General features: G+C 51.9%; 43 protein-coding genes, 2 tRNA genes, 3 rRNA genes and 1 pseudogene (2 of these 49 cut by a window edge). 36 read left to right on the forward strand and 13 right to left on the reverse strand.

Going from position 1 to position 57,671, the window contains the following annotated elements:
• From ptsG to HQ393_RS13775, 13 genes are all read left to right on the forward strand, one after another.
• Positions 1-811 carry the end of a PTS glucose transporter subunit IIBC gene (gene ptsG / locus HQ393_RS13715; RefSeq protein ID WP_179355712.1) on the forward strand. 926 nt of this gene lie to the left of the window's left edge, so only the last 811 of its 1,737 coding nucleotides appear in the window; the start codon falls outside the window, past its left edge; the stop codon is at positions 809-811.
• Positions 812-928: 117 nt separating this feature from the next.
• Complete coding sequence (locus tag HQ393_RS13720) at positions 929-1,927, forward strand: YheT family hydrolase (RefSeq protein WP_179355713.1); 999 nt, start codon at positions 929-931, stop codon at positions 1,925-1,927.
• Positions 1,928-3,295 (forward strand): phosphomannomutase/phosphoglucomutase, encoded by a 1,368-nt coding sequence (locus tag HQ393_RS13725; RefSeq protein ID WP_179355714.1) that lies wholly within the window; start codon positions 1,928-1,930, stop codon positions 3,293-3,295.
• Positions 3,292-4,131, forward strand: coding sequence for a carboxylating nicotinate-nucleotide diphosphorylase (gene nadC / locus HQ393_RS13730; RefSeq protein WP_179355715.1), 840 nt, complete (start codon positions 3,292-3,294; stop codon positions 4,129-4,131). Before HQ393_RS13725 ends, nadC begins: the two co-directional genes overlap by 4 nt.
• A gap of 509 nt (positions 4,132-4,640) precedes the next feature.
• A 16S ribosomal RNA gene (locus HQ393_RS13735) occupies positions 4,641-6,174 on the forward strand.
• Between the two features lie 194 nt (positions 6,175-6,368).
• A tRNA-Ile gene (locus HQ393_RS13740) sits at positions 6,369-6,445 on the forward strand.
• A gap of 39 nt (positions 6,446-6,484) precedes the next feature.
• A tRNA-Ala gene (locus tag HQ393_RS13745) sits at positions 6,485-6,560 on the forward strand.
• 353 nt (positions 6,561-6,913) lie between these two features.
• A 23S ribosomal RNA gene (locus HQ393_RS13750) occupies positions 6,914-9,800 on the forward strand.
• A 155-nt stretch (positions 9,801-9,955) separates the two neighbouring features.
• A 5S ribosomal RNA gene (gene rrf / locus HQ393_RS13755) occupies positions 9,956-10,069 on the forward strand.
• Together the 16S, 23S and 5S rRNA genes with 2 tRNA genes alongside form the textbook arrangement of a ribosomal RNA operon.
• 268 nt (positions 10,070-10,337) lie before the next feature.
• The gene (gene glmU, locus HQ393_RS13760; protein ID WP_179355716.1) at positions 10,338-11,702 is read left to right on the forward strand and encodes a bifunctional UDP-N-acetylglucosamine diphosphorylase/glucosamine-1-phosphate N-acetyltransferase GlmU; all 1,365 of its coding nucleotides are present in this window, start codon (positions 10,338-10,340) and stop codon (positions 11,700-11,702) included.
• A 183-nt stretch (positions 11,703-11,885) separates the two neighbouring features.
• Positions 11,886-13,712, forward strand: a complete 1,827-nt coding sequence (locus HQ393_RS13765) for a zinc-dependent metalloprotease family protein (protein ID WP_179355717.1) — start codon at positions 11,886-11,888, stop codon at positions 13,710-13,712.
• Positions 13,709-14,248, forward strand: coding sequence for a hypothetical protein (locus HQ393_RS13770; RefSeq protein WP_179355718.1), 540 nt, complete (start codon positions 13,709-13,711; stop codon positions 14,246-14,248). Before HQ393_RS13765 ends, HQ393_RS13770 begins: the two co-directional genes overlap by 4 nt.
• A gap of 206 nt (positions 14,249-14,454) precedes the next feature.
• Complete coding sequence (locus HQ393_RS13775; protein ID WP_179355719.1) at positions 14,455-15,789, forward strand: DUF4397 domain-containing protein; 1,335 nt, start codon at positions 14,455-14,457, stop codon at positions 15,787-15,789.
• Between the two features lie 73 nt (positions 15,790-15,862).
• Here HQ393_RS13775 and aas read toward each other — a convergent pair whose 3' ends face one another.
• Complete coding sequence (gene aas, locus HQ393_RS13780) at positions 15,863-18,007, reverse strand: bifunctional acyl-ACP--phospholipid O-acyltransferase/long-chain-fatty-acid--ACP ligase (RefSeq protein WP_218871183.1); 2,145 nt, start codon at positions 18,005-18,007, stop codon at positions 15,863-15,865.
• Between the two features lie 212 nt (positions 18,008-18,219).
• Here aas and HQ393_RS13785 point away from each other — a divergent pair, with 212 nt between their 5' ends.
• The 6 genes and pseudogenes from HQ393_RS13785 (at position 18,220) to HQ393_RS13810 (ending at position 23,867) form a co-directional block, all read left to right on the forward strand.
• On the forward strand, positions 18,220-18,831 hold the full coding sequence (locus tag HQ393_RS13785) for a YecA/YgfB family protein (protein ID WP_179355720.1): 612 nt from the start codon (positions 18,220-18,222) through the stop codon (positions 18,829-18,831).
• A gap of 212 nt (positions 18,832-19,043) precedes the next feature.
• Positions 19,044-19,616 (forward strand): Lcl C-terminal domain-containing protein, encoded by a 573-nt coding sequence (locus HQ393_RS13790; protein WP_179355721.1) that lies wholly within the window; start codon positions 19,044-19,046, stop codon positions 19,614-19,616.
• Positions 19,617-19,704: 88 nt separating this feature from the next.
• Positions 19,705-20,796: a redox-regulated ATPase YchF gene (gene ychF / locus HQ393_RS13795; protein WP_179355722.1), complete on the forward strand. Its 1,092-nt coding sequence runs from the start codon at positions 19,705-19,707 to the stop codon at positions 20,794-20,796.
• Positions 20,797-20,849: 53 nt separating this feature from the next.
• Positions 20,850-21,116 (forward strand): oxidative damage protection protein, encoded by a 267-nt coding sequence (locus HQ393_RS13800; protein WP_179355723.1) that lies wholly within the window; start codon positions 20,850-20,852, stop codon positions 21,114-21,116.
• A 220-nt stretch (positions 21,117-21,336) separates the two neighbouring features.
• Positions 21,337-23,418 (forward strand): annotated as a pseudogene (gene ppk1, locus HQ393_RS13805) (polyphosphate kinase 1); the annotation flags it as partial.
• Positions 23,419-23,723: 305 nt separating this feature from the next.
• Entirely contained in the window at positions 23,724-23,867 is a 144-nt protein-coding gene (locus tag HQ393_RS13810; RefSeq protein ID WP_179355725.1) for a hypothetical protein, read from the forward strand.
• 40 nt (positions 23,868-23,907) lie between these two features.
• Here the strand turns inward: HQ393_RS13810 and HQ393_RS13815 are convergent, their stop codons facing one another.
• The 8 genes from HQ393_RS13815 to HQ393_RS13850 all read right to left on the reverse strand — a co-directional run bounded on the left by HQ393_RS13815 (position 23,908) and on the right by HQ393_RS13850 (position 32,772).
• Complete coding sequence (locus tag HQ393_RS13815) at positions 23,908-25,098, reverse strand: heme biosynthesis HemY N-terminal domain-containing protein (protein WP_179355726.1); 1,191 nt, start codon at positions 25,096-25,098, stop codon at positions 23,908-23,910.
• A complete protein-coding gene (locus tag HQ393_RS13820; RefSeq protein WP_179355727.1) occupies positions 25,095-26,138 on the reverse strand; it encodes a uroporphyrinogen-III C-methyltransferase in 1,044 nt (347 codons plus the stop codon). Before HQ393_RS13820 ends, HQ393_RS13815 begins: the two co-directional genes overlap by 4 nt.
• 13 nt (positions 26,139-26,151) lie before the next feature.
• Positions 26,152-26,931 carry a uroporphyrinogen-III synthase gene (locus HQ393_RS13825; RefSeq protein WP_179355728.1) on the reverse strand — a complete coding sequence of 260 codons (780 nt, stop codon included), beginning with the start codon at positions 26,929-26,931 and terminating at the stop codon, positions 26,152-26,154.
• Complete coding sequence (gene hemC / locus HQ393_RS13830; protein WP_179355729.1) at positions 26,924-27,856, reverse strand: hydroxymethylbilane synthase; 933 nt, start codon at positions 27,854-27,856, stop codon at positions 26,924-26,926. The genes HQ393_RS13825 and hemC overlap by 8 nt, the downstream gene beginning before the upstream one ends.
• 173 nt (positions 27,857-28,029) lie before the next feature.
• Complete coding sequence (locus HQ393_RS13835) at positions 28,030-29,952, reverse strand: type IV pilus assembly protein FimV (RefSeq protein WP_179355730.1); 1,923 nt, start codon at positions 29,950-29,952, stop codon at positions 28,030-28,032.
• A 235-nt stretch (positions 29,953-30,187) separates the two neighbouring features.
• Positions 30,188-30,499, reverse strand: a complete 312-nt coding sequence (locus HQ393_RS13840) for a hypothetical protein (protein WP_179355731.1) — start codon at positions 30,497-30,499, stop codon at positions 30,188-30,190.
• 57 nt (positions 30,500-30,556) lie between these two features.
• Positions 30,557-31,705 carry an acyltransferase family protein gene (locus HQ393_RS13845; protein ID WP_179355732.1) on the reverse strand — a complete coding sequence of 383 codons (1,149 nt, stop codon included), beginning with the start codon at positions 31,703-31,705 and terminating at the stop codon, positions 30,557-30,559.
• A gap of 332 nt (positions 31,706-32,037) precedes the next feature.
• A complete protein-coding gene (locus HQ393_RS13850) occupies positions 32,038-32,772 on the reverse strand; it encodes a glutathione S-transferase family protein (RefSeq protein ID WP_246307896.1) in 735 nt (244 codons plus the stop codon).
• 161 nt (positions 32,773-32,933) lie between these two features.
• Between HQ393_RS13850 and HQ393_RS13855 the strand changes: the two genes are divergently transcribed.
• Positions 32,934-33,548, forward strand: coding sequence for a CC0125/CC1285 family lipoprotein (locus tag HQ393_RS13855; RefSeq protein WP_179355733.1), 615 nt, complete (start codon positions 32,934-32,936; stop codon positions 33,546-33,548).
• On the opposite strand, the gene HQ393_RS17950 is transcribed toward HQ393_RS13855, so the two are convergent.
• Complete coding sequence (locus HQ393_RS17950) at positions 33,545-33,673, reverse strand: hypothetical protein (RefSeq protein WP_281361466.1); 129 nt, start codon at positions 33,671-33,673, stop codon at positions 33,545-33,547. The genes HQ393_RS13855 and HQ393_RS17950 overlap by 4 nt on opposite strands.
• A 105-nt stretch (positions 33,674-33,778) precedes the next feature.
• Here HQ393_RS17950 and HQ393_RS13860 point away from each other — a divergent pair, with 105 nt between their 5' ends.
• From HQ393_RS13860 to HQ393_RS13870, 3 genes are all read left to right on the forward strand, one after another.
• Positions 33,779-34,546: a substrate-binding periplasmic protein gene (locus HQ393_RS13860; protein WP_179355734.1), complete on the forward strand. Its 768-nt coding sequence runs from the start codon at positions 33,779-33,781 to the stop codon at positions 34,544-34,546.
• Positions 34,547-34,812: 266 nt separating this feature from the next.
• Positions 34,813-36,021: a Dol-P-Glc:Glc(2)Man(9)GlcNAc(2)-PP-Dol alpha-1,2-glucosyltransferase gene (locus HQ393_RS13865; RefSeq protein WP_179355735.1), complete on the forward strand. Its 1,209-nt coding sequence runs from the start codon at positions 34,813-34,815 to the stop codon at positions 36,019-36,021.
• 246 nt (positions 36,022-36,267) lie between these two features.
• Positions 36,268-36,549 carry a hypothetical protein gene (locus HQ393_RS13870; RefSeq protein ID WP_179355736.1) on the forward strand — a complete coding sequence of 94 codons (282 nt, stop codon included), beginning with the start codon at positions 36,268-36,270 and terminating at the stop codon, positions 36,547-36,549.
• Between the two features lie 86 nt (positions 36,550-36,635).
• Here the strand turns inward: HQ393_RS13870 and HQ393_RS13875 are convergent, their stop codons facing one another.
• Complete coding sequence (locus HQ393_RS13875) at positions 36,636-37,316, reverse strand: DUF3313 domain-containing protein (protein WP_179355737.1); 681 nt, start codon at positions 37,314-37,316, stop codon at positions 36,636-36,638.
• A gap of 351 nt (positions 37,317-37,667) precedes the next feature.
• On the opposite strand from HQ393_RS13875, the gene HQ393_RS13880 reads away from it, so the two are divergent.
• The 4 genes from HQ393_RS13880 to HQ393_RS13895 all read left to right on the forward strand — a co-directional run bounded on the left by HQ393_RS13880 (position 37,668) and on the right by HQ393_RS13895 (position 39,503).
• On the forward strand, positions 37,668-38,078 hold the full coding sequence (locus HQ393_RS13880; protein ID WP_179355738.1) for a hypothetical protein: 411 nt from the start codon (positions 37,668-37,670) through the stop codon (positions 38,076-38,078).
• Positions 38,075-38,461 carry a hypothetical protein gene (locus HQ393_RS13885; RefSeq protein ID WP_179355739.1) on the forward strand — a complete coding sequence of 129 codons (387 nt, stop codon included), beginning with the start codon at positions 38,075-38,077 and terminating at the stop codon, positions 38,459-38,461. Before HQ393_RS13880 ends, HQ393_RS13885 begins: the two co-directional genes overlap by 4 nt.
• A gap of 280 nt (positions 38,462-38,741) precedes the next feature.
• Positions 38,742-38,930, forward strand: coding sequence for a hypothetical protein (locus HQ393_RS13890; protein ID WP_179355740.1), 189 nt, complete (start codon positions 38,742-38,744; stop codon positions 38,928-38,930).
• Positions 38,931-39,146: 216 nt separating this feature from the next.
• The gene (locus tag HQ393_RS13895; protein ID WP_179355741.1) at positions 39,147-39,503 is read left to right on the forward strand and encodes a hypothetical protein; all 357 of its coding nucleotides are present in this window, start codon (positions 39,147-39,149) and stop codon (positions 39,501-39,503) included.
• A gap of 643 nt (positions 39,504-40,146) precedes the next feature.
• Here HQ393_RS13895 and HQ393_RS13900 read toward each other — a convergent pair.
• Both HQ393_RS13900 and polA read right to left on the reverse strand, forming a co-directional pair.
• Positions 40,147-40,920 (reverse strand): hypothetical protein, encoded by a 774-nt coding sequence (locus HQ393_RS13900; protein ID WP_179355742.1) that lies wholly within the window; start codon positions 40,918-40,920, stop codon positions 40,147-40,149.
• 118 nt (positions 40,921-41,038) lie between these two features.
• Positions 41,039-43,822, reverse strand: a complete 2,784-nt coding sequence (gene polA / locus HQ393_RS13905) for a DNA polymerase I (RefSeq protein ID WP_179355743.1) — start codon at positions 43,820-43,822, stop codon at positions 41,039-41,041.
• 94 nt (positions 43,823-43,916) lie between these two features.
• Between polA and HQ393_RS13910 the strand changes: the two genes are divergently transcribed.
• From HQ393_RS13910 to HQ393_RS13950, 9 genes are all read left to right on the forward strand, one after another.
• Positions 43,917-44,237, forward strand: a complete 321-nt coding sequence (locus tag HQ393_RS13910) for a DUF2782 domain-containing protein (RefSeq protein ID WP_179355744.1) — start codon at positions 43,917-43,919, stop codon at positions 44,235-44,237.
• A gap of 8 nt (positions 44,238-44,245) precedes the next feature.
• Positions 44,246-45,196 carry a homoserine kinase gene (locus HQ393_RS13915; protein WP_179355745.1) on the forward strand — a complete coding sequence of 317 codons (951 nt, stop codon included), beginning with the start codon at positions 44,246-44,248 and terminating at the stop codon, positions 45,194-45,196.
• A 13-nt stretch (positions 45,197-45,209) separates the two neighbouring features.
• Positions 45,210-45,773, forward strand: coding sequence for a sigma-70 family RNA polymerase sigma factor (locus tag HQ393_RS13920; protein ID WP_179355746.1), 564 nt, complete (start codon positions 45,210-45,212; stop codon positions 45,771-45,773).
• A 2-nt stretch (positions 45,774-45,775) separates the two neighbouring features.
• Positions 45,776-45,985, forward strand: coding sequence for a zf-HC2 domain-containing protein (locus HQ393_RS13925; RefSeq protein WP_179355747.1), 210 nt, complete (start codon positions 45,776-45,778; stop codon positions 45,983-45,985).
• Complete coding sequence (locus HQ393_RS13930; protein ID WP_179355748.1) at positions 45,982-47,364, forward strand: FAD-binding oxidoreductase; 1,383 nt, start codon at positions 45,982-45,984, stop codon at positions 47,362-47,364. Before HQ393_RS13925 ends, HQ393_RS13930 begins: the two co-directional genes overlap by 4 nt.
• Positions 47,365-47,419: 55 nt before the next feature.
• Entirely contained in the window at positions 47,420-49,606 is a 2,187-nt protein-coding gene (locus HQ393_RS13935) for a type I secretion system permease/ATPase (protein ID WP_179355749.1), read from the forward strand.
• Positions 49,606-51,042: an HlyD family type I secretion periplasmic adaptor subunit gene (locus tag HQ393_RS13940; RefSeq protein WP_179355750.1), complete on the forward strand. Its 1,437-nt coding sequence runs from the start codon at positions 49,606-49,608 to the stop codon at positions 51,040-51,042. The genes HQ393_RS13935 and HQ393_RS13940 overlap by 1 nt, the downstream gene beginning before the upstream one ends.
• Positions 51,039-51,635 (forward strand): helix-turn-helix transcriptional regulator, encoded by a 597-nt coding sequence (locus HQ393_RS13945; RefSeq protein ID WP_179355751.1) that lies wholly within the window; start codon positions 51,039-51,041, stop codon positions 51,633-51,635. The genes HQ393_RS13940 and HQ393_RS13945 overlap by 4 nt, the downstream gene beginning before the upstream one ends.
• A 121-nt stretch (positions 51,636-51,756) precedes the next feature.
• Positions 51,757-57,671: the 5' portion of a retention module-containing protein gene (locus HQ393_RS13950; protein WP_179355752.1), read on the forward strand. Its footprint extends 3,871 nt past the window's final position; only the first 5,915 of its 9,786 coding nucleotides appear in the window; the start codon lies at positions 51,757-51,759; its stop codon lies off the right edge, out of view.

The following is a 57,671-nucleotide window of genomic DNA, read 5'->3' on the forward strand; positions in this document are numbered from 1 at the left end:
GTTATACGTTATCCATGCATTCTTGGCTGCGTCTGGGCAATTTATCGCCAATACGCTGGATATGCACATGGGCTTTACCTTCTCGCAAGGTGGGATCGACTTCCTGATCTTTAATGCCTTTGGTGTGTACGCTAAAAACTGGTGGTATGTACTGATCATTGGCCCAATCTATGCCGCGATTTACTACAGCGTATTCCGTTTTGTAATTACCAAATGGAATCTGAAAACCCCTGGTCGCGAAGATGAAAGCGCTGAAGATGCTATTGCTGGTGTGAGTGGCTCAGGCATGGCGCATGATTTAGTCTTGGCATTTGGTGGCGCTGGCAATATCAAATCACTGGATGCATGTATCACTCGTCTGCGCATTTCGGTTGAAGATGTTGCGAAAGTCGACCAAGCCAAACTGAAAGCCTTGGGTGCAGCTGGTGTGATGCAAGTGGGTAACAATATGCAGGCAATTTTTGGTACTCGCTCAGAAAATCTGAAAACGGATATGTCTGAATACATCAAAGCTGGCGGCGGCCATACCGCGGTTGCGGCAGCAACTTCACCAGCAAGCAAACCTGCTGCAGTGGCCAAACAGGCGAGCAACCCCGCTTTATTGGCAGCTCTCGGCGGTAAAGCCAATATTCGCAATGTGTCGCCACTGGCGGTAACTCGGGTGCGCGTTGAATTAGTTGATTCGAAATTGCTCAATGTCGATGCTTTAAAAGCACAAGGCGTAGAAGGTGTTGCACCTTTGGCCGATGGCGTGGTGCATTTGATTGTGGGGGCGGATCAGGCTGAACAAGTGGCGGGTTCCTTGCTCTGAGTCGTATTCGCGAGATAAAACGAAGCCCATTGCTTTGCAATGGGCTTTTTTACGCGCGTATCGAATGAACTGACAATTTTGCTGGATAGTCGATCCGGTTTCAGCCACACTTTCATCATGGCACGCGAAAAACATTTAGATCTTCCATCCTATATCGCCCCAGCTTGGCTGCCGGGTGGGCATGCGCAAACGATTTATCCCGCATTGCTGCTGTGGCAGCGGCAAATTAAATACAAGCGCGAGCACTGGATTACGCCGGATATGGATTCGATCGGACTCGATTGGACGCAAGGTCGTGCCGGTACACCATTGATCGTGTTATTTCATGGTCTAGAAGGCAGCTCACGCAGTCATTACGCCATCTCACTATTTCATCAAGCGTATCGACAAGGCTGGCGTGGGGTTGTGCCGCATTTTCGTACTTGTGGCAATGTTCCTAATCGCTTGCCACGCAGCTATCACGCTGGAGATTCGGCGGAAATTGACTGGATTTTACGTAGGCTCAAAAAACATCTACCCGATACACCGATGTTTGCGGTGGGTTATTCACTGGGTGGAAATGCTTTGCTGAAATGGCTGGGTGAACAGGGGGATGCAGCGCAGGAGCTGATTCATGCCGCAGCGGCGATTTCTGCGCCGATGGATTTAGCCGCGTGTGGCAACGTGTTGGATTCGGGAATTAATCGCCATCTGTATACACGCGAGTTTCTTGGCACAATGCGCAAGAAAGCACAGTTCAAATTAAAACTGAGCGAAAATCCGTTTATTGATTGGGAGCAGGTCAAAAAAGTGCGGACTTTGCGCGAATTTGATGATCTGGTGACGGCCCCACTACATGGTTTTTTTGGGGTGGAAGATTATTGGACTCGTGCCAGTAGTAAAGCGGTGCTGAAGCAGATTAGCCTACCTACGCTGATCATCAATGCCTTGAATGATCCCTTTATGCCCGCTCATAGTCTGCCGACGGTTCATGATGTCTCAGCGCAAATTCGCTTGATTCAGCCGCGCGAAGGCGGGCATGTTGGCTTTGTGTCTGGTGCGCCACCGGGTCGCTTCGCTTGGTTGCCCGACACCCTGTTAAAATTCTTCCAATACCATCTGCCCTTGGTGAAATAGATGAGCCGCGTTCCTGCTGCAATTTTCAAAGCCTACGATATTCGCGGCCCTGTTTCTTTATTGACGAGCGATGTCGCCTATTGGGTGGGTCGTGCAATTGGCGCCCAAGCCAAATCGCGTCATATTCAATCGATTGCCTTGGCGGGGGATGGCCGGCTTTCGACCCCTGATTTGTTGCAGGCTACTGAGCGAGGCTTGATCGAGGCCGGTATTCAAGTGCAAAACCTTGGCATGGCTTGTACGCCTTTGCTGTACTTTGCGGCTAAATATCATGCCGATGCTTCGGGCGTGATGATTACTGGCAGCCATAATCCGCCCGAATACAATGGCATTAAAATCGTTTTGGGCGGGGAAACGATCGATGGCGCTGCATTGCAGGCTTTGCGTGAGCAAATTGAAGCCGAGCAATTGCCTGTCGCGCAGGGGGCTGAGGTAAATCATCACGATGTCTATGCTGATTATCTTGCTCACATGCAGCAAACGATAGCGCTCAAGAAAAAACTAAACATTGTGATCGATTGCGGCAATGGCGCGCCTGGTGCGGTTGCTCCGAGCTTATTTCGAGATTTAGGCTGCAATGTAACCGAGCTGTATTGTGAAGTGGATGGCCACTTCCCGAATCATCATCCAGATCCTCAGGTGGTTGAAAATCTGCGCGAGTTACGCGCGAAAGTCCTCGAAATAAAGGCCGATGTCGGCATTGCTTTTGATGGCGATGGCGATCGGCTGGGTGTGGTGACCGCGCAAGGGCAGATTATTCCTGGCGATCGCTTATTAATGATTTTTGCCAGTATCATTTTGCAGCAGCAAACTGGCCATGTTTTATATGATGTGAAATCTAGCCGCGCGGTAGCGCAGTGGGTCAAACAATTGGGCGGCACCTCAGAAGCGATTCCAACGGGGCATTCGCATATGAAGCGCAAACTCAAACAAAGCAAAGCACTCCTCGCGGGGGAGCTATCTGGGCATTTTGCCTTTGCTGGCTGGGATGTCGATGACGCTTTATTTGCAGCTGCCAAATTATTACAGGCCATTGCCGACGGTCTAGATTTAGATAGCGAATTAGCCCGCTTACCGCAGTGCTTGGCTACGCATGAATTGCAAATACCGCTTTCAGGGGCGGGTCATTTACTAGTGAAAGACATTGCCGCTAAAGCCCAATTTCCAACCGCAAGTAGCATTAGCTTTGTCGATGGCCTCCGTATCGAATACGCAGATGGTTTTGGCCTGATTCGTGCATCCAACACGACCCCCGTACTGACATTGCGCATCGAGGCGGATGAGGCCCAAGCACTTCATCGCATCGAACAAGAACTGGCGGCTGCGATCGCTCCGCTTCCTTTTCCTCAATACAGTTTAAGCAAATGATCAATTTACCCCCTCAATATATTATTGCTGCCAATGTAGCAGCCGCTTTGGCCGAAGACATTAGCGAGCGTGATTGGACGGCGCAACTCATTCCTGCAGAGCAAACTGCCACCGCTCACATCATCGTGCGCCAAGCCGCCGTCATTTGTGGTTTACCGTGGGCCAATGAGGTCATTCGGCAAGTCGATGAAACCATTCAAATCGATTGGAAAATTACGGAGGGGGAGTATGTCGCTGAAGATCAGTTACTTTGTATTCTTCAGGGCAATGCCCGCTCTTTGCTCACTGCAGAACGCAGTATTCTCAATTTCATCCAGACCTTATCAGCGGTAGCGACCGAAACCCATCGCTACGCAGCAGTGATTAAAGGCACCAATGCCGTTGTCCATGACACGCGTAAAACCATTCCTGGTCTACGTCGCGCGCAAAAATATGCGGTCACGGTCGGTGGTGGAGCTAATCAACGCATCGCTTTGTATGACGGCATTTTGATCAAAGAAAATCACATCGTTGCTGCAGGTAGTATTTCAAATGCACTGGCAGCCGCTCAGTCGATTGCGCCTAAACACGTCACAATCCAGATCGAAGTAGAAAACCTCGACGAACTTGCCCAAGCTTTAGCCGCAGGCGCGGAATCAGTCTTGCTCGACAATATGAGCTTGGATGAAATGCGTACCGCCGTTGAGATGTCAAAAGGCAAAGCCATCTTGGAAGCATCTGGTGGCGTTGACCTCACCACCATCAGAGCGATTGCCGAAACGGGTGTTGACCGAATTTCAGTGGGTAAGCTCACTAAGGATATTCAAGCCGTCGATCTATCAATGCGGTTTAGCTAACGCAATAAAGTGAGCATGTTGCCTTTAACACAGCCCGCGCCAGCGGGCTGTGTGCTTTTCGGGGTGTTGATTTCGCTGTTTTCATGCCTTTCGTGCTTTTTCTACCGCGCCGTTGATTCTTTTTCACTCTTTTCGCCTGAATTCGCTGGTGCTGCGAACGTGCTTTTTGCGTTTGCTGCAAAAATGTCTCAAATCTCGTTCCTATTCAGATCAACCACTTAGCGCCTTTCTTTGCTTTTCTTTACCGATAGGTGTTGACGGGCTTCGAGGCGGTGGGTATAGTTCGGCCTCTCTGCTGATGACGCAGCGAAACGAAGTGATGTTTCTGCAGTCTCAGATCGATCTTTAACAATATACAGCCGATGAGTGTGAGTGCTTGATTCGTAAGTCGAAACAAGTGCTTGCACTCAATTGAAAAAGTAATATTTGTAGTCTGAACTTCGGTTCAAACTCGGATGTTCTTTTGAGTATTGAAGTACAAGCCAAGTAGTAAAAATAGCATAGCGATTAAACGAAAGAGTTTGATCCTGGCTCAGATTGAACGCTGGCGGCATGCTTTACACATGCAAGTCGAACGGCAGCACGGACTTCGGTCTGGTGGCGAGTGGCGAACGGGTGAGTAATACATCGGAACGTACCCAGTAATGGGGGATAACTATCCGAAAGGATAGCTAATACCGCATACGCCCTACGGGGGAAAGAGGGGGATCGCAAGACCTCTTGTTATTGGAGCGGCCGATGGCTGATTAGCTAGTTGGTGAGGTAAAGGCTCACCAAGGCGACGATCAGTAGCGGGTCTTAGAGGACGATCCGCCACACTGGAACTGAGACACGGTCCAGACTCCTACGGGAGGCAGCAGTGGGGAATCTTGGACAATGGGCGCAAGCCTGATCCAGCAATGCCGCGTGCGTGAAGAAGGCCTTCGGGTTGTAAAGCGCTTTTGTCTGGGAGCAAATCCTTGTGGCTAATACCCACCGGGGATGAGAGTACCAGAAGAATAAGGACCGGCTAACTACGTGCCAGCAGCCGCGGTAATACGTAGGGTCCAAGCGTTAATCGGAATTACTGGGCGTAAAGCGTGCGCAGGTGGTTTGTTAAGCACGATGTGAAATCCCCGAGCTCAACTTGGGAATTGCATTGTGAACTGGCTAACTAGAGTACGGCAGAGGGGGGTGGAATTCCACGTGTAGCAGTGAAATGCGTAGAGATGTGGAGGAACACCGATGGCGAAGGCAACCCCCTGGGCTGATACTGACACTCATGCACGAAAGCGTGGGGAGCAAACAGGATTAGATACCCTGGTAGTCCACGCCCTAAACGATGTCAACTAGTTGTTGGGCTTTTCGGAGCTTAGTAACGCAGCTAACGCGTGAAGTTGACCGCCTGGGGAGTACGGTCGCAAGACTAAAACTCAAAGGAATTGACGGGGGCCCGCACAAGCGGTGGATGATGTGGATTAATTCGATGCAACGCGAAAAACCTTACCTGGTCTTGACATGTACGGAATCCTTGAGAGATCGAGGAGTGCCTTCGGGAGCCGTAACACAGGTGCTGCATGGCTGTCGTCAGCTCGTGTCGTGAGATGTTGGGTTAAGTCCCGCAACGAGCGCAACCCTTGCCATTAGTTGCTACCATTTAGTTGAGCACTTTAATGGGACTGCCGGTGACAAACCGGAGGAAGGTGGGGATGACGTCAAGTCCTCATGGCCCTTATGACCAGGGCTTCACACGTCATACAATGGTCGGTACAGAGGGTCGCTAACCCGCGAGGGGGTGCCAATCTCACAAAACCGATCGTAGTCCGGATTGCACTCTGCAACTCGAGTGCATGAAGTCGGAATCGCTAGTAATCGCGGATCAGCATGTCGCGGTGAATACGTTCCCGGGCCTTGTACACACCGCCCGTCACACCATGGGAGTGGGTTTCACCAGAAGTAGGTAGGCTAACCTTAGGGGGGCCGCTTACCACGGTGGGATTCATGACTGGGGTGAAGTCGTAACAAGGTAGCCGTAGGGGAACCTGCGGCTGGATCACCTCCTTTCAAGAGAAAGACCTGCGGGTCAAGTACTCACACTCATCGGCTGTAGAATTTGAAGATACAGAGAAAGTAACTGCGAGATGAAGCAATTGATCTCAGGGTTACGGACTTGGTTGGAAGCTGGGTCAGTCGCTCTGGCGGCGTAGATTATCTAAGGTAATCTCGAAGTTAGGGTTGATCTAGTGAAGACAAAAGCTGGGTCAGTAGCTCAGTCGGTTAGAGCACCGTCTTGATAAGGCGGGGGTCGCTGGTTCGATTCCAGCTTGACCCACCACTTACCTAGTAAGTGGAAACAGCTTAGTAATGCCAGATTGGGGGATTAGCTCAGTTGGGAGAGCACCTGCTTTGCAAGCAGGGGGTCGTCGGTTCGATCCCGTCATCCTCCACCACACCTTGCGGCGAGCACTGTGCAAACAGTGGTGCAGCAAAAAAGTCACTGTCAAGAATTTAGAATTCAGTCAATAGACGGATCAGTAGTTGGGATTCGGGTTGTTGATTTTGTTCTGGTTTCTTAAATCGGAATGTCGAAAGACATCTGTATCGTTCTTTAACAAAATAGAAGAAGTAATATCTCCTAATTAAACAATGTGAAAACAGGGTGACTTGTTTTTACAGTAATAAATTGGGTTGATTGTATCTGCTGATGTAAAAGTCAGCCGTTGAATAGCGTGAGAAACTATTCAACAAGTCGTAAATACGAAACTCTGACCAAGAGTACGGTAAAACGTGTTTGAGGTTATAGGATCAAGCGAATAAGTGCATCTGGTGGATGCCTTGGCGATGATAGGCGACGAAGGACGTGATAGCCTGCGATAAGCGTGGGGGAGCTGGCAAAGTGCTTTGATCCCACGATTTCCGAATGGGGAAACCCGGCCCTTTTGGGTCATCCTTGACTGAATACATAGGTCATGTGAAGCGAACGCGGTGAACTGAAACATCTAAGTAACCGCAGGAAAAGAAATCAACCGAGATTCCCAAAGTAGTGGCGAGCGAAATGGGAAGAGCCTGTACGTGATAGCAGTCGTGTTAATAGAACGGAATGGAAAGTCCGGCCATAGTGGGTGATAGCCCCGTATATGAAAACACAATTGTGGTACTAAGCGTACGACAAGTAGGGCGGGACACGAGAAATCCTGTTTGAAGATGGGGGGACCATCCTCCAAGGCTAAATACTCATCATCGACCGATAGTGAACCAGTACCGTGAGGGAAAGGCGAAAAGAACCCCGGGAGGGGAGTGAAATAGAACCTGAAACCGGATGCATACAAACAGTGGGAGCGGACTTGTTCCGTGACTGCGTACCTTTTGTATAATGGGTCAGCGACTTACGTTCAGTAGCAAGCTTAACCAAATAGGGGAGGCGTAGGGAAACCGAGTCCGAATAGGGCGCATAGTTGCTGGGCGTAGACCCGAAACCAAGTGATCTATCCATGGCCAGGATGAAGGTGCGGTAACACGCACTGGAGGTCCGAACCCACTAACGTTGCAAAGTTAGGGGATGAGCTGTGGATAGGGGTGAAAGGCTAAACAAACTTGGAAATAGCTGGTTCTCCTCGAAAACTATTTAGGTAGTGCCTCATGTATCACTGACGGGGGTAAAGCACTGTTATGGCTAGGGGGTCATCGCGACTTACCAAACCATGGCAAACTCTGAATACCGTCAAGTGCGAGCATGGGAGACAGTCCTGGGGTGCTAACGTCCTGGGACAAGAGGGAAACAACCCAGACCGCCGTCTAAGGTCCCAAATGATCAATTAAGTGGAAAACGAGGTGGGAAGGCATAGACAGCCAGGATGTTGGCTTAGAAGCAGCCATCATTTAAAGAAAGCGTAATAGCTCACTGGTCGAGTCGTCCTGCGCGGAAGATGTAACGGGGCTCAAATTGATAACCGAAGACGCGGATATGTACGATGTACATATGGTAGAGGAGCGTTCTGTAAGCCTGTGAAGGTGTCTTGAGAAGGATGCTGGAGGTATCAGAAGTGCGAATGCTGACATGAGTAGCGATAAAGGGGGTGAAAAGCCCCCTCACCGAAAACCCAAGGTTTCCTGCGCAACGTTCATCGGCGCAGGGTGAGTCGGCCCCTAAGGCGAGGCAGAAATGCGTAGTCGATGGGAAACAGGTTAATATTCCTGTACTTGGTATAAGTGCGATGTGGGGACGGAGAAGGTTACCTCAGCCAACGGTTGGAAGAGTTGGTTTAAGCGTGTAGGTGTGTGGCTTAGGCAAATCCGGGCTGCTTTAACACTGAGGCGTGATGACGAGTCTACTTGTAGACGAAGTGAGCGATACCCTGCTTCCAAGAAAAGCCACTAAGCTTCAGCTTATATTGAACCGTACCGCAAACCGACACAGGTGGGTAGGAAGAGTATTCTAAGGTGCTTGAGAGAACTCGGGAGAAGGAACTCGGCAAATTGACACCGTAACTTCGGGAGAAGGTGTGCCTCTAGTAGGTGAAGGTGTACAACCGGAGCCCAATGAGGCCGCAGAGAAATGAGGGCTGCGACTGTTTATCAAAAACACAGCACTGTGCTAACACGAAAGTGGATGTATACGGTGTGACGCCTGCCCGGTGCTGGAAGATTAAATGATGGGGTGCAAGCTCTTGATTGAAGTCCCAGTAAACGGCGGCCGTAACTATAACGGTCCTAAGGTAGCGAAATTCCTTGTCGGGTAAGTTCCGACCCGCACGAATGGCGTAACGATGGCCCTACTGTCTCCTCCCGAGACTCAGCGAAGTTGAAGTGTTTGTGAAGATGCAATCTCCCCGCTGCTAGACGGAAAGACCCCGTGAACCTTTACTGTAGCTTTGCATTGGACTTTGAAGTGGTTTGTGTAGGATAGGTGGGAGGCTTTGAAGCTGGAACGCTAGTTTCAGTGGAGCCGTCCTTGAAATACCACCCTGACCCCTTTGAGGTTCTAACCTTGGTCCGTTATCCGGATCGGGGACCGTGCATGGTAGGCAGTTTGACTGGGGCGGTCTCCTCCCAAATTGTAACGGAGGAGCTCGAAGGTCGCCTAGGTACGGTCGGACATCGTACTGATAGTGTAATGGCAAAAGGCGGCTTAACTGCGAGACCGACAAGTCGAGCAGGTGCGAAAGCAGGACATAGTGATCCGGTGGTTCTGAATGGAAGGGCCATCGCTCAACGGATAAAAGGTACTCCGGGGATAACAGGCTGATTCCGCCCAAGAGTTCACATCGACGGCGGAGTTTGGCACCTCGATGTCGGCTCATCACATCCTGGGGCTGTAGCCGGTCCCAAGGGTATGGCTGTTCGCCATTTAAAGTGGTACGTGAGCTGGGTTCAAAACGTCGTGAGACAGTTTGGTCCCTATCTGCAGTGGGCGTTGGAAGTTTGAGGGGGGCTGCTCCTAGTACGAGAGGACCGGAGTGGACTGACCTCTGGTGTACCGGTTGTCACGCCAGTGGCATTGCCGGGTAGCTAAGTCGGGAATAGATAAGCGCTGAAAGCATCTAAGCGCGAAACTAGCCTCAAGATGAGACTTCCCTAGGTCTTTAAGACCTCTAAAGGATCGTTCGAGACCAGGACGTTGATAGGTCGGGTGTGGAAGCGCAGTAATGCGTTAAGCTAACCGATACTAATTGCCCGTGAGGCTTGATCCTATAACCTGAGACGCGTTAAGCGGCTGATGGTATAATCGACCCAATACAAGTTAAGAGATATGAGATCAGTTGATGAGTGTAGCGAATCAACTGATTGTTAAGACTTCTTCTATTTCGAGTGATTGTTTGAAAGAACAGTGACTCACCCAGTTTTGTCTGGTGACCATAGCGAGGTGGTCCCACTCCTTCCCATCCCGAACAGGACAGTGAAACGCCTCAGCGCCGATGATAGTGCGGATAGCCCGTGTGAAAGTAGGTCATTGCCAGACTCCCCTAAGTATAAAAGCCCAGTGTGAAAACACTGGGCTTTTTGCTTTGCGCTGAGGAAATAGAATACCTTGGGGTATGGCGCCCTAATTATTATGTTTGTTGCTCTTCAGAGGCATACCAAGTGTCATTGCTTCGGACGTTGAGCATCTGGGATGGATGCTCACTCCAATTCTGATTTAACGCCAAATACAGCTTTTGCCGTGCTGTTTTGTCATCCACTTCCAGTTAAAATAGTGGCAATTCTTTCGATTGCATGGATTTTTGCTGATGAACTCTGTACTGAATGTTGTGATTTTGGCCGCAGGTAAGGGCACGCGCATGTATTCTAGCTTGCCCAAGGTCTTGCATAAGCTGGCAGGAAAGCCATTAGTTCAGCATGTCATTGATACCGCGAAAGGCTTAAATCCCGCCAAACTCGTGGTTGTGTATGGATTTGGTGGTGAAAAATTGCAAGAGGCTTTAGCTGGCCAAGAATTAGGTTTTGCATTGCAGGCTGAGCAATTGGGAACGGGTCACGCGTTGGCGCAGGCCGTGCCGCAACTGAATGGTGATACCACGCTGATGTTGTATGGCGATGTACCGCTGACGCGCTTGGCGACGTTGCAGAAATTGCTGGCTGCCTGTGAAGGCGACAAGTTAGGTATTTTGACTGACATCTTGGATGACGCAACTGGATATGGACGTATTGTGCGCAATGGACAGGCGCAAGTGACCCATATTGTTGAGCAAAAAGACTGCACGCCCGAAGAAGCGGCGATTCGCGAGATGAACACGGGCATTTTGGTGTTGCCAACTGCCAAACTCACGGGCTGGTTGTCTGAGTTGAAAAATGACAATGCGCAAGGTGAGTACTATGCAACCGATCTGATTGCGCTGGCCGTCCGTGATGGCGTTGAGATTGCGACTGTGCATCCTGCAGATCACTGGGAAGCGGAAGGCATTAACAACAAACTTCAGCTGGCCACCTTGGAGCGTATTCATCAGCTAGAAATTGCGAAATCCTTGCTCACTGCCGGTGTGGGTTTGGCCGACCCTGCCCGTATCGATGTGCGTGGTGCGATTGAACATGGTCAGGATGTCTTGATTGATGTGAATTGCGTGTTTGAGGGCAAAGTAGTCTTGGGTAAAGGGGTGAGTATTGGCGCCAATTGCTACCTGAAAAATGTGACGATTGCGGATGGCGCGGTGATTCATCCATTCTCACATCTGGAAGATGCGGTGGTCGGCGCAGGCAGTCTAATCGGCCCCTACGCACGTTTGCGCCCTGGTGCCGAATTGGCTGAAGAAGTGCATATCGGCAATTTCGTTGAGGTCAAAAAAGCGACGATTGCCAAAGGTAGTAAAGTCAATCACCTGACTTACATTGGCGATACGACGATGGGCTCGGGCGTGAATGTCGGCGCAGGTACGATTACCGCCAATTACGATGGGGTGAATAAATTTCGCACCGTGATTGAAGACAATGTTCGCATCGGTTCGAATAATGTATTGGTCGCGCCGGTGACAATTGGCGCGGGCGCTACCACTGGCGCTGGCTCGGTCATCAGCAAAAATGCACCAGCTGGCGAATTGACAGTAGCTCGCGCCAAACAGGTGACGATTACTGGTTGGCAGCGCCCAACTAAAAAATAAGGTATTGCTCGCTATTCATATTAAATACTGCTTTACAAGCGTATACCTAGCCCGATGTTCGCATCGGGCTTTTTTATTGCGAGCTATCTTACGTTGCTGGATATGGATTCAGCTTTTAGAAAGCTATAGCTTTGTTGCAAATCGCTGTATGATAAAAATCTAATTTATTGTGAGCGTTGGATCATGAACAAGTCCTCTTTATTCTTGGCAACTTTGGCGACAACAGCTCTATTGAGTGCTTGTGGTGGTGGAGGTGGCGGTTCATCTACATCGATTACAACCCCTGCGCCAACTATGCCGAGTATTACGCCGCAACCTGCTGATCCGATCTCGACCACACCAATTATTCCTGCTCCTGTGGCGATTCCGATGGCGGCGGGTGCGTTGCGTATTAGTGAGATTTCGAGCAGTGGCTGGATCGAAATTTATAATCCGAATACTGATCCAGTCGATGTGAGTCGCGTTAAGTTGCGCACTTATGATAACGCCAGCCGAATCATTGAATTTGATATCCCTGCGGCCACTATTCTGCCTAAGGGTTACCTCGTCGTGGCGAAAAAACCAACTGCGAGTGCGGTATCAAGCCAGCAAGTCGTTTTTGTCGGTAATTTAAGCCAGTATCCTGATTTTTGGTCGTCTGGTTTTGTCGAGTTGATTACCGATACGCAAAGCATTGATTTTGTTCGCTATGGTTCGGATTCGACTGCGTCCAAATTTGCCGCGCAAAGCCCTGCGCCCTGGAGCGGTAGTGCTGCTCCCGCATTGGCTTCTGCGAGCTATGGCAATAGCCTAGTTCGTCCTGCTAGTAGCATTAATAGCGATACCAATACCAACGCAGACTGGTCAACGAGCAATTTTAGTACGCCATTTGGCGCCAACGATGTACCCGCCAATGCGGTGGATGCCGATAACGATGGTATTCCCGATTCGGCCGAAATTGCTGGCGGCACTTTCGCTGGCCTTGATTTGTATGGCATGGGGGCGCGGACGGGGCAGCGCGATATCTTTGTTGAAATTGACTATATGTCGAGTACCGATGTCGGCGTTAAACCACGCCCAGAAGCATTGAAAAAAATCGTCGATGTTTTTGCACGTCAAGGGATTGCGTTGCACTTTGACGCTGGTCCGAATGTCCCAGAATATAACCTCGGCAATGCACAATCCGTCCTGCCATTCAATCGCTGCCTTGATTTGGGCTATCCTGCTTTCGGTTGTGCTGATGTGTATGACCTAAAAACGAAATATTTCGATTTACGTCGTAATCCGATTTTCCATTACGCAGTTATGGGTTATGAGTCGGGCTCTAGCAGTGGCGCTGCGGGTCTTGGTGAAGTTTCAGGGAATGATTTCAATATCACGCTGGGAAATCAAGGCTACAGTGTGCAGTCCGTCCAGCAGAAACAATTTTTGATCAATATTCAAGCGGCTACCATCATGCATGAGCTTGGGCATAACCTTGGCTTGCGACACGGTGGTTTTGAAGATCATAACTACAAACCCAACTACATCAGTACGATGAACTATACCTACGCCAATGCAGGCTTACCGCTCAATGCGGCTGGGGCGAATGCGGGTCAGCGCTGGTATTTGCAAAATGGCCTGCGTGGTTTGAGTATTTGCTCTAGCGCACTCGAAGCAAATGCTTGCTCGGATTCATTCATCATCGATTATTCCAATGGCGTGTCGCAAGACTTGGATGAAGTTCGCTTATCAGAAAGTAATTTGCTGGGACGAGGAACAAGTTCAGGTGCTTATATCGATTGGAATGCAGATAATAGACTCACCGCTACACTGTTGAGCTTGAACATTGATTCGCCTGATTCATCCGTTTCGCTGGATGTCTTGCGTGATTACAATGATTGGGCCAATTTAGTGTTGCCATTTGCACGGCAGTATCAAGGATCAATGCTCAGAAGCGTCAATGATCAACGCCCTGTGCATGAAGTGCATTTCCTGAACGACAAACAGCCAGTGGCCAAAGAATGGCCAATCTTGCGAAAAATGCCATGAAAATGATCGCGATTGCTGCTTTGCTTGGCCTAAATAGCGTCGCTTTTTCCGCTCAAACCCAGGTGATGGGGGTTTGGACGGAAAAGCAGCGCATCGAGTCGATTAAGGCTGATGAAGCGAGTTGGCAATGGCAGGGCGGCGGACAATCACTGAACTTGGCGACGCCGCCGCATCAGTTTTCGCCTCCTCAAGTGGGCGACTGGTTTGAGCTCAATATGCGCCACAACCCGGCGGGGGTGATGCGCAAGCTGATGTGGTCGCATGAACAGCAAGAGGCGCCGTGGTTGATCGTGGGACTTAATTTACCCCTCGCAGGCGAGGCAATGCCTGGTTGGCGCTGGGAAGCTGGCCCTGTCTTGGTCAAAGGCAAGCTGCGGATTCAGGTCCCCGTTGGTAAGTTGACTCAGGTTCGCGGTTGGTGTGTGCTCATTTCTGATTTTCGCGGTGCCAAACCCAGCACGCCTGGTGTTGCCAATGAAACTGAGACGCGGCTCGATTGGTGGGCTCAGCAAACGAAAAAGCCCTGTATTTACTAATCAAATCAATATTATTTCTTGTTCAAGGCAGCCCAAGGGCTGCCTTTTTCTTTGCGTGTGTGTCCTTATTTTACCGCCTGTCTACTGACTAGTAGACAATGCTACTGATGAGTAGTATATTGAACTGGTCGGTTTTGATGCCGCGGATGTCGTTACAGTTGTTTGTGCGCTTTAAAAAAATGAAATCAAATCATTAGGAGAAAGTCATGAATACCATCAGCAAATGGCTCGTTATTTTAGCCGCAGGAACAGGTCTAACCGCCTGTGGCGGCGGTAGTGGTTCAACCCCCGCAGCTAGTACTGCGCAAATTCGGGTGGTACACCTATCGCCTGATGCACCCAATGTCGATGTTTATGCTAATGGGGCTAAAGCACTCAGCAATGTGCCCTACAAAGCCGCCAGCGGTTTGTTAACCGTACCGGCGGGTGATTTGGCCGTGAAAGTAACACCGACTGGCTCAACGACGTCTGTGATTTCGGCCACATTGCCATTGGCGAAAGACACCCTGACTACTGTGCTGGCCGTAAATGAAGTCGCCAAAATTGAGCCCTTGGTTATCTCTGAATTAACAACGTTACCTACTGCGGGTAAAGCACGCTTACGTGTTGTCCACGCTGCTGCTGCCGCGCCTGCTGTGGATGTGTATGTGACTGCGCCAACCGCAGATTTAAGCACTACGGCAGCTACATTAAGCGCAGTGCCATTTAAAGGCGTGTCAGGCAATCTGGAAGTCCCTCCCGCCGATTACCGTGTCCGCGTAACTGCTGCGGGTACAAAAACCGTGGTGTATGACTCTGGCACATTACCTGTTCCAGCAGGTGCTGATTTGCTGGCCGTCGCCGTTCCACAATCAAATGGCGCAGCACCGATTAGCCTTTTGCTGGTCAATCGCAATGCGAGCAATAACGTCACCGAAGTGGCTGATGTGAATGCCAAACTGCGCGTGGTGCATGCTTCTCCCGATGCCCCTGCGGTTGATGTATTGGCCAATGGCGCGGCAGTCTTGAGCAATGTGCCGTTTTTTACTGCATCTAATTATCTGACAGTAGCGGCGCAAAAATACACGGTCAATTTAAATTTGGCTGGTACCGCGACCACCGCATTGAGCCAAGATATAACCCTTGATCGTGCGAATAACTACACAGTATTTGCCGTAGGGCTAGCTGCTGGAACGCCTGCATTGCAATACCTCGTCGCCAAAGATGATGCCAGCTTGCCAGCGACCGGCCAAATCAAAGTGCGTGTTGTGCATGCTTCACCTGATGCGCCTGCCGTTGATGTATATGCCAACGATGCCTTGGTCATGAGCAATGTGCCTTTCCCTGCGGTCGGCGATTACTTGAAAGTACCTGCGGGTGATTATGTCTTTAAATTGCGTGCAGCCGGCGCAGCCGCAAGCTCGGCGCCAGCCTTTACTTCCGGCACGGTGAGCACGACTGCGGGTAAAATCTACACGGTTGTTGCACGTGGCTTATTTGCTAAAGCCGCCACGCCAGCCGATCCACAAGCATTCACTTTGAGTGTATTGGCTGATAATTAAGCCAAGTGAAATGTGAAAATGCCGCTCAAATTGAGCGGCATTTTTTATGCTTGGTCGTAGCTAAAGCGAGGCATTAACTGTCACTGGCCCACGATTTCAGCGTTAAATAATCGGTTTTTCCTGTGCCCAATAAGGGAATTGCTGCCACGTGGCGTATATCACGCGGCACGGCCAATTCGGCGGCGCCTAATTCGCGGGCGGCGGCGAGCAGGTTGTCGCGGCTTAGCTCGGCGTGCGTGGTAAAGAGCACCAATGCTTCACCCTTTGCATCGTCAGCGCGAGCGCTACTGGCGTGCATAAAATCGGGCGCTGCTTGCCGGGCAATTTGCTCGACGACTTCCAGCGACACCATTTCGCCGGCGATTTTGGCAAAGCGTTTAGCTCGACCCTGAATGCTGATAAATCCATCGGCATCCAGCTTAACGATATCGCCCGTGTCATACCAAGTGATGCCGTCTTCGCTGGGCAAGACTTCCAATTGCCCGGGGTTTTCGTAGCGTAAATAGCCTTTCATGACATTGGGGCCGCTGACCCATAATTGGCCGCCTTCTGGCACACCTGCTACGGGTATCAGCTTGAGCTTCATACCTGGCGCGAGTTGACCGACAGTACCTATCTTGCTGGCCATGGGCACATTCACTGCCACAACGGGGGCGCACTCGGTGACGCCGTAGCCTTCCAAAATACGAATGCCAAATTGCTCGATGTAATTGCGACGTACCGTTTCATTGAGCTTTTCCGCGCCTGCGACCACATAGCGCAGGCGGCCAAAATCATAGGGATGCGCAAACTTGGCGTAGTTGCCCAAAAAGGTGCTGGTGCCAAATAGCACCGAGCAGCCTCGGTCGTAAACAATTTCGGGAATGATGCGATAGTGCAGTGGGCTAGGGTATAAAAAGACCGGAATACCCGTCACCAGCGGCAGCAGCGCGCAGGCCGTTAAGCCAAATGAGTGGAATAGCGGTAGCGCCACCATAAATTTATCGCGCGGCGTAAAGTCGGCCAAGGCGCGGATTTGCGCCACATTGGCCAGCAGCGAATTATGGCTGTGAACTACGCCTTTCGGTTTGCCTTCCGAACCCGAGGTAAACAAGATCACCGCTGCGTCGTTGGGCGCTTGTTCGATGGCAATACTACTGGGTAGTAGTTGGGCTAAAACAATCATCAATTTGTCGCCCAAGCCTAGGCGTGAGCGCAAATCTTCGAGGTATAGCACTTCGATGCCGGGCAATTGCTCAATCAAAGCGTCGAGCTTGCCTTTGGCAATAAAGGCGCGCGAAGTGACGATGGTTTTGATCTGCGCGGCAATACATGCCGCCAGTATGCCGTCGCGGCCCGCGCTGTAATTGAGCATCGCGGGGATACGTGCCCGAGCGCTGAGCGCAAACAGCAAAGCCAAGGTCGGCGTGGTATTGGGCAATAACACGCCGATGGTGTCTTTGGCTTGCGAAATTTGATTCACAATTCGCGCCAAGCCGATGATTTTTTGCGTCAGGCTGCCGTAGCTTTCCTCGTTTTGCGAAATATCTTCCACCACGCTAAATTGCCGGCCAAATGCTTGTTGTGCATCGAGGTAGGCGCGATACAAGGTGCGCTCTGGCCGAGTGGCGACGAGCATTTCCAGCAAAATATCGCGCATCAATTGCCCCGCTTTGCGCCGACGCGCTTTGGCGGACGGTAACTCAGGCATGGCGATCGCGCGGCGTCCTAGCACTTGCAAGCTGATTTTGGGGAAGAGCGTGCGCGGATAAATGCCACCAAGCCGACTAAAAAAGGTGCGTGAGGCGCCACTGATCCGCACCGGCACGATGGTCGCGCCAGTGCGCGCCGCGGCAAACGCCGCGCCATCATAGACTTTCATCAAGGAGCCCGTCGTCGTGATGCGACCTTCGGGGAAAATCACCACCGGTTTGCCCGCTTCAAGCAGGCGCACGACGGCTTTAATGGCCAGCGGATTGGTCGGGTCGACGGCGAGATAATCGGTGAGGCTGAGAAACAGGCGGAAAAACCAGTTGTTGGCGACGGTCGTGTGAACGACAAACGTCGCATCAATCGGCAGGTGCGCCGCCAGCAAAATGCCGTCGATAAATGACTCATGATTGGCGACAATCAGAGTGCGCGGATTGTGAAAAACGCTGAAATCACCTTTGATACGCAGGCGGAAAAACACGCCACAGAGCAATTTCATACTATTGCGAAATAATGCCTTTAACATCATGGCGCGGCCTGTAGCGGTTTTTTTGACATCCTATCTTAGCAATAAATCGCTGTGGCTGGTTTGAAGCGGGGCTTTGGCGACAAAAATGCCGTGAATACAGCGCGGCGTGGCTGGGGATAGGTATAATGTCGTCTATACTGCTATTAGCAAAATACCCTGATCGGGTATTTGTTTGAAAACCTTAATAATCATTACTTCCAGGTAAATACATCATGGCAAAAATGCTAGACCAAGCACTGACCGACGAAGAATTGGATCTGCTGGATCAATTCTTGTATTCAGATGCGGTGGGCAAAGACGCAATGTCATTGTCGATGTTGCATGGTTATCTCACTGCGATTTTGGTGGGGCCTGCGCAAGTAATGCCGACTGAATGGCTAGGCCAAATTTGGGATAAACCTGAAGCGGTGATTTTTGCCTTGCCCGAAGCTGATGCGATCATTGATTTGGTGATGCGCCTCTATAACCAAATCGCCGACGAGTTAGCGCAAGAACCCCCGATTTACGAGCCGATGCTGTATTGGGAAGACGATACACAGCAAAACTCGAGCATCGAAGAATGGAGCTTGGGCTTCTGCTTTGGTGCCGGTTTGGCCGAAGAAGAATGGCAGCCGCTGCTCGATGAAGAAGAAGGTCAATTTATGTTTATGGCCATCATGAGTGGCTCGGATGATGAGATGCGCGCCGATATGGAGCGCGAAGGCATTAATCTGGTTCAACATGATAATGAGATTGCCGAGCAACTGCCCGAGATGGTGCTGGAGATTCGCGATTTCTTCCGTAATCGCCAGATTAGCGAAGGTGGAAAGCACCGCCTGCATTGAGATCAGCGCGAATTTGCTAGCCAGAGCCCACGAGAGTGGGCTTTTTTCATTTTTAAGCTAATACCTGTCGCCGTCTTACATCAGCAAATTAGTATTTTCTTGCACTGCAGCATCGATATTCTTACAATTGCCCTCATAAAAATAAGTACGGGTTAATACCTATGCGCATTAGGTATTTGATTCCATTCGAACAATAACAGGGGCAAGGAAAAATGAAAGTCTCAATTAAGACGCTAGGCTTTACCGCAGTCGCATTGATTGTCGCCGTGGCGATTGGCAATAAATGGGTCATGGCAGGTAGCCAGGATGCTGAAAAAGCACCTGCAAAGCGTAAAAATAATCCATGCGAATACACCGCCGATTTCAAAGACAACGGTAATGGCACGCTGACAGATCCAAGCACTGGCCTCGTATGGCAAACCTGTGCTTTGGGGCAAACCTGGCATGGTGGTTGCAGCGGTAATGCCACCTTGATGAATCAAGCGGAAGCGATGAAAGCCGCTGAAAATAGTAGCTATCAAAATGCCAGTGGCTGGCGCTTACCGACGAAAAATGAATTGGCTGGCATTATGGTGACAGCCGAATGTAAAGATGCCAAGAAATGGATCGATCCGCGCCTAGCCACGCCGATTGATGGTAAAGACGATTTGGGCTCGTACTGGACATCGACCGAATATGGTACCGATGGTTATCTGGTTTGGTATGCCAATCTGAACACTGGCTATATGGGTGGCATTAATAACGTTAATTTTAATGCGGTACGTCTCGTTCGTTCGGGTAGCTAATAACGTTTAGTCTGCGCACGGCGCTGTCATCGGGTAAAATGTCGTTTTGATTTGAAAAACGGCGATTGACCGCCGTGCAAGGATATTTATGAGCCTCAAGTGCGGCATTGTCGGCTTGCCGAATGTGGGTAAATCCACACTGTTTAACGCTTTGACCAAGGCTGGCATCGAAGCGTCAAATTATCCCTTCTGTACCATCGAGCCTAATGTCGGCATCGTTGAAGTACCAGATCATCGTTTGGCTGAATTATCGGCCATTATCAATCCGCAAAAAATCCAACCTGCGATCGTTGAATTTGTCGATATCGCTGGTCTAGTGGCTGGCGCATCGAAAGGTGAAGGCTTGGGCAATCAGTTCCTCGCCAATATCCGCGAAACCGATGCCATCGTGAACGTGGTACGTTGTTTTGAAAACGACAACATTATTCACGTCGCAGGCCGCGTAGACCCGATCGACGACATTATCGTGATCGGCACCGAGCTGGCTTTGGCGGATATGAATACCGTAGAAAAAGCCATCCAGCGCGAAGGCAAAAAAGCGCGTTCGGGTGATAAAGAAGCGCTGGCGCAAATCGCCGTGCTGGAAAAATTGCTGCCGCATTTGAATGAAGGCAAACCAGCGCGTTCATTCAAAATGAGCGACGACGAAAAACAAGCCATTAAATCTTTGTGCCTGCTGACGATTAAGCCTGCGATGTACGTCGCGAACGTGGCCGAAGACGGTTTTGAAAATAACCCATTGCTCGATAAAGTAACGGCACATGCCGCGGCCGAAGGCGCACCTGTGGTTGCCGTTTGTGCTGCAATCGAATCTGAAATCGCCGAATTGGATGATGCTGATAAAGCTGAGTTTTTGTCGTCAATCGGCCAAGATGAGCCAGGCTTGAATCGCCTGATTCGCGTCGGCTACGATCTACTCGGCCTGCAAACCTACTTCACTGCTGGTGTGAAAGAAGTACGTGCTTGGACAATCCACAAAGGCGATACTGCCCCACAAGCTGCGGGTGTGATCCACACGGATTTCGAGCGCGGATTTATTCGTGCCCAAACGATTGCCTATGCCGATTTCATCCAGTACAAGGGTGAGCAAGGCGCCAAAGAAGCGGGCAAAATGCGCGCTGAGGGCAAGGAATATGTCGTGAAAGATGGTGATGTTTTGAATTTCTTGTTTAACGTCTAAGTTGACTTGTCACGCTGATGTAACATTAACGTCATAATATGAAGGACTGAGCAATGAGTCGCACTGTAAATTGTGTCAAACTAGGTCGTGAAGCTGAGGGTTTGGATTTTCCACCCGTTCCTGGCGAATTGGGCAAAAAGCTCTACGACAACGTTTCCAAAGAAGCATGGCAAGCTTGGGTGAAACACCAAACCATGCTGATTAATGAAAACCGCCTCAGCCTTGCTGATCCAAGCGCACGCAAATACTTGCAACAGCAATTGGAAAACTACTTCTGGGGTTCAGGTGCAGATGCCATTCAAGGCTTTGTTCCACAGTAATCTCGTAATGATTCAGGCCGCATAATGCGGCCTGATGTGCTTCATGAGCACGTCTTGTTATGCGGGTAATTCCCTAGAGTAGGTGTAGGAATAATTTTTGCAGCAGTGAGATTTGCGCCTGCCAAATGGGTGGTTAGCCAGAGGCAAGAAGCTGCTACTGCTGCAATGCAGCGCAGGCCGCACGGCCTGTAGTGTCTAAAGCAGCCAAAATAAGAGCGATGTTATGACGTATAAACCTGCCGACAATCAACTCATGCTCAATCGTGAATTGGGCTTATTGGAATTTAATCGCCGTGTGCTGGCGCAAGCCGAAGACGCACGCAATCCGCTGTTGGAGCGATTAAAGTTTCTGTGCATTGTGTCGAGCAACCTCGATGAATTTTTCGAAGTACGCATTGCGTGGTTGAAAGAAAATATGCGTCATAACCCGACGCGCTTGCTGCCAGAAGGGCTGACACCGCATCAGGCTTTTGATCTGGTTTGCATCGAAGCGCATGATCTGGTTGAACGCCAATATCGTATTTTGCGCGAAACGATTTTCCCGGCAATGGAAGAAGAAGGCATTTATTTCTTCCGCCGTAGCTTGTGGACCGACGCGCAGCGCGCGTGGGTTAAAGATTATTTTTTCCGCGAATTGATGCCGATTTTGACGCCGATCGGGCTCGATCCTTCGCATCCATTCCCGCGCTTGTCGAACAAAATCCTGAACTTTGTGGTTGAACTCGAAGGCCGTGATGCCTTTGGTCGCAATTCAGGGATCGCGATTGTGCAAGCGCCACGCATTTTGCCGCGTTTTGTCAAAATGCCACCTGAAATCGCCGGTACCGAGCATGGCTTTGTGTTCCTGTCGTCGATTATGCACGCACACATTGATGAGCTGTTTGCTGGCATGCATGTGCTGGGTTGCTACCAATTCCGCGTTACACGCGATTCGGATGTGTCGGTTGATGATGAAGACATCAAAGACTTGCGCGCGGCGATTGAAGGCGAATTGTCGCAGCGCCCATTCGGCGATGCGGTTCGCTTGGAAGTGGCCGACAATTGCCCGAAACACGTGCAAGACTTCTTGTCGCAGCAGTTTGGTCTGACCGATGCTGATGTGTACCGCGTCAATGGCCCGGTCAATATGGTGCGCTTGATGCAAGTGCCTGATCAGGTCGAGCGCCCAGATTTGAAATACCAGCCTTTTATGCCGGGTATTCCACCCGAATTGCGCAACCAAAGCGATTATTTCGCCGCGATTCGCCATGGCGACATTTTGTTGCACCATCCGTACCAGAGCTTTACGCCGGTGGTTGACTTCCTGCAGCAAGCAGCACGTGATCCCGCGGTCGTCGCCATTAAAATGACAATTTACCGCACGGGTGCAGAGTCCATTTTGATGGATGCACTACAAGAAGCGGCGGTGCGCGGTAAAGAAGTGACCGTGGTCGTTGAGTTGATGGCGCGCTTTGACGAAGAAGCCAATATCAATTGGGCGGCTAAACTCGAACGCGCAGGCGCACACGTCGTGTATGGCGTGTACGGCTATAAAACACACGCGAAAATGCTATTGGTGGTCCGCCGTGAAGAAGGTCTGCTCAAGCGCTATGCGCATGTGGGGACGGGTAATTACCACCCACGCACTGCTAAGCTTTATACCGACTTTGGTTTGTTCACCGCTAATCGCGAAGTGACCAGCGATGTGAATGATGTGTTTATGCAGCTGACCGGCTTGGGTCTGGCTGGCGATCACCACCAGCTCTGGCAAGCGCCGTTCACATTGCATAGCAATTTTATTGCGGCGATTGAGCGCGAAATCGTGCACGCGAAAGCAGGCAAAAAAGCCGTGATTATCGCCAAGATGAATGCGCTGCTGGAGCCGACGATTATCGATAAACTGTACGAAGCCTCCGGCGCGGGCGTGACGATCCATCTTATCGTGCGTGGCGTCTGCGCGCTGCGCCCAGGTTTGCCAGGAATTTCGGAAAATATCCGGGTGCGCTCGATTGTCGGCCGCTTCCTTGAGCATCACCGCGTGTATTACTTCCTCAATGATGGCGCTGAAGATGTTTATTTATCCAGCGCTGATTGGATGGGCCGCAATTTATTCCGCCGGATCGAGATTGCCTTCCCTGTACTCAGCCCGAAAGTAAAACGTCGTGTTATCCGCGAAAGCTTAAGACCATTCTTGGTGGACAATACGCAGGCTTGGGAAATGTTGTCTGATGGTCGTTATCGCCGCAAAGTGGCGCGTGGCGATAAAATCCGCTCAGCTCAAGGTTTGATGTTGGGTGATTTGACTGCCGGTACTCGCACTTAATTGAACGCAGTTGGCCTCACTTTTTAGGTGGGGTATTCTGCTGAGAGCTCTATTTTCAATAATCTTTGGCCGTATACATTGCAAATGTATGCGGCCTTTGTTTTGTTTGCTGCAAGATTGGTGTTAATCAAATCAGTGTTGGGTTAGCAATAGATGTAGCAAATCTGTAATCAAAGCATGGTAATTTAATGGCGGGAGATTGGGATTTTTTGCCGAATTGCCAAGTCAATTGCGGCTATCACCTATACTTTTCAGTCTTTTAAGTGACCATAATGTGGTCTTAGTATCAATTGGAGGTAATACCAATGTCAGAGACTATGGAAGTGAAGAGAGATAAAACGACTCCAAGTGAGCAAAAAAAGAAAGAGCAAAAACCGTTGGCAGAGCGTTTGGAAGGCTCAAATCCATTTGATTGGATTAAGGTTTCTCCAAAAGTCGAGACCAAATAAAAAAGGCTGCCTAGGCAGCCTTTTTGCATGGGGTAACGCTTTAGCTCAGCGCCAAACTCAAGCTGGCACGGTAATGTTGCGCCGCTTCTTCACTGCGTTCCAGTTGTGTCAGCAATTCCGCCAGTTCGGCATGGGCAATCGCACTTGGATTAACGGCAATACTCGCTTCGAAATAACTTTGTGCCTTACCCCAGAGTTCACGCTTACGACATAAACGACCGAGTGTCAGTAATAGCAACTCATCGCGTGGGTGTGATTTGAGCCAAGTTTCAGCTTGCTGCAATTGCGCCATTTGCTGTGGTAAATCGAGCTTGAGCTGACTATAGGCCGGCAGCAATTCATTATTCCAATTCGCTTCCAGCGCTCTCTCGATGGTTTCTTTTGCTAGCAGTGGTGCTTCTTGGGCGATGTAATTGGCCGCAGCAGCGTGAGCCAATTGCGGATGTTGCTGCTCTTCACTGCTGAGTTTTTTCCACCATTCTTTGAGCTCAACTGCTGTCATCGGGTGCTGCTTGAGCAGTTGCAGCTGGGCTGCAATCCGAATATGCCCTGCTTGCTCTTCATCGAGCGCGTCGCTTTTGGTCAATTGCTCAACCAGTTTTAACACTGCTTCCGGATTTTGCTCACGCTGACGCAGGCGTAGTTCCAGTTTCATCGCATTGGTGAGCTTAGGCGCCAATTCGCGCACGGCGCTAATCGCTTGTCCTGCCTCAACGTAGCGACGCTCGTCCATCCATAGCTCGCCACTGGTCATCAAGGTGGCCAGATGCTCGTGACCGAGGCGCTCGGTGAGTTGCTGCAAAACTTCATCGCGCTTGGCAAAGTCGCGCATGGCGTGGGCGGCGCGGGCGGCGAGCAGTCCATTGACGGCGAAGGCGTCGTTTTCGACGCTCGCGGCCATGGCTTCGCACGCGAGACGGGTCGCGCGCTGGAAACGACCTTCAAAGAAGGCCAGTCGTGCATCGCGTTCCAATTTCACCGAAGCTTCTTTGGCTTGTTCCGCTTGATAGCGGCGAACGCGACGTGGCAAGCCCGATAGTTCGGCAAACATTTTGAGCAGTAAATACAGCGCAATGACACTCAAAATCAGCTGCACAATAAAGACATTCAGCGAGATTTCCATGCGCCAAGGCGGCAGGAAAATCAGCGCGTAGCCAGTGTTGAGCTGGGCAAATAAGGTCATGCCCACCGCGATGGAAAAGAGTGCAATAGTCCACAACAAAAGCTTCATGGTTTAACCCTTTCTGCGGTGGTGCGGGCATTGCGCACGGCGGTCAGGCTGGCGCTCAGGTCGGGAATCGCCACGGTGAGCTGCTGATCTTCCAGTTGCTTCAAGATAATGATGGCGCTTTGGGTTGCAGGCATTTTGGTATCGAAGTAATCATGGATATAGCGGCTAGTCGCGGCAATATCAGTGCGGAACGCCGTTTCATTGCGTTGCAGTAGCGCCGAGCGGGCGTTGAGCAGACGCAGTTTGATATTTTCACGCAGGAAGAATTTCTGATCGGGCGTGAGCAAGGCGGCGTCAGGCTTATCCATGCGGCGAATTTGGATCAATTGTTTGAATTCGTGCCAAATCTCACTGAGCAATTGATTGGCCTTGCTCGTGTCGGTCGTGCTCGGCGTGTGTTTGATCGGCTGATCGTGGCCGGCATCGATTTGCAGTGGCCAGTTATCCACTTTGTCGATCAGGCTATCGAGCTTGGCGGTAATGCCAACGACATCCAGATAAGGCGTGGCTTTGAGTGCGTCCATATCGCGAGTAATCGCCTGACGTACCGTAATGAGCTCGGGCCGGTTGAGACGCGCCAATTGCTGATCAATATTTGATAAGCCCGTCAAAGCGATATTCACGTCGCCCGCCAGTTGTAATTGCTGGCTGGCAAAGGTGAGCACTTGCTCCAATTCGGCCAAGGTATGGATCGATTCGCTGCGCGTGAGCGTGTCATACATGGTCGTGAGCGACTCTTGACGACTTTCAGCTTCGGCCAATTTGCCCGCATGTGTTTGCACTTGAACCTGCAATTGCTGCTGAATCTGCTGCATTTGCGTTTGATTGCTGCGGATTTCCTGCTGCAACTTCTGATTGCTCGCCAATTGGCTGGCTAAATCGGTTTTCAGTTGCTCCATCGCACTTTGCTGGTAGAGCCAAACGCCACCACTGGATAGTATTGCCACCAAAGCCAATACCAATGCTGGTTGCGGCAAGGTACGGCGTGGAGGTACTTGCAAAGCGGCGGATAATGAATCTGCGTTATTTTCTTGGGTCATGGGCTTTACACGTCTATAGATGAGGCTGGCCAAAATGCTGGCAAATCGAACGGGTGATGCCAAGATCGCCCGCATCAGTGAGCACGGTATGCAGAGCCCCTTTGGCCTGTAGCGCGCTGATAATTCGCGGATGCGGAGCGAAGTACTGTACTGATTGTAGCTTGAGCTGCGCTTGCTCTCCACCTAAGTGAAATAAGTGTTGTGCAGCTTCCGAGCTAGAGACAATTAAACCATCACAACCGTGCGCTAATTGTGTCAATAATTCACTTGCATTCCATGACGGAGCGAGGCGTTGATAAGCACTGATCAACTGGACTTGAGCCCCGGCTGCGGTCAAGGCATGGGGTAAGAGCTCACGCCCCCCTTGGCCACGGAAGATCACCACGCGTTGGCCTGCCAATTGCTGCATTTGCGGCATTGCCAGCAAGCCTTCGCTATCAAACTGGCTGGCGGGGTAAATCAATTGTTGGATACCAAGCTCAGCAGCTCGCTTGGCGCTGCCAGGGCCGATGACGGCCGCGGCGAGTGAATTGGGCCATGGCTCAGTCATGACCGCAAATACGGCTTCAATGGCGGAAGGGCTGATAAATATCGCTAAATCGTAGTCGCTCAGTCGCGCAAGCGCTTGCTGTAGTGGCAGAGGATCGAGTGGCGGGGCAATGTCCAGCAATGGAAACGCCACAACATCGGCGCCTTGTTCGGCCAAGGCCAGGCTCAAATCGGCGGCCTGCGCTGCGGGTCGGGTGACCCACAGACGGAGACCGTGTAATGGCAGATCGTGTCGCTTAATCATGCGCCAGTTGTTTCAAAATCTCGCGCGCGCCTTCGGTGCACAGCAAGTCGGCGACCGTACGACCCAGACCGTCGGCCGCAGCAAATGAGCCGTTGGATTCGGCGGTCACCACTTGCGAGCCATCAGGCATGGCGATTAAGCCGCGCAAGCGCAAGAAGCCTTCTTCATTGGTGGCGTAGGCGGCGAGTGGAATTTGGCACGAGCCGTTGAGACGGCGCGATAAGGCGCGCTCTGCGGTGACTGCCGCGGCGGTGGATTCATGGTTAAACGGCGCAAGTAGTGCGGCCAGATCAGTGCGATCACTACGGATTTCCAAGCCCAATGCGCCTTGCCCAGGGGCAGGTAGACTGATTTCAGGCGAGAGCTCACAACGAATGCGATCGCCCATACCCAGTCGTTTCAATCCGGCGGCAGCCAGAATAATCGCGTCAAATTCACCATCGTCGAGTTTGCGCAAACGGGTGTTCACATTGCCACGCAAAGGCTTGATCGTCAGGTGAGGGTAGCGCAGACGCAGCTGGCTTTCACGGCGCAAGCTGGCGGTGCCGACAATTGCGCCTTCGGGTAGCTCATCCAGATGGGCATATTTGCCTGATACAAACGCATCGCGTGGGTCTTCTCGCTCGCCAATCGCGGCAATGGCAAAGCCTTCGGGCAATACCATCGGCACATCTTTCATCGAGTGCACGGCCAGATCAGCGCGACCATCTTGCAGCGCTTGTTCGAGCTCTTTAACGAATAGCCCTTTGCCACCGATTTTATTGAGCGTGACATCCAAAATGCGATCGCCCTGCGTCGTCATGCCGAGTAGCTCTACTTGCAGTGTGGGGTAGGTTTGCTCCAGCCAAGCTTTGACATAGTTTGCTTGCCAAAGTGCGAGTGGGCTTTCCCGTGTGGCAATAACAACGCGCTGTAATTCGGACATGGGAAAACCTCTATGCTTGGGCAAAAGAGCAAGTCTAACATGCCCCCTTCGCCGGATGAAAAGCAGCCGCCTGAATCGGGGCCTTATGGATGCGAAAAAGCCCAACTCTAAGAGTTGGGCTTGGGGATCGATTGCGCTTCTGACGCAAGGGTTTTACTGCGGCAGAAAACCGATTAGGCGTTCGGTTTTTTGACGTCGGTCTCTGCGCTATCGAGCGGCGTAAAATCGATGCTGTTGTCACTTTGCTCATCGAGGGCGCTCAGATCAAGTTCCTCGATTTCAAATGAAGCTATTGCATCCTCAGTGCCTGCTGGATCAGCAGGTAAATCGAGCGATGGCAGCTCGATGGCGTAATCCATCTCGACAGTTTCAGGTTTGAGCAAAGCACTGTATTGCGGCGGAATTGGGCTTGCTTGGCTCATCATTTCCAACATCGACGCTTCAGGGCTCAGTGGCGGTGCCAAATCCATTTCGATTTCAGGTTCGCCTGCTGCGGCTAAATTGATTTCCAAGCTCTTTGATTTTGGCGTTGGTGGATAAAGCGGAGCAGGCGTGCGGGCATAGAGCGGATTTTCTGGGTCAAATTTGGCGCCGATATTGCGCACCAATTCCCAATCTGCTTCATCATGTGCAATGATTTTCAGGCTTTGCGCCAGATTCGCGTATTCGCTTTTCATCCCTTGCTGGCGGAATAGTCGGAACAGCATCAACCAGCGCTCGATGTCCTCGGGGTCTTCATCAATGCAGTGGTACAAAACGTCGATCGCCTGCATGGTTTCGCCTTGCGCAATCAACATTTGCGCCCGACCCATTTCATTGCCGACAAATTCATCCACTTCAATGCCCTGCGGCGTGCCAGAGCCACCCAGATGCAGCATCGACATCATGGTGTTTTGCGTTGCATGTGGAAAGCGAGTCTGGGGTGCATCGTAGCTAGGTGCGATACGGGACTGGAGCTGGGTCAGGTCTTCTTCTTGCCAGTTTTGTGTTTGGCGCCGACGTAATACGTACCACCCACCAAGGAGCGATGCGGCAATCGCTGCAATTGCGCCAGCCCAAAGGCTGATATTGCGATCGTCTGGATGGGCGGTAATCACGTCGCTCGCGACTGGTGCTGCAGTGATTGCGGCCGAGGCCGGCGCAGTGATGACTTTAGGCGCGATCTCAGATGCGACTTGCGAAACTGTACTTGCCTGCGCCAACGGGGCACTGGCGGGCAAGTTGGCATCCAGATTATTGAGCTGAGAAAGTCGCAAATTGAGTTGGCTGATTTCCAGCTGCATTTTTTGCTGTATTTCATTGAGCTCAGCCACTTTTTGCTCAAGTGCCCGAGTGTATTCTGGGCTATTGGGTTCTATCGGCTTAGGTTTCTTCGCCGCTAATGGTTCGCCGTCTAGACGTAATAGGCCGCTCTCAAGGCGTGGCGTTGGTGGGGGCGCCTTTTTAGTTGAACGTAAGCGATCAGGAATCGAAATCGGCGTACCTGCGGCAATTGCTGTTTCTGCGGTGTAATCGGGATTTACGCTGATCAGTTTATTTAAATAACGCGGATATTGCGGCGTATGGGCTGGATAATATTTTTTGGCGATTTCGGCCAGCGTGGTCGGCTGTTTTGGGGTTAATAACTGCGGATCACGATTGGGCAAATCGGCGGTTTTCGGTGTAAAGCTGGGTAATTCTTTATTGCTCGGCGCTTTGACTTCGTTGGCTGGTGCAATATTCAAAAACGCGGTGTAAGTACGCGATAACTGCAAATGATTGCAATTGATTTGCACGCCAAATCCCACGGTAGGCTCGCCGATGGCATGCTCGGACGTCACATACAGTATGCCGTGCTGTTCATTGCGAACGCTCAGGCTGATGCTGGCGCGCCCCAAGCTAGGCAGATCGTTATTGGGTAAGCTCAGACTCAAACACTCAGGCGTCAATGTTTCACCCGCATTGAGTTTGTACGCAATCGCCGCTTTAAAAGGCTGGCCGACGTAGGACTGTAATTCCACCTCGCTCAGTGTGAGCGCATAGGCATTGGAAATCAGCAGTCCTAGTAAGCTGGTGCTGATGACAAAACGGCTTGGATTGATTCGATTTGCGCGCATTTTTTTCGCTGTAATTCGCAATTTGCTGTATAGCGGGTTTATACCAGAATTAAGTATTTATGACACATAAAACCCATATAACTGAAAGGCTTGTGCAATTGTTCATCATTAAACAATAAAGCACTAATTTGCGCAGTGCGCCATTTTTTCTATTGATTTTGATTAATTTATAGGCGAATTAGTGCGAGACGCCAATTCGATATCACAGGCACTTGGTAATTTCTTGTGCTTTTGCTTAGCTGAGCGCCTGAAAGGGTGCGTTGCGGCGCAGGCGGTAATAGCCCACGGGGGTGCGCATAGATTGGGTTGGGCCACTCAATGGTGCGCGGGTCACACTGCACAAAATCAGCCATTCACTATTGGCTTCTTTCAGGCGCACGTTAATGGCTTCGATTAGGGCATGCGGATTTTGAATGCGACATTGCTTGATGAGCTCGGTACTGGTGCATTGGCGGCGTGAGCAAAGCTGACGATACACCGCCGCCTCTTCAGCATTCAGACCTAGGGCTGCGGCGTCAATATCAGGGCTAATCAGAAAAGTGGCCATGGTGCTCCAGTGTGGGTTGGGCTCAATGAAGAAGCGTGTATCAATCGATGGCGCGAATTAAATTTTGACGCCTGCCAAGACCAAAGCGGGCTGGGGCGTTTGATTTTGCCAGTATTTCCCTAGTCGCATGCCGGGGCGTTCTATCCATTGGTAGCTGGCCCGGGCGCAAAGTAATACGGTAGCCATTATGGTCAGCAGTAGCACATTATTGGCCAAAGCATTTCCCGTATTAATAAACTGCAATTCGCCGATCTGCTCCAGCCATTGTGGGTGAAATTTGCTCAGCAGGATATTGAGCAGATGCAATATAAAATAATGCACCAGATAAATCGAAAACGACCATTCGCCCAGTTGGATGAGGCTAGGGTGTTTCAAAGCCCGTGAAACCAGCCCTCGCTCTTGAGCGAACACCAGTATCGCCGCAGCAAAGCCCCACGTTGCCCAATAGCTTTTTAGCGGGTAGTTGAGCGTGATCATTGCGTACAGCCCGAGCAGCGTCAGTATTTCCAGCGCGCTCATCCAGTGTTGCTTGAGCTGGAGGTGACGAAGGCGTAAATACCCGCTATACGTTGCAGCGCCCATAAAAAAACACGTCAAGCCGCGCAAGCCCGGGCTATGCGCGATTTGTGGGGCGAATAGCAAGGTGGCAAGCGAGCAAAGCGCGACGAGGGCGACAAAGACGCGCGAACTGTGACGCTGCGCCAGCAATAACACGATCGCAAAAGCGATATACAGATAAAACTCGACGCTAATGCTCCACGCTGGGCCATTAAAATCAAACATCTCCGCCGCTGGCAGCCAGCCCTGCAGTAGCAAGGCATGGTAGAGCCATTGCTGGGCAAAATCGCGATCGAGCACTTGCTCGGGCAAGGCCGTGAGCGGTGCGTGATGCAGTAGCCAAGGCTGGAGCAAGATCAATCCGCACATCAGCAGCAAGGTTGCCCAGTGCAAAGGCAAAATGCGGCAACAACGGCTAATCATAAATTGGCGCAGCGCCGCGCCATCCATCGGGCGATGGAGGTAGCGATGCGCCATCACAAAGCCGCTGAGCACAAAGAAAAATTCGACCAACACCCCAGCGGAGCGGAAAAAAGGCCATTGCGCGATGCTTTGCGCGAGATGCAGGTGAAACAGTACCACCGATACGGCACAGAGGCCGCGAAAACTATCGAGGACCAGAAAACGTTGGGAAGCGACAGGACTCATTGCAAACAGCTATTCAGATCAGTAAAGCAGCCGATTTCGGCCAAAGGCGGCATTTTAGGCGTAAGCCGCATCGGATGGGGAAATCAATTGCATTGTGAATGATATTGCTGACCGATGGCGACGCGGTGAGCATCGAGTGCCTTGATCGCTCAGGGTGATAACCCACACCATCCTTGCCGATCGTATTTTGAACATCAGCCCAATCGGTGATGTGGATTGATGGGGTATGGCTATAAAATTAAATATTAATAAGGTTTCTGCAGAAATACCCTGGCATGTATCAGCCTGCCCGATGAATCTCTACCCATCGGGCGCCGCGGGAGTGAGCGAAATTAAGGCTGGCGCAGGTCTTGCACTAAGCGCCCGGCCGCGAGGATTTCGGTTTCGTGGCTTGGCTCAAGCCAAGGCTCAGCTAGTGCTTCGTTGAGCCATTGCTGCATGGCGGGTAAATTGAGTAGGCGCTGCGCATATTCTGCGGCCGGTGTTGGCAAAGGTAACTGATAAGCGCGAACGCGGATCGCCACCGGCGCAAAGAAGGCATCAACAGCGCTAAATCTCGCGCCCGCCAAAAATGGCCCGCCAAAGCGGCTCAAGCCTTCTTGCCACAAGGCCGCCACGCGATCGAGATCGCGCTGCAAGGCGGCATCGATTTGCGCCATTTCAATCAGCACACCGCAATGCATCCCGCATTGCTGACGCAGGGCAAAAAAGCCCGAATGCATCTCCGCCGCCGCACACCGCGCCCAGGCGCGAGCATCGTCATCTTGTGGCCATACCCCAGTATGACGCTCGGCCAGATATTCGGTAATCGCCAGCGAATCCCAAATCGTGCGTTCAGCATCATGTAGGCAAGGCACTTTACCGGTAGGGGAAAACTGCAAAAAATGCGGCTGTGTTGCGCCCTCGCCAAATGGAACGAGCTGTTCGGTAAACGGAATCGCCAATTGTTTCAATAGCAACCACGGGCGTAATGACCAAGAAGAATAGAGTTTATTAGCAATATAGAGCTGATACATGACGATACCCTTGTAGTTGGCGATGAGTGATTCTTTCCTGTCTTTTTTCATGGTGCAAGCGTCAGTGCGGTGAAACTTGATTTTGATTCAATTCAAATAAGTGTGGGGATGCAGATGCAAAATGCGCCACACTGGTTTAGTATTACACCCCGCTGTATTTCCCCAAAAAATAATAAATACAGTGATTAATAATAAAGTCAGAAGGAGCTGATATGCGTTATTTGATTTTGATGGTTTTAGTATTGTGCGGCTGTACGACGCCTTATACGCCAGATGGTTTAACAGGTGGCTTTAAAGAGCGAAAAATTAGTGACGATCGATATATTGTTTCGTTTTTTGGCAATGCCAATACCAAAGAGGCGATTGTCTGGAATTTCTGGATTTACCGCTGCGCTGAATTAACCGTCAGCAAAGGGTACGATCTTTTTACTATTGAGCCTTCTAAAGAGCATGCGCTTTTATCTGATCCAGAACGTGAGAAACTGGTTTCATTTTCTATGCTGGCCGCCAATAATGACGTCCCACGACGAGTGCCTGCTTATTTTATCTATATACCAGGCGGCACAATTTCGACTTATTCATCAAAAGGCGTGGTGAATATGTTTAAACTGCCATTGGCAGACAATGTGAATGCCGACCGCCTATTAGACGCGCGTACCCTCATGAAGAATTTAAAACCATATGTCGATTCAAATGGCACTATCGAGCCTATCGATCGCAAAGCGCTTTTGATTCGATCTGCTGTCGAGGCAAAAATTAAAGCCAATATGTTAAGTGACGAAGACGCAAAACAGCTGAGGCAGAAAGCAGGGATTAGCGATATTTAATAATTTGCGGCAGAGGCAAAATTAAAAATCGCCCTGATTTTCTGCTGCTGATGATCGCGCCACGGTGTGATTGCTGCGCTAGATTCAAACACCGTGGCGGAGAACGCTGAAATTAATGCAGTCATCGCGAATGCCATGCCCCGAACTTTCTGCAAGCGAGCTAGCAAGTTTGTTGCATTTGCAATGCGGGAAGCATAGATTGATGGCATGGGTAGCAAAGGGGGAAGGCGATGAAAAATGGTGTAATCGGTGGGCTCTGTGTAATGGCTCTGTTGTTGAGCACATCTGCTACCGCCTGCAGCAGACCGATGAGAATGGCGATCGAGCAATGGCCGCCGTATATTTATTCCGACGCCAAAGGCCAGCCTGCCGGGGTAGATATCGAGCTGGCGCGGGCGATTTTTGCCGAAGCGGGTTGCTCCTTGCAAATTGGCCTCGAATTACCGCGTAAACGGCGGATCGATCAATTCATGAAAGGCGAGATCGACCTGATGCTCGCCGCGTCGGATACGCCAGAGCGGCAGGCATTTAGCCGTTTTAGCAGCGCTTACCGCACCGAATCGATCAGCCTATTTACCTTGAACAGCAAACTCGATAAATATCGCGAGATCTCCGAGTTTGGCACGGTGTTGCAGCAAAAGATCACGCTCCTCGCCCCAAATGCGGGCTGGTATGGCGATGATTATAAAAAACACTATTTCTGGCTCAACGAAGCTCGGCTACTCTCCCCGTATGAAACATCGACCCAGGCGATCAAAATGCTGTCAGGCAACCGCGCCGAGTTGCTAATGGGCGATACGGGGGCGCTGATTTATGAAGCCAAATTGCAAAGCGTTCCGCTTGAGCAAATCGGCAAACCGATCCACAGCGATAAAGTCAGCCTGATGCTGAGCAAGAAAACCACCACCGAGAAAGACGTACAAATCCTCAATGCTGCGATTGAGCGGCTGGAAAAAAACGGCGCCTTAAAGAAAATCCGCGCGGCATATGGTTTGTAACGGAAATGCAAAAGTGCGCTCAACTGCGCTTGTAGTTTCCAAATCGGCGAATCTGCACTGCCAATTGTTAGCTGCGTCTCAATTTTAATCTGTAGTGTCATTTATATTTTCATATTCATTTATTCCTGTGGCATAGTCAAAGGCAATGGCCCGCGACGAGGTCATAACTATGGATGGATGAGAAACTATATGCATAATTCAATTCTGGGCATTACTTGCCACAGCTTCATTGCGCCTGCCTGTTACCCTGTGCGAAGGGGCGTAAAATGAAAACGATTAATCAAAATTTCAATCGTATTTTATTATTGGGCCTGGTTTTTATCGGTTGGTATTATTTTAAATCTGATCCACTTCGGGTTGATGAAAATACCAATTTCTCGCAAATCATAACTTATTCCTCTGGTAAGTTGGTGCATGACCCATTTCTAACCAGTGTTTCTGGTTATCATTATTTGATGTCCTGGATAGTGCGCGCTTTTCATTCGGAATCAACCGCTTTACTGCGAGGCATGAGTGCATTGCTGGGTTTGGGCAGTATTGCCGCCTTGCATTACTCGAATCGCTTGTTAAATCAGCATCAGCATTTTGAACGGGTGGTTCAATTCGCTGTTTTTCCAACGATTTTTCCATTTTTCTTTTTAATTTACAATGATATCGCTTCATTGTGTTTTGTGCTGGCCGGGATGTATTTTTGCCTGCGACAGCGTTATTCGCTCGGTATTTCTATTCTGATTTTGAGTATGGGAATGCGGCAAAATAATGTGCTTTGGCTGCTTGCAATTCCCGCACTGTGCTGGTTAATGCAAACTGATTTTGTATTCAATAAACAAAATATATTGGCCTTCATGCGCCGTTGCTGGCTAATTGGGGTGGGTTTAATTGGCTTTGCAATTTTTGTGGTGCTCAATCATGGCGTGGCCATGGGCGATCGCAGCATGCATCCGCCATTTGCACTGAATAGTGGTAATGCATTCTTCTTTCTATTTTGCTATTGCGTTATTTTATTACCGCTGGTGCTGTCACGCACCAAAGAGAATATCCGCTTTGCGATGGCGCAACGCCATATCGGGCTGATGGTGGCATTATTCTTTGCGCTGTATTTATTTGCTTTTAGTAATACTCACCCGTATAACAATTTGAGCGAAGACTTGTTCATTCGCAATTGGATTTTAATGAAAGTTTTTGCGAGCTTCTGGCTCAAAATGCTGTTCTTTATTCCGATTGCGCTGGCCGCGCTGGATCTGGCGCGCAGCATGCAACAACGCCCACCGTTGCGTATCGTTGTGTTGGCCAGTTTGCTATTTTTAATGTTGTCTTGGTTGATTGAACCACGATATTACATGATTAGCTTTGCTTTAATCATGCTATTTCGCCCCGATGGCAGCCCAAATGCAGAGAAAATGACCAGTATGTATTGTGCTTTGCTTTCAATCTTGGTGATTTACGTTACCCATCAAAACATGTTGTTTTTGTAAGGCCTGATGCTTCACCTTGTCGCGCTAGGGGCGAGTCTTGCTTTGCACCTAGCGCCTCCTCTTGTTGGGCAGATTTGGAATCGTTGCTTCAAACTCGTCTGCGCAAGGGGGGGCGGGTCGGTTTTTGCGATTCTGTAACGGATTTACGGCTAAAAGCTGAATTATTTTCTTGTTTATTATTTCTTTCGTAGTAAGATTGGCGGTATAAATTTTGCCCAATCAGCTGAAATAGCATAAGGAACTGTCATGCGTATCGTCCAAATTCTCATCGCTAGTGTCTGCGCCATTGCCTTAAGCCAACCCGCGTTGGCAGGATGTAAAAAAGAAATCAAAGAAACGCGCGAATTGATCGAGCGTGATAAAGACCAATACACCTTGGTTGCCAGAAATAAAGCCTCGGCTGACTTACTCAGCGCCGAAGCTAAATTGATTGACTTGAATCCAATGCTCGATTTGGATTGCCTCAAAATGGTTCGCAAGGCGAAAGCAGAGTTACGTAAAGGCAAGAAAAAAGAGAATAAGGATTAATTGAGTACTAGCTACCCGTTAGATTGAGCAGCCTTGCGTTACAAGACTACTCAACTCAGGTGTTCGTGCACTGCATTGTCGGTGGTTTAGATTTTTCCCATCGCCCGCGCCAATTGAGCTGCGCTTTTCTTGGTGAGCTTGTCGATTTCTTTTTGCAAATAGGCCAAGGTGATTTCTTGATCTTTTACCTTGGTTTTGCTCGTCTCCTTCAAGCTCACGACCCCCGCCAGTAGCTCGCCGCTAGTGGCGTCCTCGACCTGCGCCATCGTGCTTACCATCAGCAAATACGGCTCTTTGCCCATGACCCGTTTGGCCAGATTAATTTTGGCCTTGGTTGGCGCGAAATCTGTCAATTTACGATCCGGCCGCGTTTGCCCCATGCCCGTGACGGCTGAGCGCAGTCGCAAGGTATTCGCATCGGGCTGCGTCACCACGGTAATGCCCAGATTTTGTAGCTCCGCGCTCAATTTAGCTTGGAAATACTGCGCAATTTTATTGGCCTCGCTCGGCTGCAACAGCTCCCACTCATTGATGTGGTTTTGCTGCAAAAACAGCGGCGGCTCAACGATAACTTGTTGGTACTGATTCAGCGTCGCGCCGGGTTTCAGGTACAGCCGTTGATTCGGGTTATTGGGGTCGGCTTGGTAGGCCGTCAGCGGAATCGTAAACAAGTTGTCACGCACCATTTCAGCATCCGTCGTCGCCCACGCGGACTGGCCCATCAGCAAGCTTGCGCCGAGCAAGGTCGCGCTAATCAGTTTTTTCATTACAAATCCTTGAGTGAGTACGCGCATGGGTCTGACATGCGGGGGAAGAATGGTGATCTTCGGGGAATTTGTGGGGAAATTCAATGCCAAGATTACCGAGCGTCACCATGGACGATTTGTTTTTATTTTGTATTGGGGTATGTCTTCCAAGATAAGTCGTTATATGGCTTTTATGGCAATACATTGCGGTGTATGTGTTGTGCGGCGAGTGACCGCGCGCGCAGGCTCAATCTCGTTCGTCATGTTTAGCTCCAAAGGTACGTCTGTCGCGGCTTTGTCATCAAAGTGTACTGCGCACCACCTATGCTAGTGGCTATATTTAATCGTCCAAACCGAGCTAGGAGCGCCAAGATGAATGCCAAGTATCTGTTAGCCCATTGTGTTGTTATTCTGGCTTGTAGCATGCACGTACAAGCAGAAACCAAATCGGCCACCAAGACCACACCAGATTTGGAGGTGATTATGGCCGCGCAGGAAAAAGCCGAAGAGCAGGTGGACGAAGGTCTCAAGCGATTTGGCTATCTCTCTGGTTTGAGCCACGGTTGTGTCGATGCGAGCCAGAAAACCATGCTGGAGCGTGAAGTGATGGATATCAATAGTGAAATCGCCCGCACGCTGGGCATTGATCGCGCCTTTTTGTACAGCGCCGCTTTTGGCTATGGCACCAAAATGGAAATCAAAACCAGCGACTGCAAAGCGGTTTTGGACAACTATGAAAAACGCGTCGCCAAATTCCGCGCCAGCAAAGGAGGCCAAAAGTGAGTAAATCCACCACTTTGGCGCTAGCCGCCATCAGCTTGAGCATCCTCACTTGGTCGAACCTAGCACTGGCCAGTCGTTATGAAGTTCGGCGCGAAGTGCGCGAAGGCATCCGCTCGGTTGAGCGCGAAAAACGCGAAGCCCGCCGCGAATTAAGCCGCTGCACCACGCGTGAATGTGCCCGCCGAGAAATTAATGAAGGCTACCGCGAGGTCAATCGCGAACGGCGCGAAGCCCGGCGTGAGATTCGCCGCGAAGTACGCGATTATCGCCGTGAGCAATATTGGGAAGATAACCGCGACGATCGCCGCGATAATTTCCTTGGCGCAGTGGTAGTCGGCGCTGCCGTGGTCGGCGTTGCCGCGGCCATCGCCAATAGCGATTAATTAGCGCTTGTCGCATACGAGGCTGCGCTGGTGTCAGGCCGAAAGCGCAGCCTGTTGCATTTGTCATGGCGCAAGCAGTATCAATGATTTATGCCATTGTTCAAGACGAATCATGAGCTACCAGAAACGATTGTGAGGTAAATCTCAATGCCTGCGGCAAAAAAACAATAACGCCCTATACGCAGATTGACGTCTCAATACTCAAGTCATATCGTGTGCTTGCTGTATTTATTTATTAATAAATATGGCAAAAATATTAAAAATACACGAGGAGATATTCATGAAAAAAATCTTAGCACTTAGCATTCTTTGGGCGCTCACTTCTGTTTCTGCGCAGGCTGCGGTAACTATTCGTCCATATCCAATCATTAGTGGCCATACTGCACTTTATACCTGCAATGTGATGTGGTCTGGATCTTATGTTGATCATGTATCGGGTGGTTTTGTGTATTGCCGGAAAAATAGTTAATTGGGTATAAATTATTGATTTAATAAAAGCCTGATTTTGTGAATGAATCAGGCTTTTTTATTTAATAGGCGTTTGAGTTTATTTTGGCTGAGCATAGCCGCCAATCCGCGGTAGATGTCAAATTGCCGGCAAAGAAAAACAGCGTAGGGCGTGGTTAGCCGACGGCGTAACCCGCCAATCAGGATGTGATTCAATAAACATCAATCAGTGCGGGTCATGACCCGCCCTACATGGTTTGCTCCGTCCCTTGCAACCCGCGCGCGCCCGATCGCCGCGAAACCCCGTCCGTCCAGCGCTTGGCAAGGCGCCGCAAAACTCGCTGCGCGAGCTTGGATTTTATGCGGCTACGCCGCGAGTTTTGGTGCGCGTTCCGCCGCGCAGACAGGTTGGAGGCTTTGCTTGCATGCCACGCATAGCCTGCTGGCGCAGGCGGTGAACCGGCCGTTTCGCCGGCCAAACGAGCAAGGAGCGGGTCTTGCTCCGCCCCTTGCAACCCGCGCGCGCCCGATCGACGCGAAACCCCGTCCGTCCAGCGCTTGGCAAGGCGCCGCAAAACTCGCTGCGCGAGCTTAGGTTTAGCGGCTACGCCGCGATGGTTTTAGTGCGCGTTCCGCCGCGCAGGCAGGTTGGGGGCTTTGCTTCTCCAAAGCCCCCAACACCCCAAAGGAGCCCCCCGCCTGCGGCCCTCCGGGCTTCCCTCAGTCGGTCGCGAGCCAAACGAAAAGCTGTTTGTCTCACTCCACTCCCTCGGCGATGGGCGACAGGGGATTAAAGCCCCAGACCAACGAGTGCGGACTAAATATGCATGGGGTATATCAAGCAAGATCAATTAAATAATTAATTTAAGATCAATACCGTGGTAGGTATGTGCTGCCCTCGTCGGGCTGCGCCAATTCCCCTACATCAGCGCCGAGCGAGGAACGGGCGGGGCGGGGTTTCGGTGGGGCCTGTTTTGTTAAGCCCCGCCGCCGCTTCGATCCGTCCGCAGTCGAGGGCATCGGCGTAGCCGACGCAGATGTGGGGTCGCCTTTCTTTGCTTACTTTCTTTAGGCGAAGCAAAGAAAGTAAGTGCCGCGGCGCATAGCCGCCAATCCGTGGTGGATGAGTTGTAGTAGGCAAAGAAAAACCGCCATGGTTGGCGGTTTCTTCATTTCGGGATTGGTGTAATGCGCTTCGCTTATTACACCCTACGCGCTACGGTGCTTCATGTAGCTGATTAATTAACAATAGCTCCGTATATTCGCAATACCTGATAATTAGTTGGAATGCTTGTTGCCGTTGTGCATTCGTGCTTCGACATATTTTTTGATCCGCTTTCTTTTATGTACAGAATGTCACTGCCGTTTAATTCGGTCACATCGGGTTTTCGTTTATGTTCTTCAATCAAACTTTTACGGCAGTTTCCAAGAGACATCATCATATCAGCATGAATAATAGTCACTCTCTCTTTGCACGATTCAGGATCAACTTCTCCTTGCTCAAGTTTTTCTCTACACAAATTGCTTACCAACTCAAGAGCCTTAAATTTCGATTCAAGGCTATCAGGTTTGGGTGCTGTTTCTGCTCTTCTCTTTTCTGTATATTTAGCTCTAATCGCACTTGCCTCTTCTTTTGTCTTCCAACCTGAGTCACCACCGAAGTTATTACTTTTAACAACATCTTCTGGAGTTTCATATTCCTCGGCGTAGTTCATTAGCTCATAGTGAGATATAAACTCATATCCTTTGTCTTCTAAAGTTTTAGCAAGACTATCTCGTTTAGCGCAATACTTTGGAGTCTCTACTTCATCTGATGTACCACGACAAGAATTATCGGCGTCTTGATACGCAGCAATTAATTGACCATCATTTAGTTGAGCTACAGATGCAGTTGCAGGCAGATTGGTGACTGTTCGCGTTTCAACATTACTTTTCGGAGGTTGCAACATAACCAATATAACCAAAGCACCAATAGAGAGAAACAATCCAAGATATAATGAATCTTTATTCATTTACAACTTCCTTTTATTTATCAGCGCAGTACGTAATCACCGCAGGTATTGCGCTGCAAGTAGCGATTGGCATTTCATTCGGCATATCGCCGCCTCGCGGCGAATACGCCCTACCTAATTAATGCGCCTCTTCCCAATTCTCCCCAACCCCCACTTCCGCTAGCAATGGCACTTTCAGCGTCGCCACATTGCCCATAATCTCCGGCAATTTGGCTTTCACCAATTCCAATTCTGCCTCTGGCACTTCCAAAATCAACTCATCATGCACCTGCAACAGCAGTCGGCTATTCAACTTCTCCGCAATTAGCCACTGATTCACCGCCACCATCGCCAATTTAATCAAATCCGCTGCCGTGCCTTGCATCGGCGCGTTGATTGCTGCGCGCTCGGCACCGGCGCGTTGGGCTCCGTTCGATGATTTGATGGCTGGCAACCACAGGCGGCGGCCGAAGACGGTTTCGACGTAGCCCGCTTCTTTGGCTGCGGCGCGGGTGTTTTCCATGTATTCGAATACGCCGGGGAAGCGGTTGAAGTAGCGTTCGATAAAGGTTTTTGCCGCTTCGCGGGTGATTTCGAGCTGGGCGGCCAGACCAAAGGCGCTCATGCCGTAGATCAGGCCGAAGTTAATGCTTTTGGCGTAGCGCCGCTGCTCGCTGCTGACCTCATTCAGATCAATGCCGAAGACTTCGGCGGCGGTGGCTTTGTGAATGTCGAGGCCCTGCTCAAAGGCGCGGATCAGCGCGGCGTCGCCGGACAGATGCGCCATGATGCGCAATTCAATCTGTGAATAATCCGCCGAGACGATTTTGCAGCCCGTTGGCGCGATAAAGGCCTCGCGGATTTTGCGGCCCTCGGCGGTGCGCACCGGGATGTTTTGCAGATTGGGTTCAGTCGAGCTTAGCCGCCCGGTGACGGCGACGGTCTGGTTGAAATTGGTGTGCACGCGGCCGGTGTTCGGGTTAATCATCAGCGGCAGCTTGTCGGTGTACGTCGATTTCAATTTGCTCAGGCTGCGGTGCTCCAGCAGCACTTTGGGCAGCGGGTAATCTTTGGCCAATTCGCTGAGCACTTCTTCGTCGGTCGATGGCGCGCCTTTGGGCGTTTTTTTGATGACCGGCAGTTTGAGTTTTTCAAAGAAAATTTCGCCCAGCTGCTTGGGCGAGCCGAGGTTAAACGGCTGGCCAGCTAGCTCGTAGGCTTGCTGTTCCAGCTCAATCAGGCGCAGGCCGATTTCGTGGCTTTGGCGGTTGAGTTTGTTGGCATCGACCAAAAAGCCGTTGCGCTCCATCACGTACAGCACGTCGCGCGAAGGCATTTCGATGTCGCGGTAAACGTAGTTCAAACCCGCGTTGGCTTGCAAGCGCGGCAATAGGGTATTGGCTAGGCGGCCAGTAATATCCGCGTCTTCGGCTGCATACCGCGTGGCAGTATCTAGGTCAACTTCAGCAAAGCCAATCTGCTTGGCACCTTTGCCGCAGATTTCTTCGTATTTGATCGTCGTTTCGCCCAGCTCGCGCTCGGCTTGGTCGTCCATATTGTGCTTTTCGTGGCTGGCGAGTACATAGCTCATCAGCAGCGTATCATCAAAGATCCCCGCCAAAGCAATGCCGATATTTGCCAAAACGTGCTGATCGTATTTTAGATTTTGGCCGACTTTTTTGTGTTCCGCCGATTCGAGCCACGGCTTGAGTTGCGCGATCGTGTCGTCGAACGGAAGCTGATCTGGCGTGTCGGCGCCGTGGTGCGCCAGCGGCAGATAGGCGGCTTCGCCCGCTTGCACCGAGAACGACATGCCGACGATGCGCGCCTGCATCGAGTCGAGGCTGTCGGTTTCGGTGTCGAACGCGGTCATCGGCGCGGCGTTGATTTTAGCGATCCACTTGGCGAGCAATTCGGGCGTGGTGATGCACTCGTAATGGCGCTCCAGCGGGGCGGCTGGGATAGTTTGAGCTGCTTCTTCTTGGGGTATTGCCTCAGATGTGTTTTCAGCAAAGAGATCGGTGGTGATACCCTTGGGGGCTTCTGGCGCGGCGGCTTTGCCGACTTTGCCTTCCATCTCGCGCATCCAAGTGCGGAAATTAAAGCGGGTAAATAGGCTCAGCAGCGTCGCGCTGTCCTCAAGCTGATATTTCAAATCGTCGAAACCGTTCGGCAATTCGGCGGAGAGATCGACATCGCATTTAATCGTCACCAGCGCTTTCGCCGTCGGTAGCCACCCAAGTGAATCGCGCAGATTTTGCCCGACGACGCCTTTGATGCTGTCGGCGTTGGCGATGACATTGTCGAGGCTGCCGTATTCAGCCAGCCATTTGGCGGCGGTTTTCGGGCCGCATTTCGGTACACCCGGCACGTTATCGACGGTGTCGCCGATCAGCGATAGATAATCGACAATCTGCTCGGGCCAGACGTTGAATTTGGCAAATACGCCGTCGCGGTCGAGCACTTCTTCGGTCATGCTGTTTTCAATGCGCGCGTGCTCGTCCACCAGCTGCGACATGTCTTTGTCGCCGGTCGACATAATCGTCGTGATGCCTTGCGCAGAGGCTTGCCGCGCCAGCGTGCCGATCACGTCGTCGGCTTCGACGCCTTCAATCATTAAAATCGGAATCCCAAACGCGGCAACGGCGGTGTGGATCGGCGCTATCTGCACGCGCAGTTCATCGGGCATCGGCGGGCGCTGGGCTTTGTATTGCGGGTAAATGTCGTCGCGGAAGGTTTTACCTTTGGCATCGAACACGCACGCGATATAATCGGCGTGTGTTTGTTGGCGCAGCTTTTTGAGCATGTTCACAAAACCAAAGACGGCATTGCTAGGTGTGCCGTCTGGGGCGCTTAGCTCGCGGATGGCATGAAAGGCGCGGTAAAGATACGAAGATCCATCAATTAAAAGCAGCGTCGCCATGCGGGAAATCTCTATACTTGAGGTAGGTGAACGCCATTATAAACGAGGCGAGTTATAAACAAGGCTAGTTATCCACTAGCGAAGGGAGCGAGTCATGCGCCATTTACTGATTGCTGCATTACTGGGATTGTTCGCAATACCGGCATTGGCCGAAGTGGTGGCTGACGTTCCGCCGCCGATGCCCACCGAAGACACGCCGCCCAAAGTTGAGTCTGTGCCTGAAGTTCGCATTATCGAGAAAAAAGACGCGACGATTACCGAATATCGTCTGCGCGGAAAGCTGTATCAGGTCAAAGTAACGCCAAAAGTGGGTAAGCCGTATTACCTGATCGACCCGACCGGCAAGGGCGAATTTGTGCGTAGTGACATTGTTGACAATATTGCAGTCCCGACTTGGGTCTTGTTTGAATTCTGAGAATATTCATGTCTGTTTTTACAACGGTTAGTAATGACGAGTTAGTCCCATTTCTGAAAAATTATTCGCTGGGGCAACTGGTCGATATCAAGGGTATTGCCGCAGGCGTCACCAATACCAACTATTTCGTGACTACTACCCATGGTAAGTATGTACTAACGCTGTTTGAAACGCTGCAAGCGAGCGAGCTGCCGTACTACGTCGATTTGATGGTGCATCTGGGTCAGCACGGCATCGCGATTGCCGCGCCGATTGCCAATTTGCGCGGCGAATACATCGACGAGCTCAATGGCAAGCCAACGCTCTTGGTGCCTTGTCTGCCCGGCGCGGTCACCGATAGCCCGAATGTGGCGCAATGCGGTCAAGTCGGCGAAATGCTGGCGCAAATGCATTTGGCTGCGGCGAGCTATAGCGGCCAAATGAGTAACCCGCGCGGCCCGCAATGGTGGTCGGCGACGGCGCACGATATGTATCCGTTTATGAGCGAAGCCGATGCCGCTTTGCTACACGCCGAAGTACAACTGCAATCGCAGCATAAGTTCGATCAATTCCAGATGAATTTACCGAAGGGCGTGATCCACGCCGATTTATTCCGCGACAATGCGTTGATGAATGGCGATCAGGTCGGCGGCTTTATTGATTTTTACTACGCCTGCAATGACATTTTGCTGTACGACTTAGCGATTACGCTCAATGACTGGTGCGTGCTGGAAAACGGCGATATTGATGCCGAGCGCGCCCGTGCGATGTTGGCGGGCTATCAATCGGTGCGTCCATTAACGGACGATGAAGTCGCCGACTGGCCCATTATGCTGCGCGCCGCTGCGCTGCGCTTCTGGGTGTCGCGCTTGCTCGATTTCCACAAGCCAGCGGCAGGCGAAATGACTTTCGCCAAAGACCCAGGCCATTTCCAGCGCGTGATCCAACATCACCAAGCGCGTACTGATTTCTGGCTTTAACCGAGCGATCACGATGCTAAAAATCGAAGAGCTGCAACACCACCACGCGGCGATGCTGCGCTATGCGCTGTTTCAGCTTAACGATGCGGGCGCGGCGGAAGACGCGGTGCAAGAAGCGATTTTGGCTGCGCTAGAAAAGCCTGAGTCATTTCAAGGCCAGTCGAGCCTGAAAACTTGGTTGATGGGCATTTTGAAATACAAAGTGCTCGACGTCTTGCGCCGCCAATACCGAGATCCCCAATTGATTCAAGCTCGCCTTGACGAAGAAAATGATCGCAGCGATATGGATGGTTTCTTTGACCAGACTGGGCATTGGGGCTCGGATGCACCGCGCCACTGGGCCAAGCCTGAGGCGTGCCTAGAAGATCGCCAGTTCTGGCAAGTTTATGAAGAGTGCGCGCAGAAAATGCCGCGTCGTACCGCGATGGTGTTTGCGATGCGCGAGGTGATGGAGCTGGAGATTGCAGAAATTTGTCAGCAATTGGACATCACCGCGACTAATTGCTCAGTGCTGCTGTATCGGGCGCGGATGAGTCTGCGTTTGTGCCTCGATAAAAATTGGTTCGGGAGGGCTTGAGCATGGGTTGCCGAGAAGCGAGCTTTTTACTCTCGCAAGCACAAGACCGCGAGCTGGCATTGGGTGAAAAAATTAGCCTGCGCATTCATTTATTGATGTGCACAAAATGTACGAATTTTTCCCGCCAATTGCAGATGATGCGCAAGCTCAACCGTAGCTACACGGCGCAGGGCGCTCAATCGGAAGATCAAGACCCAAAAGATCAAGCATGACATTCTTAGAGCAATTAAACGAATGGCGCACTAGCCACTCAATTTTATTTGGCGCCGATACGGCGCCTTATTGTTTGGATCAACGCCGTCGCTATCAAGGCAGGGCGCTGGCAGTGGCCCGGCCTAATTCGACCGAGCAGGTGCAGCAATTAGTCCGCCTGTGTGCCGAGCACCAGATTGCCATCGTGCCACAAGGCGGCAATACCAGCTTATGCGGTGCGGCGACGCCACTCAATGATGGGCAATCGATCGTGATTTCGTTTGAGCGCATGACGCAGATTGTGCAGGTCGATGCCGATAACAATACGATTACCGTGCAAGCGGGCGTGACGCTGGCACAGGTGCAGCAGGCGGCGTTGGCGGCGAAACGTCTTTTTCCCGCCAATTGGGCCGCAGCGCAAAGCTGCCAGATCGGCGGTGCGCTGGCGACCAATGCCGGCGGCGTGAATGTACTGCGCTACGGCAATATGCGCGAGCTGACCTTGGGGCTAGAAGTGGTGCTAGCCGATGGCGAGCTGTGGGAAGGCTTGCGCGGCTTGCGTAAAGACAACACCGGCTATGATCTCAAGCAGCTTTTTGTCGGCTCGGAAGGCACGCTCGGCCTGATTACGCAGGCGGTGTTGCGGCTGTATCCTTTGCCGACCGCGCATGCGACGGCTTTGGTCGCGGTAGAAAGCCCCGCCGCGGCGGTGGATTTATTGCGCGGCTTGCAGGCCGAGGTGGGTGATCGCGTGACGTCTTTCGAGCTGATCTCTGCGCCGTGTCTTGATTTATTGCATCAGCACTTCCCACGTTTACCGCAGCCATTTCAGCCTATCCCGGCGTGGTGTGTGCTGATTGAGTTATCCGACGGTGGTGACTCGGCTTTGTTGACCGATAGGCTGGCGGAATATTTGTACGCGCATGGTTGTATGGAAGCCTATGTCGCGCAAAGCCCGACTGAAGCGGCGGACTTTTGGCGTTTGCGCGAATCGATTCCTGAGGCGCAGCGCATTGATGGTGTCAGCATTAAGCACGATATTAGTTTGCCCATTGGGGCTGTACCTGACTTTCTACAAAAGTGCGATACTGAGATGCTTTCGTCATTTGCAGGCGCTAGAATCGTCGCCTTTGGCCATTTGGGCGATGGTAATTTGCACTACAACTTGTTCTTGGCGGATAAAACCGCCGGCGTTTATGCTCTAGAGCCCGCAGTGAATGACTTGGTATACCGCCATGTTGCGGCATATAACGGAAGTATTAGTGCCGAGCATGGCATTGGTCAGCTCAAACGCGCCACTTTGCAAGACGCACGCTCCGATCTGGAGCTGCACATGATGCGACAAATCAAAGCCACATTGGATCCGCTGGGGCTGTTTAATCCCGGCAAGGTTTTATAAAACATCTCGGCGAATTTGTCCTTCGTACAGTAACCCCGACACGGCTAAGGTAGGTATGGAGCAAAATAATACAAACACGCAAACCCATGAATTTGGCTGGCATGTTGGGGAAAATCAGGCGCACTTTGATCCCTTGCTCGACTGTTTGGTTGAGCTAACCCGCCTGCACGGAGAGCCGTGGACCGCGCAAGCGCTTGCTGCGGGTTTGCCGCTGGTCGAAAATCGGCTTAGCCCCTCATTACTGCCGCGTGCCGCTGCGCGCGCGGGCCTTTCGGCGCGTGTATTGCGCCAATCATTAAATGCACTACCCGAACGACTCTTTCCCACTATTATTTTGTTGCACGGTCAGCGCGCCTGCGTGGTACTGGAAAAGCTGCCCGATGGCGCTTTCCGCGTGCGGATGCCTGAAACGGGCGAGTCGGTGGAAGTCTTTAGCGCCGCCGAGTTGGAAGCGCAATACGCCGGGATCGCGATTATTGTTCGCCCGCGCTTTCGCTTTGATTTGCGTACGCCAGAAATGGGCCAGATTCGCGAGCGTCATTGGTTCTGGGGCGCGATGTGGGATAACTGGCGCATTTATCGCGACGCGCTGATCGCTGCACTGCTGATCAATATTTTCGCCTTGGCCATGCCGCTGTTTTCGATGAATGTGTACGACCGAGTGGTGCCCAATCATGCGATTGAAACGCTCTGGGTGCTGGCGCTGGGTGCTGGTTTGATCTTGGGCTTTGATTTTGTGCTGCGCACGGCGCGCGGCTATATCCTCGATGTGGCGTCCAAGCGGATTGATATTTCGCTGTCCAGTTTGATTATGGAGCGGGTGCTGGGCGTAAAAATGAGCGCCAAGCCCGCATCGGTTGGCTCATTTACCGCCAATTTGCGTGCTTTCGAGTCGGTGCGTGATTTTATTGCTTCGGCGTCGATCACGACGCTGGTCGATTTGCCATTTGTGCTGATTTTCTTCTTGGTACTGGTCTGGATTTCACCGTGGCTGGTGCTGCCGCCGCTGATTGGTGCTTTGCTGATCGTGCTGTTTTCATGGCTGGCGCAAGCCAAAATGAATCAATTGGTTGAGCTGACCCAGCGCGCCGCTGCGCAACGCAACGCAACTTTAGTCGAAAGTATGGTCGGGCTGGAAACGATCAAAATCATGGGCGCAGAGGGTGAAATGCAGCGCCGCTACGAGCGTGCGACGCGCTTTTTGGCGCAAATTGGTGGCCGCTTGAAACTGCTGTCCACGACGACGGTGAATTTTGCGCAGGCCATTTCGCAATTGGTGTCGATCACGATTGTGATTGTTGGCGTGTATTTGCTCGTCGATGGGCAAATTACGATGGGGGGCATTATCGCCGCTTCCATGTTGGCAGGCCGTGCGATGGCGCCGCTGGGGCAGGTGGCAGGGCTATTGATGCAATATCAAAATGCCAAAACGTCGCTCGGCGCGGTTGAAAGCCATATGCAATTGCCGATTGAGCGCCCAGCCAATAGCAATTTCCTGCACCGCGATGCCTTCCGTGGCGAAATCGAATTTCGCAATGTGACATTCAAATACCCCGATCGGGATGATATTGCGCTCAATAACGTTAGCTTCAAAATGAAAGCGGGCGAACGCGTCGGCGTGATTGGTCGGGTTGGCTCGGGCAAGACCACAATCGAAAAACTGATTTTGGGCCTGTATCAGCCTACAGAGGGCGCCGTGCTTATCGATGGGATCGATACCCGTCAGATTGACCCTGCCGAGCTGCGCCGCGCAGTGGGCTATGTGCCGCAAGACCCGCTGCTGTTTTTTGGCTCCTTAAAGCAAAATATCGCGCTGGGTACGCCCTTTGCCGATGATGCCCAGATTCTGGCGGCCGCTGAGCTGGCGGGGATTGCCGAATTTGTGAACGCCAATCCGCGCGGTTTTGATATGTCGATTGGTGAGCGTGGTGAATCTTTATCAGGTGGTCAGCGTCAGGCGGTATCGATTGCGCGTGCGATTTTGAATGACCCGCCGATGTTGATTCTGGATGAGCCAAGTAGTGCGATGGATCATCAAAGCGAAGAGCGACTGAAATCACGCTTGCGGACTTATTTGGCAGGAAAAACCATGCTGCTGGTGACGCACCGCACGTCTTTGCTCGAGTTGGTTGACCGACTGATTGTCATCGATCAAGGGCAAATTATGGCCGATGGGCCTAAGGCTCAGGTGGTTGAGGCGCTGCAACAGGGTCGAATTGGTAAAGCGGGAGGGGCTGCATAATGCAAGGTCAACACCGTTTACCGCCTAGCGCCAAACCCAATGTGTTTAAGCGCACCTGGGAAAAGATTAAAGCCAATAGCGACATGATGTTTGATCGCTATATCTTCTTTGCTGAAGAGCGCGATTTAATCGATGACCGTGATTATATTTCCGATGCCAATCACACGATTGCCGAGCAAAGCCCGCACGGCGCGCGCGTCTTGATTCGCGCTTCGGCGCTCGCAGTGCTGGTGCTGCTGATTTGGGCCGCGTTTGCGCCGCTGGATGAAGTGACCAAAGGGGAAGGGCGAGTGATTCCTTCGCGCCAACTGCAGGTGATCCAGAGTTTGGATGGCGGTAGCGTGCAGGAGATTTTGGTGCGCGAAGGTCAGCAGGTGAAAAAAGGCGATTTGCTGCTGAAAATCGACTCAACCCGCTTTGTTTCGACGCTCAAAGAAAGCCGTGCGCAGTATTTGTCATTGAAAGCGAAAGCCGCCCGACTGGATGCTTTAGCCAATGGCAAAACCTTCACCATGCCCGACGAGGTGCTCAAAGAAGCGCCTAATATCGCGGCTCAAGAGCAAATGCTGTACGAATCGAAGCGTGCCGAGTTGGAAGCGAGCTTGGGCGTTGCGCGTCAACAACTGAATCAGCGCACGCAAGAGCTCAATGAAATCCGCGCACGGCGCGAGCAAGCGTCGCAAGGCTATGAGCTGACGAAAAAAGAACTCGATGCCACGCGCCCCTTGCTGAAAAGCGGCGCGGTTTCTGATGTCGAGGTGTTGCGCTTGGAGCGCGATGTCTCGCGTTACCTCGGTGAGCGTGATGGCGCGAGCGCCCAGATTCCACGCGTGCAGGCCTCGATGGCCGAAGCTAATCGCAAGATTCAGGAAGTGGAGCTGATGTTCCGCAATCAGGCGCGCACCGAGCTGGCCGAAGCGACGGGCAAATTGGGTTCATTATCCGAGGGCAGCGTTGGTTTGGCGGATCGCGTGAAGCAATCAGAAATTCGTTCGCCCATGAATGGTACGGTTAAGCAGCTTTTTGCCAATACTGTGGGTGGCGTGATTCAGCCGGGGAAAGACATTATCGAAATCGTGCCCTCAGGTGAAAGCTTGGTGCTGGAAGTCAAAGTACAGCCGCGCGATATTGCTTTCCTGCGCGCGCAGCAAGCTGCGACGGTGAAATTCACTGCGTATGATTTTTCGATTTATGGCGGCCTGGATGCCGAAGTGGTGCAAATCGGTGCCGACACGGTGAAGGATGAAAAGGGTAATTCGTTTTATTTAATCCGCGTTCGTACCAAGGAAGGCTTTTTACATAAAGATGGTAAACGCTTGCCGATAATCCCAGGCATGGTGGCCGAAGTGGATATTCTAACTGGCAAGAAAACCGTTCTTTCCTATTTGTTGAAACCGGTGTTACGCGCCAAATCTTCCGCACTGACCGAACGATGAGCTTAGCAATCTATTTAATTGGCAATGATGAGCTGCTGCTCGATTACTGGCAGCAGGGGCTGGCTACGTATCATTGCGAGCGAGCAAGCGATTGGTCGCAATTAGCCCCGGGCTCGATTGTGCTGCTCGATTTGGATAGCGCCGCTCTGCCCGCCTGGCAAGATGCGGTTTGGGCACAACGAACCCGCGACTATATGGTATTGGCAAGTAGCTCGACTCCTGACGATGAGCAGGGGTATGTGGCTCTGCAGTCAGGTTGCAGCGGGTATTGCCATGCATACTCCCCATATCCATTGTTGCAACAAATCATCGAGGTCGTTAAATCGGGCGAGATTTGGGCTGGCCGTACTTTGGTGCAGCGTTTACTGGGGGCGATTAATCGCTTGCCGAGTAAAAATAATCCGCTACTCGGTCTTTCCGAGCGCGAAGCGCAGGTTGCCCGCCTAACCGCGACGGGACTGAGCAATAAGGAAATCGCGCGCGAACTTGAGATTACCGAGCGCACCGTCAAGGCGCATTTAACGACAATTTTCGAAAAATTAGCCGTTAGCGATCGCGTGCAACTGGTGCTGCGCGTGAATGGCTTGGCCTGATTCCCGTTTTCCCTTCACCCCACGCCCATGACATTGGCGTACTGTACTTCAGTACAGTCGTATTTGTGATCTAGCTCACCTACACTCCATTATTAGCAAAATCTAATCTGGAGTGTAGGTCATGGCTGAAACAATCATCGGTAGCAGCAACAGCGCCAAAGCAATCACCGTCGTGGAAGGCGAGGCATTTATCCGCGATGCCAGCGGTAAAGTGAGCCCAGTTGCTGCAGGTGATGTGTTGCAAGAAGGCCAGGTGATTTTCACCTCCAGTACCGGCCATGTGACCTTGCTCTTGCCTAATGGCCAAGTGCTGGAATTGGGCGCTGATCGCAACTTGCTACTCGATGGCGATGTTACAGCGAGTGCGCCGACGGATCCGACCGAAGCCTTGGTGGCTAATGCAGGCAGCAGTGCCGATCAAATCATCAATGCCATCAATGCTGGCAAAGACCTTTCCGAAGAATTAGATGCAACTGCAGCCGGTTTGAATGCGGGCGCTGGCGGTGAAGATGGTCACGGTTTTGTCCGCTTATTGCGAATTGCCGAAGCCGTCGATCCTGTCAGCTTTGAATTTAAAACCGAGCTTAACCCAGTTCATGACAGCATCGAACCCGCAGCCAATCCAGCTGCCGTCGTTTTGCTGCCTGAAAACCAGCAGCCTGTTGGACAAAATCAATCAGCAACGACGCCAGAAGATACGCCAGTTCGCGGCCAAGCCATCGCCCAAGATAGTGATGGCGATGTGCTCAGTTACAGCAAATCGAGCGACCCAGCGCACGGTACAGTGACTGTCGATGGCAAAGGCGCTTGGGTTTACACGCCGAACAAAGACTTTAATGGTAATGATAGCTTTACGATCTTGGTCGATGACGGCAAGGGCGGCAAAGACACCATTACCGTCAATGTCGGCGTGACACCGGTGAATGATCCGCCAGTCTTGGTTGATGCCAATGGCCAGCCATTGGGCAACGATATGGCGGTGAGTACACCCGAAGACACCCCAGTTAGCGGCAAGCTCGACGCCAAAGATCCCGATGGCGATACACTGACATTCAGCAAAACCAGCGACCCAGCCCACGGTAGTGTCACGGTCGATCCAAACGGCGGCTGGACTTATACGCCAAACAAAGACTACAACGGTCCAGATTCATTCACGGTTTTGGTCGATGATGGCAAAGGCGGCAAAGACACAATTACCGTCAATGTGGGCGTAACGCCAGTCAACGATCCACCTGTACCGGTTGATCCAAAAGTCCCAGGCGAGAGTTTCGACCCAGCCACCGGCAACTACAGCCACACCACGCCAGAAGACACGGCAGTGAGCGGCAAAGTCATCGCCACCGACAAAGACGGCGACACGCTGACGTACACGCTCAACAGCCAGCCAACGCACGGCACAGTCGTGTTCAAAGCCGACGGCTCGTACACCTACACCCCAAGCGCTGACTACAACGGCAAAGACAGCTTTACCGTTCTGGTTGACGACGGCCACGGCGGTAAAGTGACCAGTACGGTGAATATCGACGTGACACCGGTTAACGATCCACCTGTTCCAGTTGATCCAAAAGTACCGGGTGAAACGTTCGATCCAGCCACCGGCAACTACAGCCACACCACGCCAGAAGACACGGCAGTGAGCGGCAAAGTCATCGCCACCGACAAAGATGGCGACACGCTGACGTACACACTGAACAGCCAGCCAACGCACGGCACTGTCGTGTTCAAAGCCGACGGCAGCTACACCTACACGCCAGGCCAAGACTACAACGGCAAAGACAGCTTTACCGTTCTGGTTGACGATGGCCACGGCGGTAAAGTGACCAGCACGGTCAATATCGACATCACACCAGTCAACGACGCCCCCGATGCGATCAACGACACCACCAGCACTGCCATCAATACCCCGGTGGTGAATGTGAACGTACTCGGCAACGACAAAGACGTTGACGGCGATACCCTCACAGTGACCAAAGCAGAACTCGCTGACACCACCAAAGGTACGGTCACGCTCAACGCCGACGGCACGATCAACTTCACGCCCGCGACCAACGTCACCGGCCCAGTCGTGGTGAACTACACCATCAGCGATGGACATGGTGGTACAGATACCGCCCAACTGACGATTAACGTGGGCGCCAACACGCCACCGACTGGCGCAGACAAAACGCTCACGCTGGCAGAAGATACCAACGTCACCGTTAAAGCCAGCGACTTTGGCTTTAGCGACGCCGACGCAGGTCAAACGCTGTCTGCCGTCCGCATCGACAGCCTGCCAGCCAATGGTCAACTGACGCTCAACGGCGCGGCGGTGACAGCCGGTCAGGAAATCAGCGTGCTTGACCTGAACGCCGGCAAACTGGTGTTCACACCTGCTGCCGACGCCAATGGTAACAACTACGCCAACTTCACCTTCAGCGTCAAAGACAGCTCAGGTGCGTTTGACACCGTGCCAAACAAAGTGACGTTCGATGTTACGCCAGTCAACGACACCCCAACACCGGTAGATCCAAAAGTCCCCGGTGAAACGTTCGACCCAGCCTCCGGCAACTACAGCCACACCACGCCAGAAGACACGGCAGTGAGCGGCAAAGTGACAGCCACCGACAAAGACGGCGACACGCTGACGTACACACTGAACAGCCAGCCAGCACACGGCACCGTCGTATTCAAGGCTGACGGCAGCTACACCTACACGCCAAGTCAAGACTACAACGGCAAAGACAGCTTCACGGTTCTGGTTGACGACGGCCACGGCGGTAAAGTGACCAGCACGGTCAATATCGACGTGACACCAGTCAACGATCCACCTGTACCGGTTGATCCAAAAGTACCTGGTGAGAGTTTCGACCCAGCCACCGGCAACTACAGCCACACCACGCCAGAAGACACGGCAGTGAGCGGCAAAGTCATCGCCACCGACAAAGACGGCGACACGCTGACGTACACGCTCAACAGCCAGCCAACGCACGGCACAGTCGTGTTCAAAGCCGACGGCTCGTACACCTACACCCCAAGCGCTGACTACAACGGCAAAGACAGCTTTACCGTTCTGGTTGACGACGGCCACGGCGGTAAAGTGACCAGTACGGTGAATATCGACGTGACACCGGTTAACGATCCACCTGTTCCAGTTGATCCAAAAGTACCGGGTGAAACGTTCGATCCAGCCACCGGCAACTACAGCCACACCACGCCAGAAGACACGGCAGTGAGCGGCAAAGTCATCGCCACCGACAAAGATGGCGACACGCTGACGTACACACTGAACAGCCAGCCAACGCACGGCACTGTCGTGTTCAAAGCCGACGGCAGCTACACCTACACGCCAGGCCAAGACTACAACGGCAAAGACAGCTTTACCGTTCTGGTTGACGATGGCCACGGCGGTAAAGTGACCAGCACGGTCAATATCGACATCACACCAGTCAACGACGCCCCCGATGCGATCAACGACACCACCAGCACTGCCATCAATACCCCGGTGGTGAATGTGAACGTACTCGGCAACGACAAAGACGTTGACGGCGATACCCTCACAGTGACCAAAGCAGAACTCGCTGACACCACCAAAGGTACGGTCACGCTCAACGCCGACGGCACGATCAACTTCACGCCCGCGACCAACGTCACCGGCCCAGTCGTGGTGAACTACACCATCAGCGATGGACATGGTGGTACAGATACCGCCCAACTGACGATTAACGTGGGCGCCAACACGCCACCGACTGGCGCAGACAAAACGCTCACGCTGGCAGAAGATACCAACGTCACCGTTAAAGCCAGCGACTTTGGCTTTAGCGACGCCGACGCAGGTCAAACGCTGTCTGCCGTCCGCATCGACAGCCTGCCAGCCAATGGTCAACTGACGCTCAACGGCGCGGCGGTGACAGCCGGTCAGGAAATCAGCGTGCTTGACCTGAACGCCGGCAAACTGGTGTTCACACCTGCTGCCGACGCCAATGGTAACAACTACGCCAACTTCACCTTCAGCGTCAAAGACAGCTCAGGTGCGTTTGACACCGTGCCAAACAAAGTGACGTTCGATGTTACGCCAGTCAACGACACCCCAACACCGGTAGATCCAAAAGTCCCCGGTGAAACGTTCGACCCAGCCTCCGGCAACTACAGCCACACCACGCCAGAAGACACGGCAGTGAGCGGCAAAGTGACAGCCACCGACAAAGACGGCGACACGCTGACGTACACACTGAACAGCCAGCCAGCACACGGCACCGTCGTATTCAAGGCTGACGGCAGCTACACCTACACGCCAAGTCAAGACTACAACGGCAAAGACAGCTTCACGGTTCTGGTTGACGACGGCCACGGCGGTAAAGTGACCAGCACGGTCAATATCGACGTGACACCAGTCAACGATCCACCTGTACCGGTTGATCCAAAAGTACCTGGTGAGAGTTTCGACCCAGCCACCGGCAACTACAGCCACACCACGCCAGAAGACACGGCAGTGAGCGGCAAAGTCATCGCCACCGACAAAGACGGCGACACGCTGACGTACACGCTCAACAGCCAGCCAACGCACGGCACAGTCGTGTTCAAAGCCGACGGCTCGTACACCTACACCCCAAGCGCTGACTACAACGGCAAAGACAGCTTTACCGTTCTGGTTGACGACGGCCACGGCGGTAAAGTGACCAGTACGGTGAATATCGACGTGACACCGGTTAACGATCCACCTGTTCCAGTTGATCCAAAAGTACCGGGTGAAACGTTCGATCCAGCCACCGGCAACTACAGCCACACCACGCCAGAAGACACGGCAGTGAGCGGCAAAGTCATCGCCACCGACAAAGATGGCGACACGCTGACGTACACACTGAACAGCCAGCCAACGCACGGCACTGTCGTGTTCAAAGCCGACGGCAGCTACACCTACACGCCAGGCCAAGACTACAACGGCAAAGACAGCTTTACCGTTCTGGTTGACGATGGCCACGGCGGTAAAGTGACCAGCACGGTCAATATCGACATCACACCAGTCAACGACGCCCCCGATGCGATCAACGACACCACCAGCACTGCCATCAATACCCCGGTGGTGAATGTGAACGTACTCGGCAACGACAAAGACGTTGACGGCGATACCCTCACAGTGACCAAAGCAGAACTCGCTGACACCACCAAAGGTACGGTCACGCTCAACGCCGACGGCACGATCAACTTCACGCCCGCGACCAACGTCACCGGCCCAGTCGTGGTGAACTACACCATCAGCGATGGACATGGTGGTACAGATACCGCCCAACTGACGATTAACGTGGGCGCCAACACGCCACCGACTGGCGCAGACAAAACGCTCACGCTGGCAGAAGATACCAACGTCACCGTTAAAGCCAGCGACTTTGGCTTTAGCGACGCCGACGCAGGTCAAACGCTGTCTGCCGTCCGCATCGACAGCCTGCCAGCCAATGGTCAACTGACGCTCAACGGCGCGGCGGTGACAGCCGGTCAGGAAATCAGCGTGCTTGACCTGAACGCCGGCAAACTGGTGTTCACACCTGCTGCCGACGCCAATGGTAACAACTACGCCAACTTCACCTTCAGCGTCAAAGACAGCTCAGGTGCGTTTGACACCGTGCCAAACAAAGTGACGTTCGATGTTACGCCAGTCAACGACACCCCAACACCGGTAGATCCAAAAGTCCCCGGTGAAACGTTCGACCCAGCCTCCGGCAACTACAGCCACACCACGCCAGAAGACACGGCAGTGAGCGGCAAAGTGACAGCCACCGACAAAGACGGCGACACGCTGACGTACACACTGAACAGCCAGCCAGCACACGGCACCGTCGTATTCAAGGCTGACGGCAGCTACACCTACACGCCAAGTCAAGACTACAACGGCAAAGACAGCTTCACGGTTCTGGTTGACGACGGCCACGGCGGTAAAGTGACCAGCACGGTCAATATCGACGTGACACCAGTCAACGATCCACCTGTACCGGTTGATCCAAAAGTACCTGGTGAGAGTTTCGACCCAGCCACCGGCAACTACAGCCACACCACGCCAGAAGA

Source organism: Chitinibacter bivalviorum (genome assembly GCF_013403565.1).
Lineage (GTDB): Bacteria > Pseudomonadota > Gammaproteobacteria > Burkholderiales > Chitinibacteraceae > Chitinibacter > Chitinibacter bivalviorum.

Coding starts and splice junctions, on each gene's coding strand:
- polA (WP_179355743.1), bottom strand. CDS start 43,822: ATGGCGACGCTGCTTTTAATTGATGGATCTTCGTATCTTTACCGCGCC.
- HQ393_RS13840 (WP_179355731.1), bottom strand. CDS start 30,499: ATGGCCACTTTTCTGATTAGCCCTGATATTGACGCCGCAGCCCTAGGT.
- HQ393_RS13820 (WP_179355727.1), bottom strand. CDS start 26,138: ATGACCCAAGAAAATAACGCAGATTCATTATCCGCCGCTTTGCAAGTA.
- HQ393_RS13940 (WP_179355750.1), top strand. CDS start 49,606: ATGCAAGGTCAACACCGTTTACCGCCTAGCGCCAAACCCAATGTGTTT.
- HQ393_RS13810 (WP_179355725.1), top strand. CDS start 23,724: ATGTCAGAGACTATGGAAGTGAAGAGAGATAAAACGACTCCAAGTGAG.
- HQ393_RS13785 (WP_179355720.1), top strand. CDS start 18,220: ATGGCAAAAATGCTAGACCAAGCACTGACCGACGAAGAATTGGATCTG.
- HQ393_RS13815 (WP_179355726.1), bottom strand. CDS start 25,098: ATGAAGCTTTTGTTGTGGACTATTGCACTCTTTTCCATCGCGGTGGGC.
- HQ393_RS13900 (WP_179355742.1), bottom strand. CDS start 40,920: ATGAATAAAGATTCATTATATCTTGGATTGTTTCTCTCTATTGGTGCT.
- HQ393_RS13790 (WP_179355721.1), top strand. CDS start 19,044: ATGAAAGTCTCAATTAAGACGCTAGGCTTTACCGCAGTCGCATTGATT.
- HQ393_RS13910 (WP_179355744.1), top strand. CDS start 43,917: ATGCGCCATTTACTGATTGCTGCATTACTGGGATTGTTCGCAATACCG.
- aas (WP_218871183.1), bottom strand. CDS start 18,007: ATGATGTTAAAGGCATTATTTCGCAATAGTATGAAATTGCTCTGTGGC.
- HQ393_RS13765 (WP_179355717.1), top strand. CDS start 11,886: ATGAACAAGTCCTCTTTATTCTTGGCAACTTTGGCGACAACAGCTCTA.
- HQ393_RS13935 (WP_179355749.1), top strand. CDS start 47,420: ATGGAGCAAAATAATACAAACACGCAAACCCATGAATTTGGCTGGCAT.
- HQ393_RS13925 (WP_179355747.1), top strand. CDS start 45,776: ATGGGTTGCCGAGAAGCGAGCTTTTTACTCTCGCAAGCACAAGACCGC.
- HQ393_RS13770 (WP_179355718.1), top strand. CDS start 13,709: ATGAAAATGATCGCGATTGCTGCTTTGCTTGGCCTAAATAGCGTCGCT.
- HQ393_RS13860 (WP_179355734.1), top strand. CDS start 33,779: ATGAAAAATGGTGTAATCGGTGGGCTCTGTGTAATGGCTCTGTTGTTG.
- hemC (WP_179355729.1), bottom strand. CDS start 27,856: ATGTCCGAATTACAGCGCGTTGTTATTGCCACACGGGAAAGCCCACTC.
- HQ393_RS13865 (WP_179355735.1), top strand. CDS start 34,813: ATGAAAACGATTAATCAAAATTTCAATCGTATTTTATTATTGGGCCTG.
- HQ393_RS13875 (WP_179355737.1), bottom strand. CDS start 37,316: ATGAAAAAACTGATTAGCGCGACCTTGCTCGGCGCAAGCTTGCTGATG.
- HQ393_RS13835 (WP_179355730.1), bottom strand. CDS start 29,952: ATGCGCGCAAATCGAATCAATCCAAGCCGTTTTGTCATCAGCACCAGC.
- HQ393_RS13945 (WP_179355751.1), top strand. CDS start 51,039: ATGAGCTTAGCAATCTATTTAATTGGCAATGATGAGCTGCTGCTCGAT.
- HQ393_RS13720 (WP_179355713.1), top strand. CDS start 929: ATGGCACGCGAAAAACATTTAGATCTTCCATCCTATATCGCCCCAGCT.
- HQ393_RS17950 (WP_281361466.1), bottom strand. CDS start 33,673: ATGACTGCATTAATTTCAGCGTTCTCCGCCACGGTGTTTGAATCTAGC.
- HQ393_RS13890 (WP_179355740.1), top strand. CDS start 38,742: ATGAAAAAAATCTTAGCACTTAGCATTCTTTGGGCGCTCACTTCTGTT.
- HQ393_RS13775 (WP_179355719.1), top strand. CDS start 14,455: ATGAATACCATCAGCAAATGGCTCGTTATTTTAGCCGCAGGAACAGGT.
- HQ393_RS13725 (WP_179355714.1), top strand. CDS start 1,928: ATGAGCCGCGTTCCTGCTGCAATTTTCAAAGCCTACGATATTCGCGGC.
- HQ393_RS13870 (WP_179355736.1), top strand. CDS start 36,268: ATGCGTATCGTCCAAATTCTCATCGCTAGTGTCTGCGCCATTGCCTTA.
- HQ393_RS13920 (WP_179355746.1), top strand. CDS start 45,210: ATGCTAAAAATCGAAGAGCTGCAACACCACCACGCGGCGATGCTGCGC.
- HQ393_RS13800 (WP_179355723.1), top strand. CDS start 20,850: ATGAGTCGCACTGTAAATTGTGTCAAACTAGGTCGTGAAGCTGAGGGT.
- HQ393_RS13825 (WP_179355728.1), bottom strand. CDS start 26,931: ATGATTAAGCGACACGATCTGCCATTACACGGTCTCCGTCTGTGGGTC.
- HQ393_RS13930 (WP_179355748.1), top strand. CDS start 45,982: ATGACATTCTTAGAGCAATTAAACGAATGGCGCACTAGCCACTCAATT.
- HQ393_RS13915 (WP_179355745.1), top strand. CDS start 44,246: ATGTCTGTTTTTACAACGGTTAGTAATGACGAGTTAGTCCCATTTCTG.
- glmU (WP_179355716.1), top strand. CDS start 10,338: ATGAACTCTGTACTGAATGTTGTGATTTTGGCCGCAGGTAAGGGCACG.
- HQ393_RS13845 (WP_179355732.1), bottom strand. CDS start 31,705: ATGAGTCCTGTCGCTTCCCAACGTTTTCTGGTCCTCGATAGTTTTCGC.
- ychF (WP_179355722.1), top strand. CDS start 19,705: ATGAGCCTCAAGTGCGGCATTGTCGGCTTGCCGAATGTGGGTAAATCC.
- nadC (WP_179355715.1), top strand. CDS start 3,292: ATGATCAATTTACCCCCTCAATATATTATTGCTGCCAATGTAGCAGCC.
- HQ393_RS13850 (WP_246307896.1), bottom strand. CDS start 32,772: ATGAAAAAAGACAGGAAAGAATCACTCATCGCCAACTACAAGGGTATC.
- HQ393_RS13855 (WP_179355733.1), top strand. CDS start 32,934: ATGCGTTATTTGATTTTGATGGTTTTAGTATTGTGCGGCTGTACGACG.
- HQ393_RS13880 (WP_179355738.1), top strand. CDS start 37,668: ATGAATGCCAAGTATCTGTTAGCCCATTGTGTTGTTATTCTGGCTTGT.
- HQ393_RS13895 (WP_179355741.1), top strand. CDS start 39,147: ATGACCCGCCCTACATGGTTTGCTCCGTCCCTTGCAACCCGCGCGCGC.